Annotated in this window: 47 protein-coding genes and 1 pseudogene (2 of these 48 only partly in view); 24 read left to right on the top strand and 24 right to left on the bottom strand. The window is 75.7% G+C overall.

Annotated features, from left to right (window positions below; all coding sequences use genetic code 11):
• The 5 genes from QBL21_RS14045 to QBL21_RS14025 all read right to left on the bottom strand — a co-directional run.
• Window positions 1-802, bottom strand: the 5' portion of a protein-coding gene (locus QBL21_RS14045) for a carbohydrate ABC transporter permease (RefSeq protein ID WP_407562504.1). It extends 44 nt beyond the left edge of the window; only the first 802 of its 846 coding nucleotides appear in the window; its start codon is at window positions 800-802; its stop codon lies off the left edge, out of view.
• Window positions 799-1,740 (bottom strand): carbohydrate ABC transporter permease, encoded by a 942-nt coding sequence (locus QBL21_RS14040; protein WP_407562503.1) that lies wholly within the window; start codon window positions 1,738-1,740, stop codon window positions 799-801. The genes QBL21_RS14045 and QBL21_RS14040 overlap by 4 nt, the downstream gene beginning before the upstream one ends.
• A complete protein-coding gene (locus tag QBL21_RS14035; protein ID WP_407562502.1) occupies window positions 1,737-3,023 on the bottom strand; it encodes an ABC transporter substrate-binding protein in 1,287 nt (428 codons plus the stop codon). The genes QBL21_RS14040 and QBL21_RS14035 overlap by 4 nt, the downstream gene beginning before the upstream one ends.
• A 269-nt stretch (window positions 3,024-3,292) precedes the next feature.
• Window positions 3,293-5,809, bottom strand: a complete 2,517-nt coding sequence (locus QBL21_RS14030; protein ID WP_407562501.1) for a GH116 family glycosyl-hydrolase — start codon at window positions 5,807-5,809, stop codon at window positions 3,293-3,295.
• Between the two features lie 218 nt (window positions 5,810-6,027).
• Window positions 6,028-7,026: a histidine kinase gene (locus tag QBL21_RS14025; protein ID WP_407562500.1), complete on the bottom strand. Its 999-nt coding sequence runs from the start codon at window positions 7,024-7,026 to the stop codon at window positions 6,028-6,030.
• A 158-nt stretch (window positions 7,027-7,184) separates the two neighbouring features.
• Here QBL21_RS14025 and QBL21_RS14020 point away from each other — a divergent pair, with 158 nt between their 5' ends.
• Both QBL21_RS14020 and QBL21_RS14015 read left to right on the top strand, forming a co-directional pair.
• Window positions 7,185-8,597 (top strand): hypothetical protein, encoded by a 1,413-nt coding sequence (locus tag QBL21_RS14020; protein WP_407562499.1) that lies wholly within the window; start codon window positions 7,185-7,187, stop codon window positions 8,595-8,597.
• 201 nt (window positions 8,598-8,798) lie between these two features.
• Window positions 8,799-9,899 carry an alpha/beta hydrolase gene (locus tag QBL21_RS14015; RefSeq protein WP_407562498.1) on the top strand — a complete coding sequence of 367 codons (1,101 nt, stop codon included), beginning with the start codon at window positions 8,799-8,801 and terminating at the stop codon, window positions 9,897-9,899.
• Between the two features lie 25 nt (window positions 9,900-9,924).
• Here the strand turns inward: QBL21_RS14015 and QBL21_RS14010 are convergent, their stop codons facing one another.
• On the bottom strand, window positions 9,925-11,097 hold the full coding sequence (locus QBL21_RS14010; protein ID WP_407562497.1) for a helix-turn-helix domain-containing protein: 1,173 nt from the start codon (window positions 11,095-11,097) through the stop codon (window positions 9,925-9,927).
• 62 nt (window positions 11,098-11,159) lie between these two features.
• Here QBL21_RS14010 and QBL21_RS14005 point away from each other — a divergent pair, with 62 nt between their 5' ends.
• The gene (locus QBL21_RS14005) at window positions 11,160-12,134 is read left to right on the top strand and encodes an alpha/beta hydrolase family esterase (RefSeq protein ID WP_407562496.1); all 975 of its coding nucleotides are present in this window, start codon (window positions 11,160-11,162) and stop codon (window positions 12,132-12,134) included.
• 63 nt (window positions 12,135-12,197) lie between these two features.
• Here QBL21_RS14005 and QBL21_RS14000 read toward each other — a convergent pair whose 3' ends face one another.
• A complete protein-coding gene (locus QBL21_RS14000; RefSeq protein ID WP_407562495.1) occupies window positions 12,198-12,803 on the bottom strand; it encodes a TetR/AcrR family transcriptional regulator in 606 nt (201 codons plus the stop codon).
• Between the two features lie 89 nt (window positions 12,804-12,892).
• Between QBL21_RS14000 and QBL21_RS13995 the strand changes: the two genes are divergently transcribed.
• Window positions 12,893-14,290: an MFS transporter gene (locus QBL21_RS13995; RefSeq protein WP_407562494.1), complete on the top strand. Its 1,398-nt coding sequence runs from the start codon at window positions 12,893-12,895 to the stop codon at window positions 14,288-14,290.
• Between the two features lie 100 nt (window positions 14,291-14,390).
• Here QBL21_RS13995 and QBL21_RS13990 read toward each other — a convergent pair whose 3' ends face one another.
• Entirely contained in the window at window positions 14,391-15,050 is a 660-nt protein-coding gene (locus tag QBL21_RS13990; protein ID WP_407562493.1) for a response regulator, read from the bottom strand.
• A gap of 272 nt (window positions 15,051-15,322) precedes the next feature.
• Between QBL21_RS13990 and QBL21_RS13985 the strand changes: the two genes are divergently transcribed.
• Window positions 15,323-15,796 carry a cation:proton antiporter regulatory subunit gene (locus QBL21_RS13985; protein ID WP_407562492.1) on the top strand — a complete coding sequence of 158 codons (474 nt, stop codon included), beginning with the start codon at window positions 15,323-15,325 and terminating at the stop codon, window positions 15,794-15,796.
• Between the two features lie 4 nt (window positions 15,797-15,800).
• Window positions 15,801-17,252: a cation:proton antiporter gene (locus QBL21_RS13980; RefSeq protein WP_407562491.1), complete on the top strand. Its 1,452-nt coding sequence runs from the start codon at window positions 15,801-15,803 to the stop codon at window positions 17,250-17,252.
• Here the strand turns inward: QBL21_RS13980 and QBL21_RS13975 are convergent.
• Window positions 17,192-18,394 carry a PP2C family protein-serine/threonine phosphatase gene (locus QBL21_RS13975; RefSeq protein ID WP_407562490.1) on the bottom strand — a complete coding sequence of 401 codons (1,203 nt, stop codon included), beginning with the start codon at window positions 18,392-18,394 and terminating at the stop codon, window positions 17,192-17,194. The two genes, QBL21_RS13980 and QBL21_RS13975, sit on opposite strands and share 61 nt — an antisense overlap.
• A gap of 851 nt (window positions 18,395-19,245) precedes the next feature.
• Entirely contained in the window at window positions 19,246-20,991 is a 1,746-nt protein-coding gene (locus QBL21_RS13970) for an ABC-F family ATP-binding cassette domain-containing protein (RefSeq protein WP_407562489.1), read from the bottom strand.
• Between the two features lie 397 nt (window positions 20,992-21,388).
• Here QBL21_RS13970 and QBL21_RS13965 point away from each other — a divergent pair, with 397 nt between their 5' ends.
• The 4 genes from QBL21_RS13965 to QBL21_RS13950 all read left to right on the top strand — a co-directional run bounded on the left by QBL21_RS13965 (window position 21,389) and on the right by QBL21_RS13950 (window position 27,907).
• Window positions 21,389-22,282 (top strand): hypothetical protein, encoded by an 894-nt coding sequence (locus QBL21_RS13965; protein ID WP_407562488.1) that lies wholly within the window; start codon window positions 21,389-21,391, stop codon window positions 22,280-22,282.
• Entirely contained in the window at window positions 22,282-24,507 is a 2,226-nt protein-coding gene (locus tag QBL21_RS13960) for a bifunctional serine/threonine-protein kinase/ABC transporter substrate-binding protein (RefSeq protein ID WP_407562487.1), read from the top strand. The genes QBL21_RS13965 and QBL21_RS13960 overlap by 1 nt, the downstream gene beginning before the upstream one ends.
• A 15-nt stretch (window positions 24,508-24,522) precedes the next feature.
• On the top strand, window positions 24,523-26,955 hold the full coding sequence (locus QBL21_RS13955; RefSeq protein WP_407562486.1) for a bifunctional serine/threonine-protein kinase/ABC transporter substrate-binding protein: 2,433 nt from the start codon (window positions 24,523-24,525) through the stop codon (window positions 26,953-26,955).
• A 265-nt stretch (window positions 26,956-27,220) separates the two neighbouring features.
• A complete protein-coding gene (locus QBL21_RS13950) occupies window positions 27,221-27,907 on the top strand; it encodes a glycoside hydrolase family 11 protein (protein WP_407562485.1) in 687 nt (228 codons plus the stop codon).
• Window positions 27,908-28,014: 107 nt separating this feature from the next.
• On the opposite strand, the gene QBL21_RS13945 is transcribed toward QBL21_RS13950, so the two are convergent.
• A complete protein-coding gene (locus QBL21_RS13945) occupies window positions 28,015-29,076 on the bottom strand; it encodes a glycoside hydrolase family 5 protein (RefSeq protein WP_407562484.1) in 1,062 nt (353 codons plus the stop codon).
• Window positions 29,077-29,645: 569 nt separating this feature from the next.
• Here QBL21_RS13945 and QBL21_RS13940 point away from each other — a divergent pair.
• Window positions 29,646-30,578 carry a peptidoglycan-binding protein gene (locus tag QBL21_RS13940; RefSeq protein WP_407562483.1) on the top strand — a complete coding sequence of 311 codons (933 nt, stop codon included), beginning with the start codon at window positions 29,646-29,648 and terminating at the stop codon, window positions 30,576-30,578.
• A 34-nt stretch (window positions 30,579-30,612) separates the two neighbouring features.
• Here QBL21_RS13940 and QBL21_RS13935 read toward each other — a convergent pair.
• Window positions 30,613-31,332 (bottom strand): annotated as a pseudogene (locus QBL21_RS13935) (SGNH/GDSL hydrolase family protein); the annotation flags it as partial.
• Window positions 31,333-31,580: 248 nt separating this feature from the next.
• Here QBL21_RS13935 and QBL21_RS13930 point away from each other — a divergent pair.
• Window positions 31,581-32,126, top strand: coding sequence for a SigE family RNA polymerase sigma factor (locus QBL21_RS13930; RefSeq protein WP_407562482.1), 546 nt, complete (start codon window positions 31,581-31,583; stop codon window positions 32,124-32,126).
• Here QBL21_RS13930 and QBL21_RS13925 read toward each other — a convergent pair.
• Entirely contained in the window at window positions 32,093-32,692 is a 600-nt protein-coding gene (locus QBL21_RS13925; protein WP_407562481.1) for a CGNR zinc finger domain-containing protein, read from the bottom strand. The two genes, QBL21_RS13930 and QBL21_RS13925, sit on opposite strands and share 34 nt — an antisense overlap.
• An 86-nt stretch (window positions 32,693-32,778) precedes the next feature.
• Between QBL21_RS13925 and QBL21_RS13920 the strand changes: the two genes are divergently transcribed.
• Together QBL21_RS13920 and QBL21_RS13915 are read left to right on the top strand one after the other, a co-directional pair.
• The gene (locus QBL21_RS13920) at window positions 32,779-33,567 is read left to right on the top strand and encodes an MBL fold metallo-hydrolase (RefSeq protein WP_407562480.1); all 789 of its coding nucleotides are present in this window, start codon (window positions 32,779-32,781) and stop codon (window positions 33,565-33,567) included.
• Between the two features lie 7 nt (window positions 33,568-33,574).
• Window positions 33,575-34,867 (top strand): MFS transporter, encoded by a 1,293-nt coding sequence (locus tag QBL21_RS13915; protein WP_407562479.1) that lies wholly within the window; start codon window positions 33,575-33,577, stop codon window positions 34,865-34,867.
• Here the strand turns inward: QBL21_RS13915 and QBL21_RS13910 are convergent.
• A complete protein-coding gene (locus QBL21_RS13910) occupies window positions 34,854-35,432 on the bottom strand; it encodes a TerD family protein (protein WP_407562478.1) in 579 nt (192 codons plus the stop codon). The genes QBL21_RS13915 and QBL21_RS13910 overlap by 14 nt on opposite strands.
• Before the next feature lie 152 nt (window positions 35,433-35,584).
• Window positions 35,585-36,406, bottom strand: coding sequence for a DMT family transporter (locus QBL21_RS13905; protein ID WP_407566418.1), 822 nt, complete (start codon window positions 36,404-36,406; stop codon window positions 35,585-35,587).
• A 73-nt stretch (window positions 36,407-36,479) separates the two neighbouring features.
• Here QBL21_RS13905 and QBL21_RS13900 point away from each other — a divergent pair, with 73 nt between their 5' ends.
• A complete protein-coding gene (locus tag QBL21_RS13900) occupies window positions 36,480-37,967 on the top strand; it encodes a PLP-dependent aminotransferase family protein (RefSeq protein WP_407562477.1) in 1,488 nt (495 codons plus the stop codon).
• A gap of 75 nt (window positions 37,968-38,042) precedes the next feature.
• Here the strand turns inward: QBL21_RS13900 and QBL21_RS13895 are convergent, their stop codons facing one another.
• From QBL21_RS13895 to QBL21_RS13880, 4 genes are all read right to left on the bottom strand, one after another.
• Window positions 38,043-39,371, bottom strand: coding sequence for an ABC transporter substrate-binding protein (locus QBL21_RS13895; protein WP_407562476.1), 1,329 nt, complete (start codon window positions 39,369-39,371; stop codon window positions 38,043-38,045).
• Window positions 39,372-39,582: 211 nt separating this feature from the next.
• On the bottom strand, window positions 39,583-40,335 hold the full coding sequence (locus QBL21_RS13890) for an SDR family NAD(P)-dependent oxidoreductase (protein WP_407562475.1): 753 nt from the start codon (window positions 40,333-40,335) through the stop codon (window positions 39,583-39,585).
• A gap of 60 nt (window positions 40,336-40,395) precedes the next feature.
• Complete coding sequence (locus tag QBL21_RS13885) at window positions 40,396-41,199, bottom strand: SRPBCC family protein (RefSeq protein WP_407562474.1); 804 nt, start codon at window positions 41,197-41,199, stop codon at window positions 40,396-40,398.
• Window positions 41,196-41,876: an ArsR/SmtB family transcription factor gene (locus QBL21_RS13880; protein WP_407562473.1), complete on the bottom strand. Its 681-nt coding sequence runs from the start codon at window positions 41,874-41,876 to the stop codon at window positions 41,196-41,198. The genes QBL21_RS13885 and QBL21_RS13880 overlap by 4 nt, the downstream gene beginning before the upstream one ends.
• A 138-nt stretch (window positions 41,877-42,014) precedes the next feature.
• Between QBL21_RS13880 and QBL21_RS13875 the strand changes: the two genes are divergently transcribed.
• Both QBL21_RS13875 and QBL21_RS13870 read left to right on the top strand, forming a co-directional pair.
• The gene (locus QBL21_RS13875; protein ID WP_407562472.1) at window positions 42,015-42,884 is read left to right on the top strand and encodes an alpha/beta fold hydrolase; all 870 of its coding nucleotides are present in this window, start codon (window positions 42,015-42,017) and stop codon (window positions 42,882-42,884) included.
• Window positions 42,881-43,477, top strand: coding sequence for a DUF4291 domain-containing protein (locus QBL21_RS13870; RefSeq protein WP_407562471.1), 597 nt, complete (start codon window positions 42,881-42,883; stop codon window positions 43,475-43,477). Before QBL21_RS13875 ends, QBL21_RS13870 begins: the two co-directional genes overlap by 4 nt.
• An 85-nt stretch (window positions 43,478-43,562) precedes the next feature.
• On the opposite strand, the gene QBL21_RS13865 is transcribed toward QBL21_RS13870, so the two are convergent.
• Window positions 43,563-44,219 carry a maleylpyruvate isomerase N-terminal domain-containing protein gene (locus QBL21_RS13865; protein ID WP_407562470.1) on the bottom strand — a complete coding sequence of 219 codons (657 nt, stop codon included), beginning with the start codon at window positions 44,217-44,219 and terminating at the stop codon, window positions 43,563-43,565.
• Window positions 44,220-44,281: 62 nt separating this feature from the next.
• Window positions 44,282-45,184 carry a phosphotransferase gene (locus QBL21_RS13860; protein ID WP_407562469.1) on the bottom strand — a complete coding sequence of 301 codons (903 nt, stop codon included), beginning with the start codon at window positions 45,182-45,184 and terminating at the stop codon, window positions 44,282-44,284.
• A 192-nt stretch (window positions 45,185-45,376) separates the two neighbouring features.
• Here QBL21_RS13860 and QBL21_RS13855 point away from each other — a divergent pair, with 192 nt between their 5' ends.
• Window positions 45,377-46,627: a DUF6745 domain-containing protein gene (locus QBL21_RS13855; protein ID WP_407562468.1), complete on the top strand. Its 1,251-nt coding sequence runs from the start codon at window positions 45,377-45,379 to the stop codon at window positions 46,625-46,627.
• A 68-nt stretch (window positions 46,628-46,695) separates the two neighbouring features.
• Window positions 46,696-47,154 (top strand): hypothetical protein, encoded by a 459-nt coding sequence (locus QBL21_RS13850; RefSeq protein WP_407562467.1) that lies wholly within the window; start codon window positions 46,696-46,698, stop codon window positions 47,152-47,154.
• A gap of 43 nt (window positions 47,155-47,197) precedes the next feature.
• Here the strand turns inward: QBL21_RS13850 and QBL21_RS13845 are convergent, their stop codons facing one another.
• Complete coding sequence (locus QBL21_RS13845) at window positions 47,198-50,218, bottom strand: AfsR/SARP family transcriptional regulator (protein ID WP_407562466.1); 3,021 nt, start codon at window positions 50,216-50,218, stop codon at window positions 47,198-47,200.
• Window positions 50,219-50,367: 149 nt separating this feature from the next.
• Between QBL21_RS13845 and QBL21_RS13840 the strand changes: the two genes are divergently transcribed.
• From QBL21_RS13840 to QBL21_RS13830, 3 genes are all read left to right on the top strand, one after another.
• The gene (locus tag QBL21_RS13840; RefSeq protein WP_407562465.1) at window positions 50,368-50,949 is read left to right on the top strand and encodes a dihydrofolate reductase family protein; all 582 of its coding nucleotides are present in this window, start codon (window positions 50,368-50,370) and stop codon (window positions 50,947-50,949) included.
• Window positions 50,950-51,057: 108 nt separating this feature from the next.
• Window positions 51,058-52,422 (top strand): hypothetical protein, encoded by a 1,365-nt coding sequence (locus tag QBL21_RS13835; protein ID WP_407562464.1) that lies wholly within the window; start codon window positions 51,058-51,060, stop codon window positions 52,420-52,422.
• Between the two features lie 145 nt (window positions 52,423-52,567).
• Window positions 52,568-53,764, top strand: coding sequence for an exo-alpha-sialidase (locus QBL21_RS13830; protein ID WP_407562463.1), 1,197 nt, complete (start codon window positions 52,568-52,570; stop codon window positions 53,762-53,764).
• A gap of 139 nt (window positions 53,765-53,903) precedes the next feature.
• Here QBL21_RS13830 and QBL21_RS13825 read toward each other — a convergent pair whose 3' ends face one another.
• Window positions 53,904-54,647, bottom strand: coding sequence for a FadR/GntR family transcriptional regulator (locus QBL21_RS13825; RefSeq protein ID WP_407562462.1), 744 nt, complete (start codon window positions 54,645-54,647; stop codon window positions 53,904-53,906).
• A 132-nt stretch (window positions 54,648-54,779) separates the two neighbouring features.
• On the opposite strand from QBL21_RS13825, the gene QBL21_RS13820 reads away from it, so the two are divergent.
• Window positions 54,780-55,787 (top strand): ROK family protein, encoded by a 1,008-nt coding sequence (locus QBL21_RS13820; RefSeq protein ID WP_407562461.1) that lies wholly within the window; start codon window positions 54,780-54,782, stop codon window positions 55,785-55,787.
• Window positions 55,784-56,581, top strand: a complete 798-nt coding sequence (locus QBL21_RS13815) for an N-acetylmannosamine-6-phosphate 2-epimerase (RefSeq protein ID WP_407562460.1) — start codon at window positions 55,784-55,786, stop codon at window positions 56,579-56,581. Before QBL21_RS13820 ends, QBL21_RS13815 begins: the two co-directional genes overlap by 4 nt.
• A gap of 156 nt (window positions 56,582-56,737) precedes the next feature.
• On the opposite strand, the gene QBL21_RS13810 is transcribed toward QBL21_RS13815, so the two are convergent.
• Window positions 56,738-57,191 carry the 3' portion of a lamin tail domain-containing protein gene (locus QBL21_RS13810; RefSeq protein WP_407562459.1) on the bottom strand. It continues 44 nt past the right edge of the window, so the window shows 454 of its 498 coding nt (coding positions 45-498); its start codon lies off the right edge, out of view; the stop codon is at window positions 56,738-56,740.

The raw sequence follows: 57,191 nt of genomic DNA, 5'->3' as shown, positions 1-57,191 counted from the left end.
GCTGGAAGAGGAGGAAGAGCGCCAGCACCGGCACCACCACCGCCGTGATCGCCGCGAACACCACCACCGGCGAGCCGCCGTGGCTGGCCTGGAGGGTGACCAGCCCGACCGGCAGCGTCATGTTCTCCGGGGTGCTGAGGAAGATCAGCGGGCCGAAGTAGTTGTTCCAGGCGGCCTCGAACGTGAGGATCGCCATCGCCGCGAGCGCGGGCCCCGACAGCGGCACGATGACCCGGAAGAGGATCCACAGGTGCCCGGCGCCGTCGATGCGGGCGGCCTCGTCCAGCTCGCGCGGGATGGTGTTGAAGTACTGCCGGAAGAAGAAGATCGAGAAGACGTTGATCAGCGCGGGCAGCCACAGCGCGGGCAGCGAGTCGATGAGGCCGAGGTTGCGCATCAGCACGAAGACGGGGATGACCGTCATCTGCGCGGGGATCATCAGCGCGCTGAGCAGCACGAGGAAGATCCCGTCCCGGCCGCGGAAGGTGAGCCGGGAGAAGGCGTACGCGGCGAGCACGCTGACCAGCAGCGAGCCGGCCGTGGCGATCACCGCGACCTGGAGGCTGTTGAGCGCCATCCGGCCGAAGGGGATCGCGTCCGGCACGTTGGTGAAGTTCTCGGTGGTGAAGGGCTTGGGGATCCAGTTGGGCGGCATCTCGAAGGCCGCCCGCTCCGCGGTGAGGCTCTGGACGACGAGCCAGACGAGCGGCGCGACCATGACGAGCCCGACGGCGACCAGGAGGAGTTCGAGGAGGAGGTGGGCCGGGCGTACGCGCCGGCGGCTGCGGGTCCGTGTCGTCACTGCTGGTGCACCCACTTCCGCGAGCCCCAGAACTGGAGCAGCGTGACGGCCATCATGATCACGAAGACGAGGATGGAGACGGCCGCGGCGTAGCCGATCTGGAAGGACTGGAAGCCCTTCTGGTAGAGGTACATGACGATGGTGATGGTCGAGTTCTCCGGCCCGCCGTCGGGCGTGATGATCTGCACCGGGTCGAAGATCTGGAACGCCCCGATGAAGGTGATGACGGCGGCGAAGAAGATCGTCGGGGACATCATCGGCAGGGTCACGCGCCAGAAGATCTGGTGCGGGCGGGCGCCGTCCACGCGCGCCGCCTCGTGCAGCTCCCGCGGCACGGTCTGGAGCCCGGCGAGCATGATGACGAAGGTGAAGCCGATGGTGTGCCAGAAATCGATGGCGATGATCGCGGGCAGCGCCCACGCCGGGTCGGTGAACCACTCCGGCGGCGTGACGCCGATCTCACCGGCGTAGTGCGTGACGAGGCCGAACGTCGGGTCGAGCACGTACTTCCACAGCAGCGCGACCGCCGCCCAGGAGATGACGAACGGAAAGAACAGCGTGGTGCGTACGAAGTACGAGAGCGCCCTGTTCATCATCCGGTTGACGCCCATGGCGAGCAGCAGTCCGCCGCCGAGGTGGGTGACGACGGAGGCGAAGGCGAAGACGAAGGTGTTGGCCAGCGCCTCGTACAGCAGCGGGTCGGAGAACATCTCGGTGAAGTTGCCGACGCCGTTGAACTCGGCGGGGGTGAGCATGTCCCAACTGAAGAAGGCGAGGACGATCGCGACGACGAACGGCCCGGCCACGAAGGCGAGGAAGAGCAGCAGCGCCGGGCTGAGGAACGCGTACCCGACCCACTCGCCGCGCCGGAACCGGCCGCCGCGCGCCGCCGGCCGCGGGGCGGCGGCGCGCTTCGGACGGGACTGCGTGAGGGTCACAGCAGCCCGCTGAGCTTGTCGTTCGCGCTGCCGAGGGCCTCGGCGGCGGGCTGGTTGCCGAGGATGGCGGCCTGCCACCCCTGGGTGATGGCGGCCTGGGCCTCGGCGCCGCGCTCGGGCGAGGGGATGGGGGTGCCGTAGCCGATGGCGGCGGGCAGGTTCTCGGTGCCGGCCGGGGCGTCGTCGGTGAACGCGGCACTGGCGGCGACGGAGTTGCGGGCGGGGATGTTGGTGCCGCCGGAGGCGGCGTAGAAGGTGGACGCCTCCTTCGACATCATCCACTTCAGGAACTCCCAGGCGGCGTCCTTGTTCTTCGAGGCGCGCAGGATCGGCCAGCCGTCCCAGCCGACGGCGGCGCCGGGTCCGGCGTTGCCGGGCCAGGGCACGATGCGTACGGAGTCGGTGAGCTTCAGCCGGCGCATGTCGAGGGTGGGCCACCGGCCGCCGCCGAAGGTGGCGAGCTTGCCCTTCTGGAGCTGGGCGGCGGCGTTGAAGCTGCCGCCCGGCTTGGGCGAGAGGCCGTCGTCGATGAGGCTCTTGACGTACTCGGCGGCCTCGACGGCCCCGGGGCTGTCGAACGTCGCCTCGTCCCAGGCGGCGTTGTGGGTGCTGGCGCCGTTGGTGAGCAGCCAGGGCATGATGTCGAGGAACGGGAACTCGAAGCCGGCGGGCAGCAGGAACGCGCCGGTCCTCTGCTTGATGCGCTCGCCGGCGGCGCGGAAGTCGTCCCAGGTCCACTCGGCTTCGGGCAGTTCGACGCCGGCGTCGGCGAAGACCTCGGTGTTGCAGTACAGGACCGAGGTGTTGTAGCCGCCGGGTATGTAGTACGTCTTGCCGTCGGTGGAGCCGTAGGTCTCGGTCCACTCCCTGAGCTTGGGGTCGGTGTCGCCGAAGTAGTCCTCGACGGCCTTCTTGTCCTTCTCCAGGTACGGGTCGAGCGGTTCCAGCAGGCTCTTGGAGGCGAACAGCCGCTGGCCCTCGGTGGCGACCTGGACGATGTCGGGGACCTTGCCGCCGGCGATCTGGGTGGAGACGGTGTTGGCGAAGTCGCCCCAGGTGCCGGCGGCGATGCCGCGGGCCTTGATCTTCACCTTCGGCCTGGACTTGTTGAACTCGGCGAAGAGCGCGTTGAACGACTCCTGCTGGGTGGCGTCGCCCAGATAGACGAGGTCGAGCGAGGACGAGTCCCCCGACGACGATCCCCCGCACGCCGCCAGGCTCCCCGCGGCGGGCGCGGCGAGCGCCGCCGCGCCCATCGACCGCAGCACCTGGCGGCGCGACATTCCTCCCGGTCCGACCCAACCCATTGCGGCTCCTCTCGCTGAGCCCGCGCCGTTTTTCGGCAGCACGGACTTTTCGGCATGTACGGGCGGAACAGGGCGTGAAATCGATTTCTTGCCTGATGGCCAGCCATGCAAGCAGCGCGTCACCGCGGGGGTCAAGAGGCGTGCACGCGGAATCGCCGGGCGAGGAGCCTCCGCGCCGGTACGGGGGCGGGTGATCGTGCCGTACGGAGCGGGCGTTCACGTCCGTACGGGCGGGTGCCCCCCCGCTACGCGGGCGGGGCCGCGGCGCCGCCCCCGGCGCCCGCGACGGCGTCGCGCAGCCGTACCGTCAGCGGCCCCCCGGCGCCCTCCGCGACCGACTCCCAGACCGCCTCCGCCACGGCCCCGTCCGCGCTCCCGTCCGGGCCGGCGGTGACGTGCACGACGCCCACGTGGCCGCCCGCGACGACCGGCCACCTGCCCGGCAGCGGGTCGAGTTCGACGGTCCCGGCGCCGGCGTCCACCACGGTCCGCGGCCAGGCGTGCGCCAGTCCGAACGAGGCCATGGAGCGCACGTAGTGGTTGCCGCACTCGACCTCGTTGAACGGGTTGCGCACTCGCCCGTCGTAGCGGTCCCGGACGTCCGCCACCACGTGCTCGGCCGCCTCCCGGTCGCCCTGCGCGGCGAGCCCCAGGGCCGCGGTGTACTCCACGCCCGTCCACACCTCGTTGCAGTACGGAAAGGGTCGCGTCGGCCGGCCGCCGCGTGGATACGTGCAGTTCAGCAGCCCGTGCTCATCGCCGAGGGCGAAGGTGCGCAAATGATTCATGTGCGAGTGGAAATCGCCGCGGTGGTTGTGCCGCAGCACGCTGCGCAGCGCGGTCGCGGTGTGCTCGGGGTCGAGCCGGTCGTCGAGGCCGCAGAGCACGGCGAGCGTGTGGCCGGCGAGCTGGTCGCCCATGCAGCCGGGGCCGATCTGGAGGTCCGGGCGGACGAGGTCGTCGGAGCCGACGTCGGGGTTGTCGCCGTCGTAGCGGATGCGCAGCCCCTCGGCGATGCGGTCGGCGGAGCCGGCGGGCAGCACCTTCTGCTCGTAGTACGCGCCGTTGAACAGCTCCGCGTCCGTCCCCGCGGCGCCGCGGGCCAGCACCTCGGCGCAGGTGTCCGCGAACGCGTGCTCGCCCAGGGCCCGCGCCATCCGCTCGCAGGCGGCGAGCGCGGCCAGGTACCAGGACTGGTTGATCCCGCTCGGCCCGTAGTACTCGACGTCGCTGGTGCTGTGCTGGCAGCCCTCCATCAGCCCGTCGCGGTCCGCATCCCAGCCCAGCGGGATCCAGGCGAACTCCAGCGCCCGGCGCGCCCCCGGCCACAGCTCCGCCAGCTTCTCGTCGCGGCCGGTCAGACGCCAGGTGCGGTAGAGCCGTACGAGGGCGCCCAGCTGCCCGTCGGCGGCGGCGATCCGCCAGCCGGTGCCCTCGCGCTCCAGCGGCAGCCCGGCGCGGAAGCTCATCAGGCCCCGCTCGTCCAGCGCGTGCACGAACTCGACCTCGCGCATCGTCCAGGCCAGGTCGGGGAAGAGCTGCTCCAGCGCGTACTGGTAGTTCCACACGTGCGTGCAACTCCCGTGGCAGCTCCCGTGGTCGGGGTTGCCGCCCTCCCAGGCCAGGAACGTGCCGTCGGCGATACGGAAGCACGTCGGCGTCTTCAGCACGGCGGCGTTGGAGAGCACGGCGTCCTGTACCGCGGGCGGCAGGCTGGAGGTCGTGACGGACTCGACGTAGGCGCGGGTGCGGCGCTCGTGGTCGGCCAGCCGGGGCACGAGCCGGGCGGCCACGTCGGCGGCGTCCGCGTAGCGGGTGGCGTAGTGGTTGCCGACGACGTCGGCGCCGTGGCCGTAGTCGGGCGGGCCCTGGAAGCGGTGGGTCCAGCCGCGGCGGTGCGGGAAGTGCCAGGCGACGACGAAGGTGAACTCGCGCTCGGCGCCCGCCGGGACGCGGTCGGAGACCACGAGCGAGCCGGTGGGCACGCGGGCGCCGTCCGCGGGTTCGGCCAGCCGGCCGTCGGCGGAGAAGTCGTCCCAGAAGTCCAGCAGCGAGTCGCCCCAGGAGCGGCGGGCCCAGGTCAGCCGGTGTCCGGTGACGGGCCCGCCGAGGGCGGCGAGCGCCAGGGTGCCCCAGCTCTCGTCGTCCTCGGCGACCTCGGTGGTGTGCCCGGCCAGCAGGGTGGCGCCGTCCAGCTCGACGCGGCGGAAGACGTTGCCCGCGGGCAGGCCGCCGGTGTGGCGGCGGCCCGCGACGTGCTGGAGGTTGCCGCAGACGTCGACGGCCAGCTCCTCGGCGCCGGTGTTGCGGATCCGGACGCGGTAGACCAGCGCCGGGACGCCGCTGGCGTCGGCGTCGCCGGGGACGAGCGGGTTGAAGACCCGTACCGTCGCCTCCACCGGCAGCTCCGGGTCGCTCAGCCGCACCTGGCCGAAGGGGTAGGCGGCGGCGAACTCGCCCTCGCGGAAGCGGGGCAGGCCGTGCAGCGCGGACGGGCTGCCGCCGTGGCCCGCGTACTCGCCGGGGAGCAGGGCCGATTCGAGGACGCGGGTGAAGGACCCGGTGGCGCCCTCCGCGCGCAGGCAGAAGAAGGAGTCGGGGGTGAAGCCCTTGGCGGGGCGGTTGAACAGCTCCCAGTCGAGCAGTTGGCCGCGCCCGCCGAAGCCGATGGAGCCGGTGCCGATGCCGCCGACCGGCATGGCGATGTGGGCGAGCCGGTCGCCTCGGTAGCGGCGTACCACCGGCCAGGGGGTGTCGTGCATGGTTCCTCGTTTCCTCGGGTGCCGGTGCGGGCGCCCGGGGGCGTACGCCACCTGTGCGCGCGGCGTACGTCCCGGGGGCGCCCGCTGGTAGGGGACCGTATCCGAAATCGATTTCATCCGGCAGGTGTCGTACGGGGTGACCGCGGCGGTGCGACGGGACCGAAAGCCGTGCCGGGGCGGGCGAGGCGGCGCGGGTCCGGGCGGCGGGGCGCGTCCGGCTAGCGCCGTACGGCGGACGCCTCCGGCCCGGCGTCCGGAACCCCGCCGCGGGCCCGTCCGGCGTCCGGCACGGTGAGCACCACCTGCGTGCCGCCGCCCGGGGCCGGCGCGACGTCCAGCGCCGCGCCGATGAGCAGGGCCCGCTCGCGCATGCCGCGGATCCCGGCGCCCTCGGGGGCGCTGCCCGGCCCGCGGCCGTCGTCGGTGACGCGCAGCTCCACCGCGGCGCCGGTGCGCACGAGGCTCAGCCCGACCCGGTCCGCGGCGGCGTGCCGTACGACGTTCGTCAGCGCCGCCTGCGCGACGCGGTAGAGCACCAGCTCGACGTCCGGGTGCAGCGGCGGCAGGTCCGTGTCGAGGCGGCGCTCGACGCGCATCCCGGTGTGCCCGGCGAGATCGGTGCCCAGCGAGGTCAGCGCGCTGACCAGGCCCAGGTCCTCCAGCACCCCGGGGCGCAGCCGGCGGGCCAGCCGGCGCACCTCCTCCAGGCTCTCCCTGGTGGTCTCCTGCGCCCGCAGCAGGTCGGCGCGGAGCGGCTCCGGCGCGCGCTCGCGGGCGCGCTTCAGCTCCAGCAGCACGGTGGTCATGCTCTGCCCGACCTCGTCGTGCAGCTCCTGCGCGATGCGCCGCCGCTCGGCCTCCTGCGCGGACAGCGCGCGCCCGGTGCTGGCGGCGCGCTCGGCCTCCAGCCGGTCGAGCATGGCGTTGAACGTGCTGATCAGCTCGGCGACGTCGCCGGTGCCCGGCACGGTGAGCCGCTGGCCGGGGCGGAGCAGGTCGACGGTGGCCATCAGCCCGGTGAGGCGTTCGAGCGGGGCCAGGCCGACGCGCAGCAGCGCGGCGTTGGCCACGAGCATGACGGTCATGCCCGCGACGAGGACGACGGCCTCGGCGAGCAGGACGGTCGCGGAGACGGTCACGGGCGCCAGCATCAGCACGCCGGTGGCGGTGCCGAGCACCAGGGCGTTGAGCCCGAAGATCCGCCAGAACAGGGACACGGGGCGGGGCCTCCTCGGTTCGTACAGTGCGTACCACTATGTGCGATCGGTGGGCGGGGACGGGGCCGGGGCCGGGTGCGGGAGGGGTTCACGAGGTCGTAGCAAGCGGTTACTTTCCGGGTGGGACACGGGTCGTACCACTCGGAGGAGGCAGTGCCATGGCTTCTGCAAGCGGCGGCCGCCGGTCGCGTTCGGTGCTCCTCGTCGCGCTGCTCGCGACGCTGCTTGCCGGCCTGCCGGCGCTGCCCGCCGGCGCGGCGGCGCCCGACCGGCCGCCGGCGGGCCGGGTCGTGCCCGTCGACTGGTCGGACTTCGACGAGGGGCCGCCGGCCGGCGAGGACGCCGCGCGGCTGCGCGCGATCCTGGTCAACGCCAACCGCTACGCGCTGACGACCTGGTACGACGAGCGCTTCGCCGGCCAGGGCGAGGAGGGCCTGCTCGACCTCGGCGGCACCGGCGAGCACGACATCCGCCCCGTCGCCGCCGAGGCGTTCGCGCTCGCCGCCGCGCTGGCCACGGGCGCGTACGACGCCGAGGGCACGGGCGTCACCGAGGCGCGCGCCCGCGCGACGGCCGTACGGCTGCTGACCTCGGTGGCCGGGCACCACCGCGCCAACGAGGCGGCCGGCTGGGGCGACGCGTGGCAGAGCGCGCTGTGGGCGGCGCTGGCCGGGTTCGCCGGCTGGCTGCTGTGGGACGACCTGACCCCCGCGGAACGGGAGTGGGTGCGCGCGATGACCGCGTACGAGGCGGACCGCTTCCGCGGCTACGACGTCCCGTACTGGAAGGACCGCGACGGCGTCGAGCAGACCCCCGGCGACAGCAAGGCCGAGGAGAACTCCTGGAACGCGATGCTGCTCCAGGTCGCCACCGCGATGATGCCCGGCCACCGCCACGCGCCCGCCTGGCGGCAGGCGAACCTGGAGCTGATGGTCTCCGCGTTCGCCCGCCCGTCCGACCTCGGCAGCCGGGAGGTGCTGCACGGCCGGCCGGTGTCCCGCTGGGTCGACGGCTGGAACGCGGAGGAGGACGGCCTCGTCGTCAACCACGGCATCGTCCACCCCGACTACATGGCCACCGCCGTGCAGAACACCCACGCCGTGCTCACCTCCGCGCTCGCCGGCGAACCCGCGCCGCGCGCGGCGCTGCACAACTTCGACGTGGTCTACGCCGCCCTCGCCGACCGGGAGTTCACCAGCCCGCCGTACGCCGCACCGGGCGGCACGATGTACGTGCGCGGCTCGGACGGGATCTACTTCCCGCAGGGCACGAGCTGGGGCCCGTCGCGGCGGATGGACTTCGTCGCGATGGACGTGGTGGCGCGCGACCTGCGGCTCGACGGCCGCGCGAGCCTCGGCGGCGCGTACTGGGAGCGGCTGCACGCGGGCCGCGCGCTGGCGATGCAGCAGCGCCACGCGGACGGCCGGACGTACGCGCCCGAGGACGCGGACCCGTACGCGGGGCGGGAGGAGTGGGTGGCGATGCACGCGGGCTGGGCGTACCTGACGCGCTGGCTGGTGCACCAGGACGCGGTCCGCATCACGAACAGGGCGTACCCCGGCGGGGGGTGAGGCCCGGGGGGTGGGGGCCGGGGAGCGAGAGGGCGCAGGACGGCGGGGCAGGACCGCGCGCGGCCGGCGGCACCGGCGCGCACGGTCGTCGGGTGCGGGCCGCGGCTTTCCCGACGGGCGTCTGATGTCCGCCGCGCCCGCCGCGTGACACCGTGCGAAGCGCACCGGCACCCGGAAGTCCCCCCACGACGGGATCCGCACATGCGCTACGCGCTCGACCCCGAACTCGCCGCGGCGGTCGCGCTGATGGCCGAGGTCGACATCTCCGACCCCGCCGCCGCGCGGGCCGCCCAGGCGGCCGGGCTTGCCGCCGCACCCGCGGCCGACGAGTCGGGCGTCGTCGTACGGGACGTGCGCGCACCCGGCCTCGCCGAGGGCGCGCCGAAGGTGCCGCTACGGGTCTACCTCCCCGCGACACCGGCACCGACGCCCGCCGGCCCGCTGCCCGCCGTGTACGCGCTGCACGGCGGCGGCTTCGTCGTGGGCTCGCCGCAGGTCGACCACGACACCCACCTGCGGTTCTGCCGGGAGCTGCCCGCCGTGGTCGTCGCCGCCGGCTACCGCCTCGCGCCCGAACACCCCTACCCCGCCGCGCTCGACGACTGCCGCGCCGGCCTGCGGTGGCTGGCCGCGAACGCGAGCGGACTCGGCGTGGACCCGGCCCGTATCGGGCTGTGGGGCGACAGCGCGGGCGCCGGGCTCGCGGCGGCGCTCGCCCTGCTGACCCGCGACCGCGGCGGCCCGCCGATCCACTGCCAGCACCTGCGGAGCCCGGCGCTGGACGACCGCCTGGCCACGCCCAGCGCCCGGGAGTTCACCGACACGCCGGTCTGGAACCGCCGCAACGCCCGGCTGAGCTGGGAGGCGTACCTCGGCCCCGGCGTGCCTGGCTCGCCTGCCGTGCCGCCGTACGCGGCACCGGCCCGGGCCACCGACCTGGCGGGGCTGCCGCCGGCGTACGTGGCGGTGATGGAGTTCGACCCGCTGCGCGACGAGGCCGTGGCGTACGCGGACGCGCTGGCGGCGGCGGGGGTGCCGGTGGAACTGGGCTTCTACCCGGGCACGTTCCACGGCGCGGTGGGAGTGACCCACGCGCCGGTGGCCCGGCGGATCCTCGCCGACTCCCTGACCGCCCTGCGGACGGCGCTGGCGCCGACGGAGACCGGTGACAGGCCCGCGGCGCGCACCGGCCGGGAACACGGGCGCGTACGAACCGGGGGCACCGGCGCCCCGGACGCGTACGCCGGCGGCCCGCGCCCGCGCGGCACAGAAGCGGGCGAGCGCGGCCACGAGCAGGGGTGACGCCCGTGGCCCCCGCCGTGCGCCGTCACTCCTCGGCGGTCACCGCCAGCCGCCAGGCGTACAGGGCGAGCCGGGCGCGCAGCCGGTCGTCCGGCTCGCGCAGCCGGCCGCCGAGCGCCGCCTCCGCGCGGGCGAGCCGGGCGGCGACGGAGCTGTGGTGCAGGTGCAGTTCCGCGGCGGCCCGGCGCAGGGAGCCCGTGCGGCAGAAGGCGTCCAGCGCCGCGATGCTCGACTCGCCGCCGTCGCGCGCGGCGAGCGCGGCGAGGGCCCGTACGCCCGGGTCGGCGCGCAGCCGTTCGGCCGGCACCTCGGCGAGCAGCGCCAGCGGGCCGAGCGCGTCGTGGTCGGCGACCGCCTCCCCCGGGCCGCCGGTGCCGGCGAACCGCAGCGCGGTGCGGGCCTGCGCCCAGGAGACGTGGGCCCGTACGGGCGCCACCCCGCCCCCGACGCCGAACCGCCCCCGTACCCGTTCCGCCGCCGCGAGCGAGAGGTCCCGGGCCGGCTCCCCCGCCGCGTTCGCGCCGCCCTCCGCCGGCTGCACCAGCACCGCCGCCAGCGCGTCCATCGCCGCGATCCGTACCGTCGCGCCCGGTGCGCCGCGCGCGAGCAGCGCGACCGCCGCCACCCCCGCGTCGGTCTCCCGGCCGCCCGCCACCGCCACCACCCGCAGCGGCCGTTCGGGGCTCAGCCCGAGCAGCCGCAGGGCCCGTACGCGGTCCTCGACGGCCTCCCGTTCGGAGAGCACCGTCTCCACCAGCGCGGGGTCGGCGACGTGCGGCGCGCGTACGGGGTGCGGCGGGCTGACGCCGGCCGCGAGCGCCATCCATTCGAGGACCAGGTCGTCCAACGGGCCCGGCCCGCCGTCCCGTTCGAGCCATACGCACCCCGTGGGGGCCAGCGACCGCCGGCCCGACACACGATCAGCCGCACCGGACGCGCCGGACGCCTCGGGCGGCCCGTCGCACGGCAGCGCCGCACCGTCCGGCCCGAAGCGCACCGCCCGGCGGCCGTCCCGGCCCGACGCCCCCGCCTGTCCCGAGAGCCCCGCCGGGCAGCCCGCGAGCGCGGCGGTCGACCGCACCAGCACCTCGGGGTCGACCGCCCCGCCGCCCAACAGCGCCTGGAAGTGGGCGATCACGCGCACCGCCGCGGCGGCGTCCGCGTCCAGCGACGAAAGCCGCACCAGCAGACCCTTCACGCACGCAGTCTAGAAAGGGCATGGACATGTTCACCAGAGCCGCAGCCCGAGCCACGGGCCGAGTGACAGCCCGAGACGCGGGCCGAGCCGCGACACCACCCCCCACCCGCCGCCGGGCGCGCCCGCTGCACGCCGCGCTCCTCGGCTGCGTCCTCGCCCTCCTCGCCGCCCTGTCGCTCGGCGCGCCGCCCCAGGCGTCCGCGGCGACCCTGCGCGAGGTGACGAACTTCGGCAACAACCCCAGCAACCTGCGCATGCACCTCTACGTCCCGGACAACGTCCGCCCGCAGCCCGCCGTGCTCGTGGCGATCCACTACTGCACGGGCTCGGGCCCCGCGTTCCACTCGGGCACCGAGTTCGCCCGGCTCGCCGACCGCTACGGCTTCATCGTCGTCTACCCGTCCGCCACCCGCGGCGGCCAGTGCTTCGACGTCTCCTCGCCGCAGGCGCTGCGCCGCGACGGCGGCAGCGACCCGGTCGGCATCCGCTCGATGGTGCAGTACGTGCGCGCGAACAACGGCGCCGACCCGAACCGGACGTTCGTCACCGGCGCCTCCTCCGGCGCGATGATGACCAACGTCATGCTCGGCAACTACCCCGACGTGTTCAAGGCGGGCGCGGCGTTCATGGGCGTGCCGTACGGCTGCTTCGCCACCACCGACGGCTCCGGCTGGAACAGCGCCTGCGCCAACGGCCAGATCATGCGCAGCCCGCAGCAGTGGGGTGACCTGGTGCGCGGCGCGTACCCCGGCTACGGCGGCCCGCGCCCGCGGATGCAGGTGTGGCACGGCACGAACGACTCCACGCTGCGCTACCCCAACTTCCAGGAGCAGATCAAGCAGTGGACCGACGTCCACGGCGTGGGCCAGAACCCGGCCATGACCGACAGCCCGCAGTCCGGCTGGACCCGCACCCGCTACGGCGGCACGGGTGAGCAGGCGCCGGTGGAGGCGGTGAGCCTCCAGGGCGTGGGCCACTCGCTGCCGATGTCCGGCATGGCCGAGCGCGCCATCGCGTTCTTCGGCCTCAACGCCTAGACCTGCCCGCCGGACAGGCCGCCGGGCAGGCCGCCGGGCAGGGTGCCGCGGGGTCTCCGCGGGCTACGGGCCGGGCGCGGGCGGTGTCGCCAGCACCGCCAGCACCGACTTCGTGACCACGTCGGAGACCTCGTCCGGCGCCAGCTCCAGCCGGCCGGCCCGGACCTCCTCGGCGGCGCCGTGCAGGATGTGCTGCGCGACGCCGACGAGCCAGGCCGCCGGCATGTCGGTGCGGAAGACGCCCTGGTCCTGGCCGCGGCGGACGAGTTCGTCGACGCGGGCGGCCGGGCCGGCGTGCAGCTCCCGTACCCGTCCGGCGGGCAGCACGCCCTGGGCGGCGGTCAGCAGCGCCGCCGACTCGGCGACGAGCCCCCAACTGGAGACCAGCAGCCGGTGCATCGCGGCGTAGGCGTCGCCCGCCAGGTCCACGGCCGCCAGGGTCCGGTCGCCGTCCTCCACCGCGTCCCGGAGCGCGGCGTCGACCAGCTCGGCCCGGGTCTTGAAGTGCCCGTAGAGGGTCATCCGCCCCACGCCCGCGGCCTTGGCGATGTCGTCGGTGGTCGCGCTGGGATCCGAGCGCAGCTCCTCCCGGGCGGCGGCGACGATGCGGGCGATGCTGCGCTCGGCGTCGGCCCGGCGGCGGGTGCGGGGGCGGGGGGAGGCGGTCACGGCCACCAGCCTAACTCGTACGGGAATGTTTGCGTTACAGTCCCCCGTTAGAACTCGTACATCAACGTACGAGATAACCGGAGGGTCTGATGACTTCGCACGAGGTCGGGCAACCGACGAAGGAAGGGCGGCACCCCGCCCGCTGGCGCATCCTCGGCTTCCTGGGCATCGCGCAGCTCATGCTGATCCTCGACGTCACGGTGGTCGCCATCGCGCTCCCGCACATCGGGGCCGACCTCGGGCTCGGCCGCGCGGCGCTGACCTGGACGGTCAGCGCGTACACGCTGACGTTCGGCGGGCTGATGCTGCTCGGCGGCCGGATCGCGGACCTGGTGGGCCCCAAGCGCGTGGTGCTCGCCGGGCTGCTGGTCTTCACCGCCGCGTCCCTGACCACCGGGCTCGCCGAGTCCGGCGGCACACTGGTCGGCGGGCGCATCGCGCAGGGCGTCGGCGCCGCGCTGCTGTCGCCCGCCGCGCTGTCGCTGGTGGTCACGCTCTTCGAGGGCGAGGAGCGGAACAAGGCCCTGGGCATCTGGTCCGCGCTCGGCGGCGGCGGGGCCGCGCTCGGCGTCCTCCTCGGCGGGCTGCTGACCGCGGGCCCCGGCTGGCCGTGGGTCTTCTACGTCAACGTGCCCATCGGACTCGTCATCGTCGCCGTGCTCGCGGTGCTGCTGCCGGCCCGCCCGGCGCCCGCGGAGCGGTCCCGGGTGGACCTGCTCGGGGCGGGGCTGGTGACCGCCTCGACGGCGACGCTGATCTACGGGCTCATCGACGCCGGCGAACGGGGCTGGCTCACGGCCCGTACCGCCGGGCTCGTCCTGCTCGCGGCCGTCGGCTACCTGCTCTTCACCGCCTGGCAGCGGCGCGCCCGCTCCCCGCTGATGGACGTGCGGCTGCTGGCCCGGCGGCCGGTGGCCACGGGCGCGTTCCTCATCCTGATGGCGACGGCGCTGATGGTGGCGGTGTTCTTCCTGGGCACGTTCTACTACCAGCACGCCCGCGGCTACGGGGCGCTGCACACCGGGCTGCTGTTCCTGCCCGTCGCGTTCGCGGCGATGCTCGGGGCGGACCTGACCGGCCGGCTGATCGGCCGGACCGGCGCGCGTACGCCCGCCGTCGCCGCGCTGACCGCCGCGGCGGCCGGTCTGGCGGTGCCCGCGCTCTCGATGCGGCCGGTCACGGTGGCGATCGGCGTGACCGTCGCGGCGCTGGGCACGGGCGCGATGTTCGTGGTCGCCTCGGCGACGGCGCTGGGGCGGGTGGCGCCGCACGAGGCGGGGATCGCCTCCGGCATCGTGAGCACGTTCCACGAGTTCGGCGCCTCGCTGGGCGCCGCGGTGGTCTCCAGCGTGGCGGCGGCGAGCCTCGTCGGCAGCACGCTGGAGGGGTTCACGGAGGCGTTCACGGTGGCGGCCGTGGCGGCGGCGGTGTCGGCGGCGGTCGCGGGGGCGCTGACACCGGGCCGCCCGGCGCCGGCGACCGCCTGAGGCGGGGCGGCGGGGGCGGCGGGGTGCGGCCGAGGCGCCGTGCCCCGCCGGTCGCGTCTTCGGCGCGGCGGCAGGCGTCGGGGCGTAAGGGCGTAGGGCGTCAGGGCTCGATCAGGCCCGCGCGGATCGCGTACCGGGTCAGCTCCAGCCGGTCGCGCAGGCCCAGCTTCTGGAGCAGGTTGGCCCGGTGCCGCTCCACCGTCTTCGCGCTGATGACGAGCAGGTCCCCGATCTCCTTCGAGGTGTGTCCCTCGGCGACGAGCTTGAGGATCTCCTCCTCCCGCTCCGTGATCGGCCGGGCCGGCAGCGGGTCGCCCTGGCGGGCGCGGTCGAGATAGCGGCGGATGAGCGCCGTCTCCGCGCCCGGGTAGATGAACGGCTCGTCGCGCAGCGCGGCCCGGCACGCCTCGACGAGATCCCGGTCGGCGACGGACTTCGGCACGTAGCCGGCGGCCCCGGCCTTCAGCGACTCGAAGAAGTACTGCTCGTTGTCGTGCATCGTCAGGATGAGTATCCGCAAGCCAGGCCGCACGCGGGACAGCTCGCGCGCCGCCTGGAGCCCGGTCAGCCGGGGCATCGCCACGTCCAGGATCGCCAGGTCCACGGCCCCGTCCCGGGCGAGCGCGACGGCCTGGGCGCCGTCGCCCGCCTCGGCGGCGACGGTCAGGTCGGGCTCGGCGTCCAGGATGAGCCGGATTCCGCGGCGTACGAGCGCGTGGTCGTCGGCGAGCAGGACGCGGGCCTTGACCGCTCGGTTCATTCGCGGGTTCCCTGTGGACGGTGGACGCAGCCGGCGGGACCTGGCCTGACCGGGGCTGCGACCGGCGGAGGAGACTACCGTCCCGGCACTGATGGTGTCCCGGCCGGAGGCCGGCTGTCCATCCGTGCTGACACCCATGTTCCCGTGTACGGCGGGATGACACGATGTCCGCTGCGCCGCGCGGGGGGATCGGCTGCCCGAACCCGGGGCCGCGGACGCGCGACACGTCAGCAAGAAAGCCGGAAAGGGGACGGGCCGTGCCTGCTCCAAGGATGAGCACCACACCGCTGCCGGGCATCGGTGTGAAGTACGACCTCACGACACGTGCGGAGAAGAAGCACCTGTCGGTGATCGCGCACCGGGACGGCACCCGGTCGATCAACGTCTACCGGTCCGACGACCCGGACGCCTGCGCGCAGTCGCTGCATCTGAACGGCCCCGAGACCGCGGCGCTGATCGACGCGCTGATGCCCTCGCACCACAGCCCGAACGTGCTGCACACCACCGACCTGGGGCTGGTCGCCGAGCGCATCGAGCTGTCGGCCACGTCGTACTGGAACGGCCGGGTGCTGGGCGAGACCCGGATCCGTACCGAGACGGGAGCGTCGATCGTGGCCGTGCTGCGGCGCGCGGAGGCCATCCCCTCCCCCACCCCGGACTTCCGGTTCGCCGGCGGCGACACGCTGATCGTGATCGGCACCCGCGAAGGCATCGAGGCGGCCGCGGCGCTGCTCGGGCGGGAGTGAGCGCTTGCACTCCTACGCGGTTTTCCTCATCGAGTTCGGCGCCATCATCCTCGGACTCGGTCTGCTCGGCCGGTTCGCGGGCCGCTTCCAGTTCTCCCCCATCCCCCTGTACCTGCTGGCCGGGCTCGCCTTCGGCGAGGGCGGGCTGCTGCCGCTGGGCGCCAGCGAGGACTTCGTGGCGATCGGCGCCGAGATCGGCGTCATCCTGCTGCTGCTCATGCTCGGCCTGGAGTACACGGCCAGCGACCTGGTCTCGAACCTCAAGACCCAGTACCCGGCCGGGCTCGTCGACTTCACGTTCAACGCGCTGCCGGGCGCCGTCATGGCGCTGCTGCTCGGCTGGGGCGGCGTCGCCGCCGTGGTGCTGGCCGGCGTCACCTGGATCTCCTCCTCCGGCGTCATCGCCAAGGTCCTCGGCGACCTCGGCCGGCTCGGCAACCGCGAGACGCCGGTGATCCTCAGCGTGCTGGTCCTGGAGGACCTGGCGATGGCGGTGTACCTGCCGATCGTCACCGCGCTGGTCGCCGGCGTCGGCATCGCGCAGGGCAGCCTCACCCTGGCCATCGCGCTGGGCGTGGCCGGTGCGGTGCTGTTCATCGCCGTCCGCTACGGGCGGCTGATCTCCCGCTTCGTCTCCAGCGACGACCCCGAGAAGCTGCTGCTGGTCGTCCTCGGCCTGACGCTGCTGGTCGCCGGTCTGGCGCAGCAGCTCCAGGTGTCGGCGGCGGTGGGCGCGTTCCTGGTGGGCATCGCCCTGTCGGGCGAGGTCGCCGAGGGCGCGCACAACCTGCTCAGTCCGCTGCGGGACCTCTTCGCCGCGGTGTTCTTCGTCTTCTTCGGGCTGCACACCGACCCCGAGTCGATCCCGCCGGTGATCCTGCCGGCGCTGGCGCTGGCGGTCGTCACGGCGCTGACGAAGATCGCGACGGGCTACTGGGCGGCGAAACGCGCCGAGATCTCGGTGAAGGGCCGCTGGCGGGCGGGCGGCACGCTGGTCGCGCGCGGCGAGTTCTCCATCGTCATCGCGGGGATCGCGGTCACCGCGGGCGTGGAGCCGGACCTGGGGCCGCTGGCGACGGCGTACGTGCTGGTGCTGGTGATCGTCGGACCGCTGGCGGCGCGGTACACCGAGCCGATCGCGCTGCGGGTGACGGAGTGGCGGGCGGCACGGCAGGCCGAGCGGCAGGCACCGCCGCCGCCGGACGGCGGGGGCGCCGCGGGGCCGGCCGGGGACGGTGCCGGGAACGGGCCCGGTGACACGGGCGCGGAGAAGGCCGCCGGGACCGGCACCGGGGCGGGAGCGGGCCCGGAGGCGGACGCGGAGGCGGACGCCGGTACGGACGGTACGGACACGTGCGCGGAGGCGGAGGCGGCGGAGGTGCCGCGGCTGCCGGCTCAGCGGGGCGGGACGGCACCGGCGGAGGACGAGCGTTCGCCCGGCAGCGGCGGCATGTAGCGCAGCAGGACGAGCGCGGAGTCGTCGTCGAGTTCCCCGCCGCTCCAGGCGCGCATGTCGGTGTTGAGCGCGGCGAGCACGGCCGCGGGCGGGTCACCGGCGGGGCCGGGGCAGGCGGCGTAGCGCGGGACCAGCGGGTAGAACCGGCCGGCGGCGTCGCGGGCCTCCAGTGCGCCGTCGGTGACCAGGAGCAGTTCGTCGCCGGGGGCGAGGACCAGTTCGGTGGTCCGCGCCGGGGCGCCGGGGGCCGGGGCGGCGAGGGGGTCGATCGCGGGGTCGGTGGCGGGGACGACACCGGAGTCGTGGCCGGCGCGCGGCTCCGGGCCGTCCTCCGGTGCGGTGGCCCGCAGCAGGCCGAGGCCCAGCGGCGGGTGGGCGGCGACGGGGGCCTCGCGCACCTCGCCGGCGACGTTGCGCACCAGCGGCGGGGGATGCCCGTACGACAGGAGGGTGCAGCGGCCCCCGGTGGTGACCTCCACCAGCAGCACGGTGACGAAGTCCTCGGGCCCCGCCTCGCGCAGCACGCTGTGCTCCATCCGGCGGGCGATCAGCGGCAGATCCCGCTCGTCGTGCGCGACGGCCCGGAAGACGCCGAGCGCCCCGCCGCTGATGCGTACGGCGGGCAGCCCCTTGCCGCGTACGTCGCCGATCACCGCCCGCAGACCGGAGCCGGCGTCCACGACGTCGTACAGGTCGCCGCCGACCTGCGCGTCGCGCGAGGCGGACGCGTAGCTGGCGGCGACGTCGAAGGGCCCGACGCGGCCGGGCGGCACCGGCAGCAGCGCCCGCTGCACCACGTCCGCGATCCGCTGCGCCCGGGCGAGCCGCGTCTCGCGGTCGACGCGCACGGTCTGGACGACGAGCCCGAGCGCGGTGGCGCCGATGACGGCGATGTACCGGGCGAAGAACTGGGCGGTGTAGATGTCGTTGTTGTACCAGCTCAGCAGGCCGGCCAGCACCAGCCCGAGGGCCCCGGCGGCGACGACGGCGGCCCGCCTGCCGTTCACCGCGACGAGCACGGGGATGACGGAGAAAAGCGCCCCGAGCGACTGCCCGTCGGTGGTCACCAGGTCCGCGAGCGTGATGACGACGAAGAGCGTCGCCACAAACCACCGGGACGAGACGAACGCGGCGACGTGCATCCCACCAGCATGCGCGGCGCGGGCCCCGGCACCGAGGCGGCCCGCCGACGCGGTACCCCCTGCGGGGGGCGCGGCGGGGCCCCGGGCCCCCGGCGGGCGGACCGACCGCGGGCCGGACGGTGCGGCGACCGCGGGGCGGGGCGTCGAGCCGCGGGGACCGGAGGCCCGCCGGCCGCGGTTCCGGGACGGGCCGCGCCCCCGGCGCGGCGGGGGTCCTCAGGCCCCCGCGGACCTCCCACCCACGGGTCGCGCGGCGTGGTGCCCAGGGACAGGTGACGCGGGACAGATGACGTCCGGCCGCGGCGGCCGAAGGCAGGCCAGCCTCCGTTTCGAGGCGGGCCGTGCCCCCCGGCGCCCTCCCACCGTCGGGTGGGGCGGCGGGGTTCTCGGGCGCCCGGCGGGCCTTCGACAGCCGGTCGGGCGGTGTGAGACCACGGGACAGGCGGCGCGGGGCGGGTTGCGTCGGGGCGCGAGGGCCGAAGGACGGCCGCCTCTCCGGGGCGGGCCGAGTCACCGGCGCCCCCGGCGCCCTCCCCCCGCCGGTGGGGCGGCGTGGTTCTCGGGCCCTCGGCGGGCCTCCGGCCGCCGGGCGGGCGGGTGGCGAACGCGGGGCGGGGGGCTTCGGGCTGCGGTGGTCGGAGGCAGCCGTCTTGCCGAGGCGGGCCCGGTTCCGGCGCGGCGGCGGCCCTCCTTCGACGGTGGGGCGGTGGGCAGGTGGCGGCGTGCGAGGGCCGGCCGGGCGGCCGGCCGCGTACGCACCGGGTGCCGCGGGGCCGGCGCCGGGTCCGCGGCGGGGCCCCGCCGCCCGGGCGTTGGCGGCCGTGCCGGGCGGCGGGGTGCCTGGGCCGGTGTCAGGCGGACGGGTGCGGGGTGCCGGCGACCAGGTGCAGGCGCGTGCCGGTGAAGCGGGCGCGCATGCGGCGGTCGTGGGTGACCACGACCAGCGCGCCCGCGTAGTCGGCGAGCGCCTGCTCCAGGTCCTCGACGAGCGCGGGCGACAGGTGGTTCGTCGGCTCGTCGAGCAGCAGCAGGTCGACCGGCTCGGCGATCAGCCGGGCGAGGTCGATGCGGCGGCGCTGCCCGTACGACAGCTCACCCGCGCGCAGCCCCAGGTCCGCCGGGCGGAACAGGCCGTACGACAGCAGTTGTGCGGCGTGCTCGTCCGGCGTGCCGGGGCGGCCGGCGGCGAACGCGCGCAGCACGGTGACGCCCGGCGGCCACGCGGTCTCCTCCTGCCGCAGGTGCCCCACCCTGCCCGGCACCCGCACCGCCCCGGAGTCGGGCCGCAGCTCGCCGGCGAGAACCCGCACGAGGGTCGTCTTCCCCGCGCCGTTGGGCCCGGTGACGAGCAGCCGCTCGGCGCCCCCGAGCCGCAGCGACGGCACCCGGAGCCGGTCCCCGACGACGACGTCCGCCAGCTCCGCGGCGGCGGGCGGGCCGGTTCCATCCGACGGCACCCCCGTCGCCGCGTCGTCCCGCCGGCCGGCAGCCGCCGCACTGCCCGGCGGGGGGCCACCCGGCTCTCCCCCGGCCGCGCCGCCCGCACCGGCCACCGGCCCCGCCTCCAGGCGGGCGCGGAACACCAGCGGCTGCGGCGGTGGCGGGACCGGGTTCGCCGTCAGGCGGGTCACGCGCTCCTTCGCGTTGCGGATGCGGCTCATCGCCCCGTGGCCGCGGCTGCGGGTACGGAACGCGCCGTGGCCGAAGACCGCCAGCGGCTGCGACCGCGGGATCGCCGCCAGGCGCGTCGCGCCGGCCTCCGCGAGGCGTCGGCTGCGGGTCAGTTCCGCGCGCCACTCCTCGTACGCGCGCAGGTGCCGGGCGCGCTCCGCCGCCTTGGCGGCGAGGTAGCCCTCGTAGCCGTCGCCGTGGCGGGTGACCCGGCCGGCGTCGACCTCCAGGACCGTCGTCGTCAGCCGCTCCAGGAACAGCCGGTCGTGGGTGACGGCGACGACCGTGCCGCGGTGTGCCCGCAGGTGGTCCTCCAGCCAGCCGACCGCCCGGTCGTCCAGGTCGTTGGTCGGCTCGTCGAGCAGCAGCACCTCCGGCCGGGCCGCCAGCGTCGCCGCCAGGGCGAGGCGGGAGCGTTCGCCGCCCGAGAGCGTGCCCAGGCGGCGGTCGCGGGCCAGGCCGGGCAGCCCGAGGCCGGCGAGGGCGGCATCGACGCGGGTGTCCGCGCGGTAGCCGTCGCGGGTCTCGTACTCCTCGACGAGCCTGCCGTACGCGGCCAGCGCGGCGTCGAGCGGCGCGCCCGGCGCCGCCGCGGCGAGACCCGACTCGGCCCGCCGCAGCGCCGCTTCGAGCGCGCGGAGTTCGGCGAGCGCCGTGTCGACGGCGTCCTGGACGGTGGCCCGCGGCGGCAGGTCGAGGCTCTGCGGCAGGTAGCCGAGGCCGCCGGGGGTGGCGAGGGTCGCCCCGCCCGCGTCCGGGCGGACCCGGCCGGCGAGCAGCCCCAGCAGCGTGGACTTGCCGGAGCCGTTGTCCCCGATGACGCCGGCCTTCTCGCCGGGCCGGACGGTGAGCGTCACGTCGGCGAGGACGGTGCGCTCGCCGTAGCGCTTGGTGACGGTGTGGAGGGAGAGTTGTGCGGTGGTCAAGGTGGGTGCCCCTGTTCCCGGCCGAGGCCGCTGGCGACGGATCGAGGTCGGGTCCGTACGCGGGGACGTGCCGCCGGTGCCGCGAGGCAGGGCGGGCGGGACGGGACTCGCGCACGGACGGGCGCGACGGCGGCGGAGCGTGGCTCTACGCGGTCGTGCGCCCGGCGGTGATCACAGCGTTCCCATGCCGTCAACGTACGCGATCCCGCCCCGCCGTGGCAACGTCGTTCTCGGCGGCGCCAGGAGCCCCGTGCCCTAGTAAAGTTCACGGCCAGGATGCGATGCCGCTCCGGTGTCCGGCGGAACCGCCGGGGGCCGGAGCGGCATCCGTATGGGTGGCCGCCTCGTGGCGTCCGGCCGTGGGGCCGGGCGGCGGCGGAGGCAGGGGTGGGGAGACATGGCGTACGGAAGACGTATGCGCCGCCGGGGTGTTCCCGCGGCGTTATTCGCGGTGCTGCTCGCGGGCGGTACGGCGTGCGACAGCGGCGGGGAGCCGGAGGGGAAGGCGAGCCCGGACGCGAGCAGGAGCGCGGGCACGAAGGGCGACGCGGCGCCGACGCCGGCACCGACGCCCGAGGCGGACCCCGACAAGGTCCCGCGCACCGCGGCGCAGGCGCGGCGGCTGATCGAGGACGTCATCATCGAGCCGGAGCAGTTCGGCGCCGACACGGTACGGGCGACGCCGTACGAGAGCGATCCGGCGCGCTGGACGGTGCTGGCCGAGGACTGCGCGTGGCGCACGGAGGAGCTGCCGGACGACGTGCTGGCCACGCTCACCCGCTACTTCGAGATACCCGCGAAGGACGGCGCGGAGCCGGTCGAGCTGTCCGCCACCGTCACCGTGCACCGGACGACGCTGGACGCGGCGTGGGAGCAGGCGCGGATGCTGGAGGAGGCCGTCGGCTGCCCGGAGCAGACGCTGCGGGCGGGTGAGCGGCTGACCGGACTGACGTCGATGGCGCTTGCGCGCGGCGAGGGCGCCAACGAGACGAGCGACGACTCGCTGTCGGAGCGCGGCGAGTGCGTCAGCGACGGCAAGGGCGGGCCGTACCCGTACTCGTGGGACCAGTCGACGTTCGGCCCTGTGGTCGTCGGCGTGTCCGTCTGCGCCGGGGCGAAGGCCCCCGAAGGGGACGTCACCGGCATCAGCGTCGAGCCGCTGGTGACGATGATGCAGCGGGCCCAGGGCGCGGTCGGCAGCGAGGACGGGGACGAGGGCGGCGCAGGCGGCGAGGACGCGGGCGGCTCCGCGGATGCCGGCGGCTCCGCGGGCGTGAAGGAGGGCGAGTGATGGAGCGGTTGCTGCCCTCCGACCCCGCGCACCTGGGCGGGAACCGGCTGCTGGGCCGGCTGGGCGCCGGCGGCATGGGCGTGGTCTACCTCGCCCGCACCAGGGCCGGTGCCCCGGCCGCGGTGAAGGTCATCCAGCCCGAGTACGCGGAACAGCCCGAGTTCCGGGCCCGCTTCCGCCGCGAGGCGGCGTCCGCCCGCCGGGTCGACAGCCCGTGGGTGGTGCCCGTGCTCGACGCCGACACCGAGGCCGCGGCGCCGTGGCTGGCGACGGCGTTCGTGCCGGGCCCGTCGCTGGCCGAGGCGGTCACCGAGTGCGGCCCGCTGCCGGACCACGGCGTACGGGTCCTGGGCAAGGTGCTCGCACGCGCCGTTGCCGCCGTGCACGACGCCGGCCTGGTCCACCGCGACCTCAAGCCCGGCAACGTGCTGCTCGCGCTCGACGGCCCGCGCCTCATCGACTTCGGCATCGCCCGGCCCACCGCGGGCGGGGAGACGGAGCTGACGGCGGACAGCATGGTCGTCGGCACCCCCGGCTTCCTCTCCCCCGAGCAGGCGCGGGCCGAGCAGGTCGGGCAGGCGAGCGACGTGTTCTCGCTGGGGTGCGTGCTGGCGTACGCGGCCACCGGCCGGCCGCCGTTCGGCACCGGCGCCGCGGACGCGCTGCTGTACCGCACGGTGCACGACGAGCCGGATCTCGACGGCATCGCGGACGAGGGGCTGCGCGCGCTGCTCGTCCGGTGCCTGGCCAAGGAGCCCGAAGCGCGGCCCTCCGCGGCCGGGCTGGACACCGGTCTGGTGGCGGACGCGCCGGAAGGCGACATCGACTGGCTGCCGGACGCGGTGGTACGGATGGTCGCCGAGCGGTCCGCGGAGATGCTGCAACTGCCCGGCGTCGAGCCCACCGTGGTCTCCGGTCCGCCCGCCGGGGACGACGGGGACGCGGACACCGCCGGGTCGGCCGGCGGCGCGGACACCACCGTGGCCGCGGGCGCCGGCGGGCCGGGCGGTCCCGGCCGCCGCCGGGTGCTCGCGCTGACCGGCGGCGCCGTGCTCCTCGCCGCGGGCGGCGGAGCCGCGCTGTGGGCGGCGCTGCGCGACGACGACGATCCGGCGGCGAAGGCGAGCGGCCCGCGCCGTACCATCGGGCTGCACGCGGACCTGACGGGGCCTCAGAAAGCGGCCGGCGTGGCCCAGGAGCGGGCCGCCCGGCTGGCGGTGGCGCAGTTCAACGCCCGCAAGAACAAGCCGTTCACGCTGGAGCTGGCCGTCGCCGACGACCGCGGCGACCCCGCGCGGGCGCTGACCGCCGCCCGGCGGCTGATCGGCGACGGCGACGTGCTCGCCGTCATCGGCCCCACCGGCTACACCTCCGCCCAGGCCACGCTCGACGCCTACGACGGCGCGGGGATGCCGCTGCTGACGGTCTCGGAGGGGTCGTTCAGCGCCGCGCAGACGGCGCTGGCCGGGACGCCGAAGACGTACTTCCACACCACCGTCCTCAGTGTCCGGGCCGCTTTCACCACCGTGTTCACGATGCTGGGGCAGGGCTCGGGGAACGTCGGCCTGCTGGCCGACCGGGCGGGTGCGATCCGCGGCTTCGAGCACAGCAGCATCGCGCACAACGGCGCCGCCGGAGCGGAGCTGGAGCTGTACCTGCGCGTCGTGCCCGCCGCCGCCGGGGCCGATGCCCTCGCGCCGGTGGTGGCGGACATGCTCGACCACGGCATCGACGGCTTCTACTACACCGGCACGCCCGAGCGCGCCGCGGCCGTCGCGCGCGAGCTGGCGAAGCGGGACTTCGACGGGCCGCGGTTCCTCGACGAGCCCGCGGCCGACGGCGCGTTCACGGCCGCGGCGGCCGACGCGGCCGAGGGCTGGCAGACGCTGACCCCGTACGTCGGCGCGGACGCCGACGCCGTACGGGACTTCACCGCCGCGTACCGCAAGCGGTTCGGCGAGGCGCCGGGGCCGTGGGCGGCGGAGGCGTACGACGTCACGCGGCTGATCGCCGACCGGCTGACCGCCCTCGGGGGCAAGGGCGGGCGCCGGCCCACGCGCAAGGCGCTGGCCGCGTCGCTCACCGCGGCCAGCTACAAGGGGCTGACGACCACGTACAGCTTCGACGACGAGAACCGCGAGGTCGAGCAGGGGAAGATCCACCACTACCGCGTCGAGGGCGGCCGGTTCGGCTACGTCGGCACGGTGGGGCTCCCCGGCTCCTGACGGGAGGGGCGGACGATGCGTGCGCTGCGCACGGACGACCCGGACGAGCTGGGCGGGCACAGGCTGCTCGCCCGGCTCGGCGCGGGCGGCATGGGCGTGGTCTACCTGGCGCGTACCGGCGACGGCACGCTGGTGGCGCTGAAGGTCATCCGGCCGGAACATGCGGCGGACCCGGCCTTTCGCGCCCGGTTCCGGCGCGAGGTGCGGCTGGCGACGGGGCTGACGGGCCGCTGGGTGGTGCCGGTGACCGCGGCCGACACCGAGGCCCGGGCGCCGTGGCTGGCCACGGTGTTCGTGCCGGGCCCCGCGCTGGCGGAGGCGGTGGACGGGTACGGGCCGCTGCCCGCGTACGCCGTCGCCGCGCTCGGCGTGCGGCTGGCCGAGGCGCTCGCGGAGGTGCACGCGACGGGGCTGGTGCACCGGGACGTCAAGCCGGGCAACGTGCTGCTGGCCCTCGACGGCCCGCGCCTGATCGACTTCGGCATCGCGCACGACTCCGGCGCGACGGCGCTGACGGCGCCGGACGCGGTGATCGGGACGCCCGGCTACCTGGCGCCGGAGCAGGTCAGGGCGGGCGGCCGGGCGGGGCCGGCGAGCGACGTGTTCGCGCTGGGCTGCGTGCTGGCGTACGCGGCCACGGGGCGCCGCCCGTACGGCACCGGCAACCCGGCCGCGGTGCTGTACCGCACCGTCCACGAGGCCCCGGACCTGGCGGGGCTGGAGCGGCTGCCGCGGGAGCTGCGGGCGGCCGTGACGGACTGCCTGGCGAAGGACCCGGACGACCGGCCCACGGCGGCGGAGCTGGCGACCGCCCTGGCTCTGGAGCCGCCCGCCGCCGCGACCGGGGAGACGGCTCGGGAGGCAGCCGGGGAGACGGCCGCCGCGCCGGCGGCGGGCCCCGTGGACCCGCGGGTCCCGGCGCCCCCGCCGCCGGACGAGGCCACCCGCATGCTGCGGGACGACCCGGCCGAGGAGGCCGAGGAGGCCGAGGAGACCGAGGAGGCCGAGGAGACGCTGCCCTATCTGGCGGCCGAGGCCGCCGCACACGCCGCCGGGGAGCCGCCCAGGGATCCGCGCGACTGGCTGCCCTCCCCCGTGCTGCGGCTCGTCGCCGAGCGGTCCGCGCGCGCGCTCGACCCGCCGCCGCGGCAGACCGTACTCGCCGACGCCCGGCCGCCCGAAGCGGTGGAGACGACCGCGGCGCCCGCGAACGGCGGGGGCGCGCCCACCCGCCGCCGTTTCCTCGTCGTCGGCGGTTCCGCAGCCGCCGCGCTGGCCGCCTCGGGCGCCGGGGCCGCCGCGCTCTTCGCCACGCGCGGGGGCTCCGGCGGCAGCGGCGGCGGCGCTTCGCGGAACCTGCCCACCCACGTCATCGCGCTGCACGCGACCCTGACGGGCGACCGGAAGGCGGCCGGCATCGCCCAGGAGCGCGGCGCCCGGATCGCCGTGGCCCGGCACAACTCCCGCGACGACGCCCGCTTCCGGCTCTCCCTGGTCCCGTACGACGACGGCGGCGAGGCCGGCCGGGCGCGGGACGTGGCGCGCCGGGTGCTCGGCGAGCGCGGCGTACGCGCGGTGATCGGCCCGACCACGGTCGCCACCCTGCGCGAGGCGGTCGCGCGGTACGGGGAGGAGTCGATGGCCGCCGTGAACGTGTCGGTCGACACGGACGAGGCCGACGTGAACAGGCTCTCCGCCCCGTCGCTCGTCGGCACCCGGCTGACGGGCGCGTACCAGGCGCATCCGATCCTCGACTACCTGACCCGGGTGCACGGCGTGGTGCGTACCGCCGTCGTGGACGACCGGGCCGCGGGCGACGGGGCCCGGGGCGTCGTGACGAGCCTGCGCGAGGCGCCGCCCGGGGAGGGCGAGGTGACGTTCCACCAGGTGGCGGCCGAGGCCGGGTTCGACTCCGCGGTCGCCGAGGCGCTGGCGGAGCGGCCGCAGGCCCTGGTCTTCGCGGGCGACTCCCCGGCGCGCGCGGCGGCGTGTGCACGCGCCCTCGCCGCGGCGGGCTTCAACGGGCCGCGGACGTCGTTCGAGCCGATGATGCGGTCGGCGTTCCTGCGCGAGGCGGGGGCGGCGGGCGAGGGGTGGGTGTTCGGCGCGCAGTACACGGCGGCGGAGCAGGCGAAGTCGAAGGCGGCCCGCGCCTTCACGGCCGCGTACCGCGAGCGGTACGACGAGCCGCCGCCCCGCTGGTCCGCGGAGGCGTACGACGCGGTGGGCCTGATCGCCGCCGCGCTGGAAGCGCTGGGCGGCGGTGCGGAGATCGTGCCGGGCCAGGTCGCGGAGCGGATGGTGGAGCTGAGCCACGCGGGCGTCGCCAAGCCGCTGCGCTTCACCCGGGATCTGACGCACACGCTGGAGCCGGACAGGGCGGCGTTCCTGTACGAGGCCCGGGACGGTGCGTTCCGCTTCCTCGGCCGTCACGACCAGGTCAAGTGATCATTCGAAACTTTCGAATCAGATGAGTCACGCATTGGATCTCCCCAACGTGTGACCAGCAGGCCCGCGTTCTACTTTCCTCCCACACAACGGCTTGAGCTGCAAGGAAACTTGCCGAAGCGGATGTCACTCCACAGCAATGTTTCGGAATCACCGTCGAAACTGTTGACACCCCCCTCCGGCGGTTCAACACTGGCGCACAACCCGTTCGGCGCCACCCTGGCCCGCCGGCAGGCCCACCCGCCTGCCGTCACGAGGAGGAAGAATGAACACGAACGGCACCCCCCACGGCATGAGCCGCCGCCAGTTCGTCGGCCGTGCCGGCGCAGTCACCCTCGGCGCGTCCGCGGCGACGCTCCTGCCCGCCGGAGCCGCACACGCGCAGACCATCACGACCAACCAGACCGGCACCCACAACGGGTACTACTACTCGTTCTGGACCGACGCGCAGAACACGGTCTCGATGACGCTGGGCGGCGGCGGCAACTACAGCACCTCGTGGCGCAACACCGGCAACTTCGTCTGCGGCAAGGGCTGGAGCAACGGCAGCCGCCGCAACGTCGGCTACTCCGGCAGCTTCAGTCCGTCCGGCAACGGCTACCTCTGCCTCTACGGCTGGACCTCGAACCCGCTCGTCGAGTACTACATCGTCGACAGCTACGGCAACTACCGGCCCACCGGCGAGAACAGGGGCTCGGTGAGCAGCGACGGCGTCACGTACGACATCTACCACACGATGCGCTACAACGCCCCGTCCGTCGAAGGCACCCGCACCTTCCCGCAGTTCTGGAGCGTCAACAGGTCCAGGCGGGTCGGCGGCACGATCAACACCGGCACGCACTTCGACGCCTGGTCCCGGGCCGGGATGCAGCTCGGCGACTTCCGCTACTACATGATCATGGCCACCGAGGGCTACCAGAGCAGCGGCAGCTCCAACATCAACGTCGGCTGACGGCCCGGTAGGGGCCGACCCGTCGCGGGGGGGGTCCTCGCAGGTGGGGAAAAGGCCGCGGGACCGGCCCGCACCGGGCCGGTCCCGCGGTCGTCTCGCCTACGCCGTCACTCCTTGATGCGCTCGCGGATCCAGACGCCGGCCTCCTTCAGCACGCCGGTGCCCGTCCACGCTCCCCCGTTGCAGGTGCCTTCCTTGAACACCGCGCCCGAGCGGTGGTCGTCGGAGAAGTTCCAGTTGGTCCAGGAGATGCCCTTCTCCTCCATGAGGTCCAGGTACCGCTGCGACATGGCGAAGTCGTTCGCGCCCTCGCCCGCGTAGTTCTGGGTGCCGAACTCGGTGACGAACACCGGGAGTTCGTCGGCGGCGCGGGAGAGCGTCTGGAGGTACTCGTCCCCGTGCGAGGCGGCGTAGAAGTGGAAGGTGTACATGATGTTGTCGGCGTCGACCGGGTTGTCGATCACCTCGCGCTCGTCGGACCCGTCCGAGACGCCGAAGGACGACCAGGCGCGGGTGCCGACGAGGACGACGCCGTCGGGGTCGTGCTGCCGGATGACGGGGATGATCTCCTCGGCGTACGACTTGACCGCTCCCCAGCCGACGCCGTTGGGCTCGTTGGCGATCTCGTAGAAGACGTTGGGCTGGTCGGCGTACCTGGTCGCCATGTCGGTGAAGAACCGCTTGGCGAGGCCGGTGTTGGCGTTGGGGTCGCCGGGGCTGAGCATGTGCCAGTCGATGACGGCATACATGCCGCGCTCTATCGCCTGGTCGACGACGCGCTGCGCGAGGGCGGTGAAGCCCTCGGGGTCGGTCTCGTAGCCGCCTTCCTGGACGTACGTGGACACGCGCAGCACGTCCGCCTCCCAGTCCTGCGCCAGCGCGTCGAGGGAGCCGTCGGTGAGGCACTGCTCGTACCACTGGGTGCCGTGCGAGCTCATGCCGTTCAACTGGACGGCCTGGCCCTGCTGGTTGCAGAGCGTCGTGTCGCAGACCGCCAGCCGGCCGTTCTCGGCGACGGGTGAGCCTTCCGGGGCGGCGGCGCGGGCGTCGCGCCCGGTCGCGCCGGAGCCCTCGTCGGCTCCGGCGCTGAGCTGGGGGGTGAGGGCGAGCAGCAGCGCGGCGGTGGCGACGCTGGCGGAACCGAGCAGGAAGGGCTTGGTCCTTCGCATGGGGGGTCTCCAGTTGGTGGGGGTCTGCCGTCCCATCCGGAGCGCAGATGGGCGTGGCCGGAAAGCTAAGGTCCTTTCCGCACGCCGTCAAGACTGAAAGGAAACTTTCCTAACCACGCTTCGCAGACGGGTCGTCGACCGATCTACAGCACGAGGTAGAAGACGAGCGCCAGCGGCGCGACGACCGCGATGGTCAGCGCGATGATCCAGGCCGTGACGCCGAAAGTGCGGTCGTTGTCCACGCGGGCCTCCCTGGTGCAGCCGAAAGCTCGGCCGAGAGGGGGGCGACGCCAGTATGCGCCGGATTGCGCGGGTCGTGGGGCGTTTTGCCCGAGCACACCGGCGACGGGCCGGGGGCGAATGGCCGCGAGAACCGCAACGTGCTTGCATAATCGTCGGCATCGAACTGGAGGGGAACGCCAGTGCCACCCGACGGATGTCCGCGGTGCTTCGCACCGCTCAAGGAGGACGGCAGGCCGAGTTGTGCGTGTGCGGCGGACGCGGCGCAGGAATCGGACACGCCGACGACCGGCGAGCGCAGCGAGCCTCGGCTGATCAGACCGTACGTCATGCGGGCGGCCGGAGCCGGCGGCGAGAAGGACGCGGAGGACGCCGAGGGCGGGAGCGAACAGGCGCCCGGGACGGCGCTGTTGCCGGTCCCCCGCGCCGCGTATCTGCCGCAGGTGGTGCGGAGCGGCACGGTCGCGCGCGTCGAGACGGTCGCGGAAACCGACCGAGCCGGCCAAGCCGAAGCAGCCGATGAAGCGCAAGAAGCCGACGAGGCCGCTACGAGGCCCGTGCCGGCCCTGGCCGGGGCCGCCGCCGGTGGCGGGCGGCGGGTACGCCCCACGGGGTTGCTGCTCGCGGGCGGCGGTGCGGCGGCGGTGCTCGCCGGGCTGATCGTCACCGCGGGGCTGCTGACCGGCGGTTCGGAGTCGGACGACGCCGGCCGCGGCCCGGCCGGGGTCAGCGCGGCCCCGTCCGGCGGCGGCGAGGCGGACGGCGGCCCGCTCGGCGGCGACGACGAGGACGGGGCACCGGCGGACGGCGGGGGCACGGGCCCCGACGACCGCGCGGGCCGCGACCGCGGGGGCGACGGCTACGCACCTCCGGACGGCCGCCGGGCCGCCGACGACGGCCGGGCCGGCGACCTCGCGCCGGGCCGCGCGAACGGGCAGATCGGGTCGATCGACCCCACGGCCCCGCCCGCCGGCGGGACGCCGGACTCCCCGCCGTCCTCCTCCCCCACCGACAACGCCCCCGCCCCCAGCGGCCCGCCGGTGCTCGGCCCCGGCGACTCCGGCGCCGAGGTGACCGAGCTTCAGCGCCGGCTGCGCCAGGTCGGGCTCGGTCTGCTCCAGCCCGCGGACGGCACGTACGACGAGGGCGTACGCGCCAGCGTGCGCACCTTCCAGTCCGTCAACGGCCTGGACGAGGACGAGCGCGGCGTCTACGGCCCGCAGACCCGGCGCGAGTTGGAGTCGCGCACGGACGAGCCCTGAGCCCCGGCCCCGCCGGTTCGCCGGCACCCGCTCAGCCCGCGGGGAGGTACGGGGTGAGCGCGGGGAACCAGCGGTCGGCGATCTTCCGGTCGCCGGCCGCGTTGGGGTGCACCCCGTCGTAGGTGTCGGCGGCCGTGTCGAAGCCGGTCCACTGGTCGACCGCGACGACCGGCGAGTCCGCCGTGCCGACGTCCGCCGCCCAGCCGGGGATCAGCGCGTTCAGCGCCGCCGCCCGCGCGCCGCACTCGCCGCACGAGGGCGGGTTCATGGGGATGATCTGCGCGACGAGCACGGTCATCCGCGGGTTGTCCGCCCGCATCTGCGCGACGAGCGTGGTGTACGCGTCCAGGATCCGCTGGGGCGGGATGCCGCTCCACACGTCGTTGGTGCCGAAGTGCATGAGGACGACGTCGGGGTGGGTGGCGTCGAGCCAGCCGGGGAGCATGTTCTGCGCGGCGACGTTGGTGACGAGGTAGCCGCCGTGGCCCTCGTTGTCGCCGTCGTGGTCCTGTCCGCAGCCCTGCGGGCCGAGCGTGCCGACGAAGTCGACGGCGGAGTGGCCCTCGTCCTGGAGCCGGTTCCACAGCACCGAGCGCCAGCAGCCGGGCGAGCCGGTGATGGAGTCGCCGAGCGGCATGACGCGTACCGGGTCGGCCGCCGCGGCGGCGGGCGGGCCGCCGAGGAGCAGCCCGCCGGCCAGCGCGAGCGCGGCCGCGAGCGGCCGCAGGATCCGTGCTCTCGTCGGGTGTGGCACCGCCGGTCCTCCTTGTCGGTCCGTACGCCCCCGAAGATTGGGAGCGCTCCCAACTTCCCATCAACGCACGCCTGTCACACACTGTCAACAGTCGGCCGGCCGGAGCGGGCCGCGGCCGGGAGCGCGGTGGCGGTGCCGGTCGCGGGGGTTGCCGCCGAAGTCGCCCTGCCCTAGATTGCGTTCACCATCTTGAACGATGGCTCACCACATGAACGGGGCCGAGGCACGCGAGGGCGAGGAGAGCCACCGTGGGCATACCCAGCACCGGCCACGACGCCGCGGCGACCGCGGAGTTCCGCGAGTTCTTCGAGCACCACTACGCCGAACTCGCCCGACTGGCGAACTCGTTGAGCGGCGAGGCGGACGGCGCCGACGACGTGGCGGCCGACGCGCTGGCCGCGCTGTGGCACCGCTGGGACCGGGTACGCGCCGCCGACCACCCGGCCGCGTACGCCCGCGGGGTCGTCGCCAACCTCGTCCGCAGCCGCATCCGCAGCGCCGTACGCGAGCGCCGCCGCATCGCGCTGTACTGGACCGACGACCACGAGCGCGTCGAGGGCCCGGACGTGCCGGCGGTCGTGGACGTACGCGCGGCGCTGCGCAGCCTGACGTTCCGCAAGCGCGCCTGCGTGGTCCTGCGCCACGCCTTCGACCTCTCCGAGCGCGAGACCGCGCACACCCTCGGCATCTCGGTGGGCACCGTCAAGAGCCAGACCGCCAAGGGCGTGGCCCAGTTGGAAGAGGCGCTCGGCGGCGGGGCTCAGCCGTCGCCGGTCCGGGTGCGCCGGGCGTAGGCGCGGGCGGCGCGGGCACGGTCGCCGCAGCGGGTGGAGCACCAGTGGCGGCGGCCGTGGCGCAGCAGGTAGCGGTTGCAGGGGCTGGAGCCGCAGGGGGTGAGGCGTTCGGCGTCGGGGCCGGTCAGCAGGTCGGCGGCGTCGGCGGCCAGCACGGCGAGCGCCCGGTCGAGGATCTCGTTGGTGGGGCACGGCGCCGCGCGGTACGGGCCGTTCTTCTCGTCCCAGTACAGCAGCGCGGCCGTGGGGGCGCGGCCGAGCGCGTCGTTGACGGCGGACAGCGCCGCCGGCAGGGCGGGCAGCCCGTCGGCGCGGGCGGCGAAGAGCACCCGCAGGTGCTCGCGCAGCGAGCGCAGTTGCGCCGCGCACATCTCCCGGATCCCGGCGTCCGCCGCAGCGAGGCCGTGCGCGGTGAGCCAGCGGTTGGCGCCCGCGGGGGTGCCGAGGAGGTCGGTGAAGTGCCCGCCGGGCAGCGCCATGGCGCTGTTGACGAAGTCGAGCGACGGGTAGTCCCCGGCCCCGGGCGCGGGGGTGACGGCGAGGTCGCCGGTCGGGCTCTCGTGCATACGTCTCATGGTACGGGTTGCCGTCATCCGTGAGGCACGGCTATGGTTCCTCACGGATAATCCCCTAGTCATCCGTGAGGTTCTTCATGGCCGCAGCCGGCCCGACCGCCGAGCAGTTCCCCGTACGCGTCCTCGGCGGCCCCACCGCCCTCTTCGAGTACGGCGGCCTGCGCTTCCTGACCGACCCCACCTTCGACCAGCCCCGCGACTACGACGTGCCGGGCGGGGCGCTGACCAAGACCGCGCCCCCCGCGGCGGCGCCGGCGGGGCTGGGCCGTATCGACGTGGTCCTGCTCTCCCACGACGAACACCCCGACAACCTCGACGAGTCCGGCCGGGCGCTGCTCGCGGACGTACCCCTGACGCTGACCACGCCCGGCGGCGGCAAGCGGCTGGGCGCCGGGGCCCGGGGGCTGGCCGACTGGGAGACGGTCGAGCTGGACCGGCCCGGCGGCGGCACGGTCCGGGTCACCGGAGTGCCCGCCGTGCACGGGCCGGAGTCGCGGGAGACGGTCGAGGCGGCGCTCGGGGAGGTCGTCGGTTTCGTGCTGAGCGGCCCGGGGCTGCCCGTCGTGTACGTCAGCGGCGACAACGCCTCGACGGCGGCGGTCGCGGAGATCGCCGAGCGCTTCGGACCGGTGCACACCGCGGTCCTCTTCGCCGGCGCACCGCGGATACCGGTGCTCTTCGGCGGCGAGCCGCTGGTCCTGGACAGTGCGCAGGCGGCCGACGCGGCCCGCGTCCTCGGCGCCCGCCGGGTGGTCCCCGTGCACTACGACAGTTGGTCGCACTTCACCGAGGGCCGCGACGAACTGGCCGCCGCCTTCGACGCGGCCGGGTTGCGGGACCGGCTCGACTGGGGAGTGCGGGGCTGAGACCCCGGTGCCCACGACCGCGACCGCCGGGCCGGCCGCACTCACCCGCGCCCGCGCGCAACGCCGTGCCCTGGCCGTGCTGTTCACCGCCCAGGTGCTCAGCGGCGCCGGTCTGGCCGCGGGCGTGGTCAACGGCGCGCTGCTCGCGCAGGACATGCTCGGCTCCACGAGCCTGGCCGGGCTGCTCGGCGCGCTGGCGACCGCCGGGGCCGCGCTGGCGGCGGCGGTCGTCGGCCGGCTCTCGGACGCGTACGGCCGCCGCCCCGGGCTGGCCGCCGGGTATCTGACCGGCGCCGTCGGCGGCGCGGGCGTCGTCGCGGCGGCGGTCGCGGGCAGCTCCGCGCTGCTCTTCGCGGCGATGGCCGTCTACGGCGCGGGCACCGCCACGAACCTCCTGGCACGGTACGCGGGCGCCGATCTCGCGGCGCCCGCGTACCGTGCCCGCGCCGTGTCCACCGTGCTCGTCGCCACCACGCTGGGCGGGGTGGCCGGCCCCAACCTGGCCGTGCCCGCGGGCGATCTGGGCGTCGCGCTCGGCGTCCCCCGGCTGTCCGGGCTCTTCCTCGTCTCGGCCGTCGCGTACGGTGCCGCCGCCCTGGTGCTGGCGGTGTGGCTACGCCCCGACCCGCTGCTGCTCGCGCGCGAACTCGATGCGGCGGAGCAGGCCGCCGCACCGCCCGCGGCGGCAGAGGCAGGTGCAGAAGCGGGGGCGGAGCCGTCGTCCGGGCGGCGCCGTCCCGGCGTGCTGCCGGGGGCGCTGGTCATGGTGGTCACCCAGCTCGTCATGGTCGCGATCATGACGATGACGCCGGTCCACATGCACGGCCACGGCCACGGCACCGCCGCCTCCGGCCTGGTCATCGCCGTCCACATCGGCGCGATGTACCTGCCGGCGCCGCTGTCCGGCCGGCTCGTGGACGGCCGCGGTCCGCTCGCCGTCGCCGTCGCCGCGGCGCTGGCGATGCTGACGGCGGGGCTGGTCGCGGCCACCACCGCGGAGTCCACCGCGGTGTTCGCGGTGGCGCTCGCGCTGCTGGGGCTGGGCTGGAGCCTGGGGCTCGTCAGCGGTACGGCGATGGTCACCGACGCCGCGGCGCCGGCCACCCGGGCCCGCACCCAGGGCCTGGTCGACGTCGCGATCTCGGCGGCGGGCGCCGGCGGCGGCCTGGCCTCGGGTGCGGTGGTCGCCGGCGCCGGCTATCCGCTGCTGACGGTCGGCGGCGGCATCCTCGCGCTGGCCGTCGTGCCCGCGGCCGTGGCCGCGGCCGTGCCCGCGGCGGACGCCGTCAGCCGACGTTGACGCCGTAGTCGGTGGCGATGCCGTGCAGCCCCGAGGCGTAACCCTGGCCGACGGCGCGGAACTTCCACTCCCCGCCGCGGCGGTACAGCTCGCCGAAGACCATCGCGGTCTCGGTCGAGGCGTCCTCGCTCAGGTCGAAGCGGACGATCTCGACGCCGTCGCTGCGGTTGACGACCCGGATGAAGGCGTTGCTGACCTGGCCGAAGTTCTGGCCGCGCAGGTCGGCGTCGTGGATGGACACCGGGAAGACGATCTTCGCGACCTCCTGCGGGACCAGGCTGAGGTCCACGTTGATCGACTCGTCGTCGCCGTCGCCCTCACCGGTGAGGTTGTCGCCGGTGTGCTCGACGGAACCGTCCGGGCTGGTGAGGTTGTTGTAGAAGACGAAGTACAGGTCGGACAGCACCTTCCCGGACGCGCCGCACATCAGCGCCGAGGCGTCCAGGTCGTGGGGGGCACCTGTCGTGGTGCGCACGTCCCAGCCGAGCCCCACGGTCACGGCCGTCAAACCCGGTGCCTCTTTGCTCAGCGAGACGTTGCCGCCCTTGGCCAGGGAAACTCCCACGATCACCCCTCCACCAGTCGTGTCCCTTTGCACCCTACAGGCGGTCGGCACAGGTCCGGAGACCTTCTGTCGTACGGCGTACGGGAAGGTGCCGCCGGAGGCGGCCGGGGCGCCGGGAGCGGTCTTCCGGGGCGTACGGGCGCGGTCGTGGGTCAGCTCCGGGCCCGCTGGGTGACGGCGATGCAGGCGAGGACGACCACCGCGGTCACCGGGGCGAGCGGGGCGAGGTGTTCGCCCATGAGCAGGACCGACCAGACGAGCGTGAGCAGCGGTTGGGCGAGCTGGATCTGGCTCGCCCGCGGCACCCCGACGAGGGCCATGCCGCGGTACCACACGACGAATCCGCCGAACTGCGAGACCGCCGCGATGTACGCCACGCCCACCGCCGCCTCGGCCGTCGGCCGCACCGGCTCCTGCGGCAGCGCCAGCGCGGTGACGAGGACGGAGACGGGCAGGGCGGCGACGCAGCCCCAGGCGATGACCTGCCAGCCGGGCATGCGGGCGGCGAGCCGGCCGCCCTGGGCGTAGCCCGCGGCGCACAGCAGCAGGGCGCCGAAGAGGTAGAGGTCGCCGGTGCCCGGCAGGCCGCGGCTCTGGCTCAGCGTGAAGACGAGCACCGCGAGCGCACCGGCGCCGGCGGCGGTCCAGAACGTACGCGAGGGGCGGCGGCCGGTCAGTGCGGCGGAACAGACGGCGGTGGCCAGCGGCAGCACGCCGATGACGACGGCGGAGTGGGCGGTGGTGGACGTCCGGAGCGCGAGGGTGGTCAGCAGCGGGAAGCCGACGACGCAGCCGCCGGCGACGGTCAGCAGCGCGGCCCGGTCGCGCCGGGCGGGAACCGGTACCCGGGCGGCGAAGAGGCAGCCCGCGGCGAGCAGGCCGGCCAGCAGGCCGCGTACGCCGGTGGCCGTCCAGGGGCCGAGGCCGTCGAGGGCCCAGACGGTGGCGGGGAAGCTGAAGGAGAAGGACACCACGCCGAGGGCGGCCAGGAGGGTGCCGGTGCGGACCGATACCGCCGTCGGGAGAGTAGCGCTATCTTGTGCTGTCATGAATGACGGTAGCAGTATCGCCCAGTTGGCCGCCGCCCTGCGGGACGAGCTGGGCCGCTACTCCGCGGGCGAGAAGCTGCCGTCCAGCCGGGCGCTCGTCGCGCACCACCGGGTGAGCCCGGTGACGGTCTCCCGCGCGATCGCCGCCCTGACCGCCGAGGGGCTGGTGACCACCCGCCCGGGCGCCGGCGTCTTCAAGGCGCCCGCCCGCCGGCCCGCACGCCCCCTCGGCGACGTCTCCTGGCAGGAGGTGGCGCTGACCGCGGACCCGCCGCACGCCGCCGTCGACACCGGACCGCGCGCCGCCGACGCCGCCGGGGTGCTGGCCACGCTCGCCGCGCCGCCGCCGGAGGTGGCCGACCTGAGCGGCGGCTACCCGCACGCCTCGCTGCGCCCGGAACGCGCGCTGGCCGCGGCGCTGGCCCGGGCCGGCCGGCGGCCCGGCACCTGGTCCCGGCCGCCGGTCGAAGGGCTGGCCGAGCTGCGCGACTGGTTCGCCCGCGACATCGGCGGCCCCGCGGGCCCGCTCGGCGCCGCGGACGTCCTGGTCACCGCCGGCGGGCAGAGCGGGCTGACCACCGCGCTACGGGCGCTGGCCGCGCCCGGCTCACCGGTGCTGGTCGAGTCCCCCACCTACCCCGGGCTGCTCGCCGTCGCCCGCGCCGCGGGGCTGCGGCCCGTGCCGGTGCCGCTCGACGCCGACGGCGTACGGGCCGACCTGCTGGCCGAGGCGTTCGCCGCGACCCGCGCCCGGGTGTTCGTCTGCCAGCCGCTGTTCCACAACCCCACCGGCGCCGTGCTGGCGCCGCGGCGCCGCGCGGCCGTGCTCGACACCGCCCGCGCGGCCGGGGCGTTCGTCGTCGAGGACGACTTCGCCCGCCGCCTCGCGCACGGCGACGCCGCGCCGCTGCCGCCGCCGCTGGCCGCCGACGACCCGGACGGCGTGGTGGTGCACGTCCGTTCGCTGACCAAGGCCGCCTCGCCCAGCCTGCGGGTGGGGGCGCTGTCGGCGCGCGGCCCGGTGCTGGAGCGGCTGCGCGCCGTCCAGGTCGTCGACAGCCTCTTCGTGCCCCGCCCGCTCCAGGAGACCGCGCTCGAACTCGTCGGCTCCCCCGCCTGGGCGAGCCATCTGCGGGCGCTCGCCGCCGCGTTGCGCGAGCGCCGCACCGCCGTGCTGGCCGCCCTGCGCGGCGAGCTGCCCGGCCTCGTACCGGACCGGCCGCCGCTCGGCGGCTACCACCTGTGGCTGCGGCTGCCGGACGGCGCCGACGAGGCGGCCGTGGCGGCGGCGGCGCTGCGCCACGGCGTCGCGGTGACCGCCGGCGCCCCGTACTTCACCGCCGAGGCGCCGGCGCCGCACCTGCGGCTGAGCTACGCCGCCGGCGCGGGCACCGCGCAGTTGCGCGACGGCGTACGCCGTCTGCGCCGCGCCTTCCCCGCCGACTCGCCGCTCGCGGGCGGGGCGCCCGGGGTGGCCGGGGCGTAGCGGCGGGACGGCTCCGCGATCCGGCGGCCTCGGCGGCCTTGGCGGGCTCTGCGGCCTTGGCGGTCCCCCGCGGGCTCAGCGGTCCAGCAGCTCGTCGATCTTCCGCTCCGCGGCCCGCCACGCCTGCGTGGGCGTCAACTCCTGCTGCTCGACCGGCAGTATGCCCGCGTCGGTGATCTGCTGCTGGATCGGCTGGTCCTTCGCGCCGAGTTCGAGCGTCGGGATGCTCTTGGCGGCGATGGAGAAGATCTCGCCGGTCGGCGCGTCGTTGAAGTACGGGTGGGTGGCGTCGGCGACCTGCGGCAGCTCGTACGCCGCCTGCGAGCTGGGGAAGCTGGCCCGCTTCTCGAAGAGCCTGGCCTGCTGCTCGGGCGCGGTCAGCCAGGCCGCGAGCCGTGCCGCGGCCTCCTTGTGCGCGCCGGACTCGGGGACGGTCAGGAACGAGCCGCCCCAGTTGGCGGGCTTGGGCGCGGTGGCGATGTCCCACTTGTCGGCGGCGTCCGGGCCCGCCTTCTCCTGGATGTAGCCCAGCATCCACGACGGGCAGATCACGGTGGCGAACCCGCCCTCGGCGAAGCCCTCGTCCCAGGCCGGGGTGAACTGCTTGAGCCGGGCGGTCATCTCCCCCTGCGCCGCCTGCATCGCCAGGTCCCAGGAGATCTCGACGGCCGGGCTGTCCTTGTAGATCGCCTCGCCCTCGCGGCCGAAGTAGCGGACGGGGAAGCTGCTGATCGAGCCGTTGTAGACGCCGGCGGCCGAGTCGACGAAGGCGGTGCCGGCGGGGGCGTTCGCCATGTAGTCCGCGCCGACGCCGAGGTACTTCTCCCAGTCGGAGAACCACAGCGCGGCGACCTCGTCGCGGTCGGTCGGCAGCCCGGCGGCGCGGAAGAGGTCCTTGCGGTAGCAGACGGCCATGGGGCCGATGTCGGTGCCGAGGCCGACGGTCTTGTTGTCGTCGGTCGTCGCCTGGTCCCACTTCCAAGGCAGGAACGCGCTCTCGTCGACGCCGGTCGCGGTGCCGAGGTCCATCAGCCGGTCGGACCGGGAGGCGACGACCTCGCTGATGTTGCCGACCTCGACGGCCTGGATGTCGGCGAGGCCGCGGCCGGAGTCGAGGGCGTCGCGCAGCTTCGGGTAGTACTCCTCGTTGTTGGGCGCGGCCTCCTCCTTGATCGTGATGTCCGGGTAGAGCTTCTCGTACTCGTCGTAGAGCCCGGCCTCCTCGAAGCCGAAGACGCCGAAGACGCCGACGGTCAGCGTGACGGGGCCGCCGGCGCCGCCTTCGTCCGGTGCCGGCGCCGGCGAGCCGTCGTCGAGCAGGGCGCAGCCGGCGAGGAGGCCGGCGGCCAGCGCGGCGGCGAGGGCACGGGACGTACGTGTACTGGTGCTTGGGCGTGTGCGCATGGGACTCCCCCGGAGGCTGCCGCACCCCCTCCCCGATGACGGGGCGCGGCCTGGGTGGGGAGCGTAACGTGGGAGCGCTCCCGATAACATCCCATCTGCACACTTCGGTTGCCGTGATCCGGTCGGTGTGCAACCGGCCCGCGGCGGCGGGCGGTCCGGCGGGTGTTTCGCGGGCGGTTCGCGGGCGGATTGCGGGCGGATTGCGGGCGGTTCAGTCCACGATCGCGCCGCAGGTGATGTTCAGCTCCGACGCCGTGATCGACGCGGCCCGGTCGGACGCCGCGAACGCGGCGGCGTTGCCGACGTCGTCGGGCGTCGCCGTCCGGCCCAGCATCGTCGGCTCCACGAGCGAGGCGACCAGCGCCTCGCGGCCCTCGAAGCCGCCGGGGATCGTCTCCGGGATGCCGCCGGTCTTCAGTCCGACGACGCGCACGCCGTGCGGGCCCAGTTCGGCGGCGAGCTGCTTGCGCAGCATGTCCACGGCGCTCAGCGCGACCTGGAAGCCGCCGATGTAGTAGCCGTGCAGCGGGTCGCCGACGCCGCCGAAGGTGAGGATCACACCGGACTTCTGCCGGACCATGTGGCGGGCGGCCGCCTTCGACGTCAGGAAGGTGGTGCGGACCGCCTGGTGGACCGGCCGCTCGAAGTCGCGCAGCGACATCTCGGCCAGCGGCGTGCCCTGCACGTCGCCCACGGAGACGAGGTTGACCGAGACGTCGACGCTCCCGGCCTCCCCGGCGACGGCGTCGGCGTGCGCGTCGACCGCGGCTTCGTCCAGGGCGTCGACCACGGCCGTCGACACGGTCCCGCCGGCCGCCCGCACGTCGGCCGCGACGGTTTCCAGGCGCGCGGGGGTCCGGCTCGCCAGGTGCACGGTCGCGCCCTCGCGGGCGAAGCCCAGGGCGACGGCGCGGCCGATGCCGCCGGCGCCGTAGACGAGGGCGTTCTTGTTCCGAAGCAGCATGGTGTTCCTCACTTGTCGAACGCGGCTGTCGTGGTCGGTTGTCGGGGTCGGTCGGCTGGCTCAGTCGCCGAAGGCCCCGCGGGCGCCGGTGAGCCAGGTGCGCCACCTGTCCTCCTCGCGGGCGGCGGCGCCGGGCGGTGCGCCGTAGAGGCGGGCGAGGAGGTTCGCCGAGAGCGGGGCGCCGGGCGCCATCGGGAAGCAGGAGATCGCGTACAGCGCGGGGTACGGCTCGGCGGCGCGCAGCAGTACGTAGCCGGGGCTCCGGTCCTCGACCGTGCCGGCCAGCTCCGGTACGCCCGCGGGGGTGCGGAACGCGCTCCCGGCGTCCGCCGCGGCGATACCGAGGAGGCGGTCGAGGACGGCGGCGGCGCGGGTCCGCTCGGCGGCCGGGAGGCCGAGGCCGACGAGCACGTCGGCGTTGCTCGCCGGCCGGCCGGCGAAGTGCGTCAGGTAGGCGCGCAGGACGGTCAGCGACATCCGCCAGCCCTCGCCGGCCCCGTCGACCAGGTCCTCCCAGCCCTCGCCGTCGTGGCGGAAGCCGTTGACGACGCGTACGACGCAACTGCCGCCGCCCGCGGCCTGCACGAGGAACTCGGTGGCCAGCGGGGGCGCGTCGGGCCCGGCCGGTTCGGTGTAGCCGAAGCGGTGCGGCGGGTCCCAGTCGGTGACGGTGGCGTGCGCGGTCGCGCCGTAGGGCTCGCGCCGTACGGTCATCGCGCCGCCCGCGCCCGGGTCGATGTCGGCGGGGAAGAGCCAGGCGGCGTGGCCGGGCCCGGTGGCGATGGCGCGCCACACCTCGTCGGGGGTGCCGGGGACCACGATCTCGTGGGCGGTGAGGCGGGCGGTGGGGTCGTCGTCGCTCACGGCGCCTCCCCGCCCTCGGCGGCGTCCGGAGTGTCCGGAGTGTCCGGGGCGTCCGTCATCTTCGAGGCCCCCGCCGCTTCGGGGGCGCCGGGGTCGACGCCCTTGGGCACGGGGTGCACGGCGACCAGCAGCCGCTGCCACCGGCCGTCGGGCGCGGTCTCGTCGTGGTACTTCGAGACCAGCCCGCCCACCGCGGCCGTCAACTCCTCGGCGAACGCCGCCCGGTCGGCCGGCGACCGGAACCGGACGGCGGCGTCCAGCCCGTAGACCGGCAGCCGCTTGCGTCCGCGTACGGCGTGCCGGGCCATGCCGCCGACCTCCGCGACCACCCGGGCCGCCAGCGCGACGACGTACGCCGCCGACAGCCGGTCGCCGACCGTCCGCGGCCCGCCGGCGGCGGCCCCCAGCGCCTCCGGGGAGACCACGTACCCGGCGGCGCTGGCCACGAGCTGCCGCTCGGTCAGCCCGCCCCAGGCGCGGGTGCCGGCGACCTCCACGAGGCCGTGCTTCTCCAGCAGCCGCAGGTGGTAGTTGACCCGTTGCCTCGGCACGCCGAGGCGGCTCGCCAGGGCGGACGCCGAGGCGGGCTCGCGCAGCTCGGCGAGCAGCCGGGCCCGTACCGGATCCAGCGCGGCGGCGGCCGAGGCCGGGTCCGCGATCACGTCGATGTCCTGCATGCCGCCAAGCGAACCCTTGACAAATAAATTTGTCAAGGCGTGACCTGCGCACCCGCGCCCGATCGGGTACGCGAACGCCCGGATGGCGGGCCGGAATCCGGTTGCCGCGCGGCGAACGCCGCTGACAGGGTCGTCGCCATGCCGACCTTCTCCGCCCCCGACGGGACCGCGCTCGCCTACCACGACTCCGGCGGCCCCGGCGCGCCCGTCGTCTGCCTGCCGGGCGGCCCCATGCAGTCCTCCGGCTACCTCGGGGACCTCGGCGGCCTGACCGCCCACCGCCGGCTGGTCCGCCTCGACCTCCGCGGCACCGGCGCCTCCGCGGCACCGGCCGACCCCGCGTCGTACCGCTGCGACCGGCTCGTCGCCGACCTCGACGCGCTGCGCGCGCACCTGGGCCTGGACCGTCTCGACCTGCTCGCCCACTGCGCCGGCGCCAACCTCGCGGCGCTCTACGCCACCCGCCACCCCGAGCGCGTCGGCCGGCTCGCGCTGATCACGCCGAGCGTCGCGGCGGTCGGCATCGACATCCCCGCGGAGGTCCGGCTGGCGACGGCCCGGCTGCGCGCGCAGGAACCGTGGTTCCCCGGGGCGTACGCGGCCCTGGCGGACCTGACCGCGGGCCGCGGCGGTGACCGCGCCGCCCTCGCGCCGTTCTTCCACGGCCGCTGGGACGACGCGGCCCGCGCCCTGGACGCCCGGTCCGACCGGGACCGCAACGACGAGGCCGCGGCCGTCTACGGCTCCCCCGGCGCCTACGACCCCGCCGCCGCCCGCGGCGCGCTGGCCCGCCTGACCGCCCCGGCGCTGGTCCTCGCCGGCGAGGTGGACCTCAACTCGCCGCCCCCGGCGACGGCCGAGTACGCGGCCCTGTTCCGCGGCGCGCGCCACGTGGTCCAGCCCGCCGCGGGCCACCAGCCGTGGCTGGACGACCCGGCCCGGTTCACGGCGACCGCGGCGGCGTTCCTCACCGGATCCCCCGCGCACGCCGGGGAGTTCGCCCGGTGACACCGGAAGCGAGGAGCGTCCGCGCGCGGCAGACCGCGGACACCGTCACCGTCTACCAGGCGTACGCGCCCGCCGTCGCCGGGCCCGCGCTGCGGGCCGGTACGTTCGTGCCGCCGTTCAAGCGGGAGCGGATGACCTGGATCAAGCCGTCGTTCCTGTGGATGATGTACCGCTGCGGCTGGGCCGAGAAGCCCGGCCAGGAGCGGGTGCTGGCCGTCGAGATCAGCCGGCGCGGGTTCGAATGGGCGCTGCGCCACTCCTGCCTGAGCCACCACGACGGCCGCGTGTACGCCACCCGCGACGACTGGCTGGCGGCGAAGAGGACCAGTCCGGTGCGCATCCAGTGGGATCCGGAGCGGGACATGGCGCTGCGGCCCCTGGCGGCGCGGGCGATCCAGATCGGGCTCTCCGGTCCGGCGGTCGGCGGATACGTCGACGAGTGGATCCGCGGGATCGAGGACGTCACGCCGCTCGCGCGGGAGATGCGCTCGCTGCTGCGGGAGAAGCGGCGGGAGGAGGCCGCCGCGCTGCTGCCGCGGGAGGAGACCTGTCCGCTGCCGGACGACATCCGGGCCCGTATCGGCGCCACGTAGACCCGCGTCGGCGGCGGCCGGCGGCGGTTGCGGCAGCCGGCGGTCGGCGGCCGGCGGCCTGTGGCCTGGGGCCTGGGGCCTGGGGTCAGCCCAGGATCAGGGGGAGCCGCGCGGCCGGGGCACCGAGGGCCGTGCGCTCCGCCTCGGTGGGCGCGCGGCGGCCGGTGGCGACCAGGAGGACGTCGGTGTCGGTGAAGGACTCCGGGAACGCCGCCCCCGCGATCCGCTCCAGCAGCGCCCGGGACTCCGCCAGTCCCGCCGCGGGCGGCCCGGGGACGTGCGGGAGGCGGACGGTCAGGTCGAGGTGGTGCAGGGTCCACTCCAGGACGTACGCCGCGAGGTAGTCGCCCGCCGTGAGGACCATGTCCTGCGTGCTCACCGGCAGCGCCGGGTCGGCGAGTTGCGCCGCGCGGCCGGCGGCGGAGCCGACGTCGTCGAGGTGGAACCTCAGCAGCGCCGGGTCCCCGTACGCCGCGGCCAGCCGGACGGTGAGCGCGTCGAGGGGGTCCTCGCCGGTGGGCGGCTCGTCGCTCACGTGCCAGTAGCCCGCCGCGTCCACCGTCGGCTCGCCGTCGGCCGGTGTGGCCAGGGTGATGAGCACGTCCTGCGCGTCGATCACCAGGTGGCAGGCGAGGTCGCGGACGAGCCAGCCGGTGCAGCCGGAGGGCCGGGCGAAGTCCTCGTCGGCCAGGCCGGCGACCGCCGCGCGCAGCGCGGCCCAGGAGGGTACGAATTGGTCCACCCCGGCAACGTAGTTCGCGGGCGCACGGCGGACAACTTCATTGGCGGGCGGCGAGCCCTCGGCTACGGGCGGAGCCTGGCGAACGCCTCCATCCGGCGCCGGTGGTACTCCAGGTCCTCGTCGTCGTGCCGGACGCCCCGCGCCACGGCGAGCGCGAAGTACACGCCCTCGCGCCGCAGCCGGTGCCGCATCAACTGCGTCAGCGTCTCCTCGTCCAGGGCCTCGGCCGTACCGCCGGCCTCCCGGTAGGCGTCGGCGAAGCGGCGCGCGTCCGCCGGGTTCTCGCAGAACTCGTCGGCGAACTCCAGCGCCGCGCTGCCCACCTCCACCTCGGGCGGGGCGACGAACGACTCGTCCCAGTCCAGGACGGCGACGATCCGGGCCGGGTCGTCGCGGGCGACGAGCAGGTTGCCGTGGTAGTAGTCGCCGTGCAGCGCGTGCCGCGGCAGGCCGCGGGCGGCGAACCCGGCCAGCCACGTGTCCAGTTGCGGGTCCCGCAGCCGCGGGTCGTCGTACGCCACGTCTCCGGCGAGGCCGGTCTCCAGGAAGTTCCGCCGCGGCCGGGGCGGCAGCGCGGCGCCGGCCAGGGCGCGGTGCAGCCGGGCCAGCATCCGGGCCGCCGCGGCCGTCGAGCGGGGGTCGTCGCCGGCGGCCCACACCCCGTCGACGTACGGCCAGAGCGACACCGTGCGGCCCTCGACCCGTACGACCGTGGCACCGTCGCCACGGCCCGGGACGGGCAGCGGGGCGACCGCCTGGGGGCAGCCGCCGGTGCGCGCGGCGACCGCGACGCGGTGGCACCACTCGGCCTCCGCGGGGTCCTTGTCGTACGCGCCGATCCGCACCACGTGCTCGCCGACCCGCCACGCCGCGGACTCCTCGCCGCCGTAGAGCCGTTCGGCGGGGCCGGTCACGCCCGTCGCCTCCCGCACCGCCGCCGTCAGCGGCACCTCCACGAAGACCACGCCCGCTCACCTGCCCTTTTCGAACCCTGCCGGCCTCTCCCGCCATTCGATCACAGGGCGGCGCGGCCCCGCCGTACGTTTTCCGGGCCGTGCGCGGACGCCCCGCAACTCCCTTGCGTACCGGCGCCGCTGCTGGCACGCTGACCCCATGACTCACGGAAAGGCGACCACCGCCTCCCTCTGGTGACCGCGGTGACGACTCCGCGCGGGGCTTCTCCCCGCTTCGACGGCTCACTTTCCTCTGCCCACGACTGCCTGTCCTTCGCCGTCGCGCTGCGCGACGAGTGGCTGGGGCACGGCTTCTCCACCCTGCCCGCGGACCGCCCGGCGGCCGAAGCCGCGCTGACCGGGCTCTACCGACTGGTCGGCACGCCGCCTCCGCGGTTCGTCTGGATCCCCTCGCCCGCCGCGGCCCCGCCGGTGCTGCGCGCCGAGCAACCGGCCTTCGCCCGCCCGCGGCTGCGGGCCGCCGAGGCGCCGGCGCGCTGGGCGGGCTGGCCCGTGGCGTCGCGGCTGGCGTCGCTCCAGTCCGCGCTGCGGACCCGCCTGGACCGGCACGTCCGAAGCCCCGCGCACCTGTGGCTCGGCGGACGCCCGCCCTGGTACCTGGCCGCGGACACCGTGGCGGCCGAGGACGGGCTCCACGGCGGGTACGCGCTGCGCGACATCCTGTGGACCGCCGTGCACGACCCGCTCCACACCTCGATGCTCGACGGCCCCCGGCCCGCGATCCGCACCGCCCTGATGTCCGACGCCGAGCCGCTCGGGCTCACCTTCCACGGCCAGCACGACGCGCACTGGATCGGGCACTACGACGTACAGGCCCGCCTGGGCCTCGCTCCCTTCCCCCCGGGCGACACCCGGCAGCTCGCCCTCTGGGCCGACCTGGCCCGCTCCGCCGGCTGGTGGTGGCCAGGGGAGGGGGTGTGCGTCGTCGCGGAGCGGCCCGTCGAGGCGCACACCGAGCCGCAGCCCGGCGCCCGCCACGGCGAGGTGCGGCTGCACCACCCGGACCGCCCCGCCATCCGGTACGCCGACGGCGCCGAGGTGTACGCGCTGCACGGCACCGCCGTGCCGCGGTGGGTCGTCGCGGACCCCACGGTGGCGCGGATCCACCGCGAGCCGAACGTCGAGGTGCGCCGCTGCGCCATCGAACGCATCGGCTGGGACAGGTACATCGACGAGGCCGGGCTGCACCTGCTCGCCAAGGCCCCCGACCCCGGCAACGACGGCTCCCACCTGCACCTCTACCACGTTCCGCAGCGCGTGTGGGGCGCACCGGGGCGCGTCCTGCTCGTCGTCAACGGCTCCGTCGAACCCGACGGCCGGCGCCGCCGCTACGGGCTGAGCGTGCCCGCCGGCATCGACGACCCCGTCGCCGCGGCCGGCTGGTCGTACGGGCTCAGCGGCCGGCAGTACGCCCAACTGGCCCGCCGCACCTGACCGCGGCCCCTCCCCTGCTCCACTCCCCCGCTCCACGACTTCCCTTCTCTCACCCCGAGGTGATGCACATGACCATGTCCGCACCCGTGACCCTCGCCGACCTCACCGCCAGGACCGGCCTCGACGTCCTCGGCCATCTGCGGCGCGAGGTGACCATCCCCGTCGTCGCCGGCCTCCAGGCGCAGGGCGACCTCATCGTCGTACCGCTGGCGCTCCTGGACGACGTCACCCTCCCGTGGCACACGCACTGGACCGCGGTCCCCGCGAGCGGCGTCGAGCTGCTGCGCGGCGCCGCCGGCGGCAACCCGCACACCCTCGTCGCCGACGCGGGCACCTGCCGCTGGACCCCGCGCGTCAACGACCCCCAGCGCCTCGCCCTCGGCGCCCTCGACGCCACGGCCGTCGCGTACCTCATCCACCCCGAACACGGCGGCTCGGGCATCGCACCGGGCACCTACGTCGTCCGCCGCCAGCGCGAACGGAGCGAAAGCACGGGGCGCACGGGCAACCGGTTCATCGCCGACTGACGCCCGGCCCGCCCGGGACGGCGGCACGTCCCGGGCGGGGCCACTACGTCACGGCTGCCGCGGCTGCGCTCAGGAAGGCGTCGGCGGCGGGCGCGTCGAAGGCCCTGAGCTGGTCGTGGATCTGCTCGACGGTGGACGGGTCGAGCCCGGCGAGGAGCGCGTGGGCGCGGCGCCAGTGCCCGTCGGCGGCTTCGGGGTCGCCGCTGAGCCGGTGGCCGACGCCGAGGTGCGCGAGGGTACTGGCCTCCCCGTACACGTCGCCGACCTCGCGGAAGACGTCGAGCGCCCGGACGTAGCAGGCGACGGCCTCGGCGGGCTCGGCGCGGCGCAGGCGGACGTCGGCGAGGCAGGACCAGGTGTGGGCCTCGTAGGGGCGGTTGCCGGTCTTCCGGTGCAGCACGAGGGCGCCTTGGAGGAGGTCGAGCGCCCGGTCGTGGTCGCCGGTGCGGCCGTGGTGCCAGCCGAGGTCGGTGAGCGCGACGGCCTGCCCGGCCTGGTCGCCCAGCCGCTCGAAGAGCGTGTGGGCCCGGCGGGCGGCGTCGAGCGCGTCGGGCCCGCGGTCCTGGACGACGTACACCACGGCCCGCCGGTAATGCGTCCACGCCTGCCCGGCGAGGTCGCCGCCGGCGCACTCCAGCGCGGCGTCGAGGTGGCGGTGGGCGTCGTCGAAGCGCCCGAGGTCGGCCAGCGCCCAGCCGAGGTCGCGCCGCGCCCGGCCCTCCTCCGCCGCGTCGCCGAGCCGTTCGGCGGCGGCGACGGCGGCGCGCAGGGCGTCGGCGCGGTCGTGCCACCGGCCGTGCCGGTGGAGGAAGACGAACAGCGCCCGGGCCAGCCGGCACACGTGCCGGTCGAGACCGAGCCGGTCGGCGAGGCCGAGGGCGGCGAGGAGGGCGGGCCGCTCGGCGGTGAGCCAGGCGACGGCGCCGCCGGGGGCGGAGGCTGCCGGGTCGGCCGCAAGGGCGGGGGCGGGGGTTGCGGGGGCCGGGGTGTCCTCGGACGTCGTTTCGGGGTCGCCGGGGAGGTGGCGGGCGGCGGCTTCCGCGGCGCGCACGTAGTGGTCCACCAGGCGGTGCCGGGCGCGGTCGCGGTCGGCGGCCGGGTCGTGGGCCTCGGCGAGTTCGCGCGCGTAGGCGCGGAGCAGGTCGTGGCAGGTGTGGCGGCCCGGGGTGCGCTCGGTGAGCAGCCCGGCGCGGGTCAGCTCCGCCAGCGGCGCCCGCGCCCGCGCCGCCGGGATCCCCGCCAGCGCCGCGGCGGCGGCCACGTCGCAGCCGGGCCCGGGGTGCAGCCCCGCGACGAGCCGGAACATCCGCGCCGCCGGCTCGGTCAGTGTCTCGTACGACCAGGAGAACACGGCCCGTACGTCGGCGGTACGCTCCAGCGCCCCGAGCGCGTCGCGCAGTTCGCCGGCGAGGGCGCCGAGCGGCAGCGCGGGGTGGAGCGCGGCGCGGGCGGCGACGATCGCCAGCGCCAGCGGCAGCCCGGCGCAGCGGTGGACGATCTCGTCGACGGCGGCGTGCTCGGCGGCGAGCCGGTCCCGTCCGAGGCGGGCGGCGAGCAGGTCCCGGGCGTCGCCGGGCGGCAGCACGTCGAGGGTCAGCGGCCCGGCGCCGTACGACACGACCAGCCCGGCGAGGTGGTCCCGGGCGGTGACGAGCACCAGGCACCCGGGGGCCGCCGGCAGCAGCGGGGCGACCTGCGCGGCGTCGCGGGCGTTGTCGAGCAGCACGAGCACGCGGCGGCCGGCGAGCAGACCGCGGTACAGGCCCGCCTGCGCGGCCGGCCCGTCGGGCACGCGATGCGGCGGCACGCCCAGCGTCCCGAGGAGTTCGCGCACGGCGGTAGAGGGTTGGACGGCGGCGCCGGTCGGATCGTGGCCGCGCAGGTCGACGTAGAGCTGCCCGTCGGGGAAGCATTCGGCGACGCGGTGCGCCCAGTGGACGGCGAGGGTGGTCTTGCCGACACCGGCGGTACCGGAGACGAGCGCGATCACGGGCGCGTTCGACGCCGGTGCGGGTGCGTGGGGCGGGGGCGCGGGGGTCCCGGCTCCGCCGGGCGGGACGGCGGGCGGGACGGTGGGCCGGGGTCCGGGGAGGCGGTCGAGCAGCGCGTCCAGCGCCGCCGTCTCCGCCTCCCGGGCCGCGAACGCCGCGTTCGCGGCGGGCAGTTGCCGGGGCACGGGCACCCGGCGGCGGTCGTCCGGCGGGGCCTCGGCGGCGAGGAGGCGGGCGTGCACCCGCCGCAGCTCGGGGCTGGGGTCGACACCGAGTTCCGCGGCGAGCCGGCGGCGGATCGCCTCGTACCGCTCCAGCGCCTCGGCGGGCCGCCCGGCGGCGTCGAGAACGCGCAGCAGCCGCGCCCACAGCGACTCGCGCAGCGGATGGCGCCCGGCCAACGCGGCGAGCGCCGCAGGGCCGATGGGGCCGGCGGGCGCGGCGAGGGTCGCAGGGGCGGCGGGGGCGATGGGGGCGATGGGGGCGGCGCGGGTTGCGGGGGCGGTGCCGTGCGCCTCTCGGCTGCCGGCCGCCGCTCCCGCCCCGGTCCGTGCCGCCCCCGCGGCCTCCTCCAGGTCCAGGTCGACGCACCTCTCCACCGCCGTCAGGTACCGCTCCTCCAGCGCCGGGCCCTCCGTTCCCTCCAGCCGGTCCGAGCGGATGCCGTCGAACGGCGTGCCGCGCCACAGGGCCAGCGCCGACGTCAGGAGCGCCCGCTCCGCCCGGCCGTCCGGGGCGGCCCGCGCGGTGTCGAGGAGGCGGGTGAAGTGCAGGGCGTCCACCCGGTCCGGGGCGGTGACCAGTTCGTAGCCGCCGGGGCGGGCGGCGATCAGGGTGTCGCCGGGGTCGCCGAGGGCTCGGCGCAGGCGCATGACGTTCGTACGGACGTTGGTGCGCGGGTCGCCGCGCAGGTCCGCGCCCCACACGGCGTCGGCCAGCCGCGCCGTGGAGACCGTACGGCCGGCGGACATCGCCAGGACCGCCAGCAGGGCGCGCAGCCGCCCGGCCGGCAGGTCGACCGGCCGCCCCGCCACCGCCACGCGCAGCGGCCCGAGCAGCCCGACGCTCAGCACGCGGCTCCCCCTTCCCCGTACCGGCCGCGGCGGCGGCACCCGTTCACCCCCGCCCCGCGGCGTGTTTCACCGCGGTGACACCACTGTGCCACCCGCCGTGCGCCAGGCTGACGCTCGTTCCGCACCCGCTTGATCGGCAGGGGAGTTCCATGAGCAAGGTGATCTTCGACATCAGCATGTCGCTCGACGGATACGTCAAGGCGACCGGCGCCACACCCGACGAGCCGCTGGGCAAGGGCGGCGAGCGGCTGCACGACTGGGCGCTGCACTCCGAAGGCCCCAACGCCGAACTGCTGGCGGCCACCGTCGGGGAGGCGGGCGCCATGATCGGGGGGCGGCGGACGTACGACGACTCGATCCGCTGGTGGGGGTCGGACGGGCCCACCGGCGCGGCCCGCGTGCCGCTGTTCGTCGTGACGCACGAGGCGCCCGCGAAGGTGCCGGAGGACAGCGTGTACACCTTCGTCACCGACGGCATCGAGAGCGCCCTGTGGCAGGCGAAGGAGGCCGCCGGCGCCAAGAACGTGTTCCTCATGGGCGGCCCGGACGTCGGCGGCCAGTTCGTCCGCGCGGGGCTGGTCGACCGGATCGGGATCCACCTCGTGCCCGTGCTGTTCGGTGGCGGCTCCCGGCTGCTGGAGCACCTCGGGGACGAGCACGTCCGGTTGCGGACGGCGAGGGTGACCGACACCGCCCAGGCCACCCACCTGCTCTACGACATCGTGAAGTGACCCCCGCCCGTAACCGGATCCGATCGGTTTCGTCGTTCGGGACCCGTCCCTTTCCCGTTCCGGTACGGTCCTGGCTTCGGAAACGGCCCGTAGCGCAGGGGTGAAACGGTGGCGGACGACGTCGGCGAGCTGATCGAGCGGCTGGCCCTGTGGCGGACCGGGGACGGCTACGACGAGGAGAGCCTGCGGGAACGGGCCATCGTCGCGCTCCAGGAGCGGGGCCCCGAGGTCGTCCCCGTGCTCGTCGACCGGCTCGACGCCCTCCTCGCCGACCACGCCGCCCACCTGGAGCGGGTCGGCGCCGTCACGGCGGCGTGGGACGCCTGGTACGAGGAAGGGGACGCGCTCGTCGACGAGCACGGCGTGGGCAAGGTCTTCGAGCTGGAGCGGTACCGCACCGTCCCCAGCGACAGCCTCCCCCAGCGCGAGCCCCGCGACGAGCACTACCAGGACCCGTACGACCTCAAGCAGGGCCTCGTGGAGGCCCTGCGCCGCATCGGCGACGAGCGGGCCGCGCCCGTCTACGGCCGCGCGCTGCGCGACCGCGCCTGCATCCACTACGCCGCCACCGCCCTGCGCGGCACCCACCTCGACGGCGCCGTGCCCGCGCTGCTCGACGCCGCCGCGAGCATCGAGCCCGACGACATGGCGTTCCGCGAGGTGCTGCGCGCGCTGGAGCACTACGGCGCCACGATGGCGCAGGTACGGGCCCGGTTCGAGGCCGAGTCGGGTCCGCAGGCCCGGGTCAGCCTGATGCACGTGATGAAGGGGCTGCCCGGCGACGGCGCCGGCAGGCCGGCGGACGAGGAGATCGGGGACGCCCTCGTCTTCCTCGCGATGAGCCGGTCGGCCACGGACAGGTACGGCGCCGTCAGGGCGTTGAAGGCGCTCGGCACGCTCGCCCCGATCGGCCCGGCCGCCGGAGCGGCGGCGGACGGGCAGGGCAGACGCGACCCGTGGGACGCGGACTTCGGCGGCTCCGGCATGGACGCCCCGCCGCCCGCCGAGGCCGTCCACGCCGCGATCGTCCTCGCCGCGCACGGCAAGCCGCCCGGCCACGACGGCGAACTGCGCCGCCGGCTGCGGCACATGGCGCAGGACGCACCGTCCGCGACGCGGGCCGTCACCGCCGTACTCGCCCGCGAGCCGCGGCCGTCCGACGCGGAGCTGGACCTCGCGCTGCGGCTGGCCCTGCGGCTGCGCCCCGACCGGGCGGCGGAGCAGTTGCCGCTGCTGCGCGCCCTGCACGGGCTCACCGCGTACCCGCCCGGCCGCGAGGGCGCGCTGCGTGCCCTGCGCCGCGACGGCATGCTGTTCGTGCTGATGCTGCACGACGACCCGGCTCTCCGCGAGGAGGCGCGGGCCGTCTTCGACGACGTCGCAGAGCCCGAGGACCGGGAGCGGTTCGCCCGGTACGAGGCGCTGCGGCTGGGTACGTGGGGGCGGCTGGTGCGCAAGTTCAAGCGGCGCTAGCCGGGCGGGTGCTGCGGGGCCCGGCCGGGTCCGGGGCACGGTCGGGGGCGTGCGGGGCCGCGCGGGGCGTTGACGGCCCGTACCGCAGCCCTTACATTCCGGACGTCTGATGTCCGATGCCTCCGCCCCGAAGTGGAGGTATCACGTGCCCACGACCCTGTCCGCCAAGCTCGCCGCGCTACTCGCGGCCGGCGCCGTCCTCGCCGGCGGCCTCACCCCGGCCGCCGCCCGGGACGGCCACGCCCCGGAGCCCGCGGCCCGCACGCTCTTCGAGACGACCGACCTTGCCGTCGCCGGCGACGGCGCGCACACGTACCGCATCCCCGCCCTCGACGTCCTGCCCGACGGCACCCTCATCGCCGCCTACGACCGCCGCAACGACAGCTCCGCCGACCTGCCCGGCAACCTCGACGTCATGGTCCGCCGCAGCACCGACAGAGGCCGCACCTGGACCGCGCCGCAGGTCGTCGCCGACTACGACGGCGGCGTGGGCGCCGGCGACCCCAGCCTCCTCGTCGACCGCGACACCGGCCGGATCTTCCTCTTCCACGCCTACGGCCCCAAGGGCGTCGGCTTCTTCAACTCCGGCCCCGGCAACGCCGACGACTCCACCACGACCCTGCACACCGACTACAGCTACTCCGACGACGGCGGCCGTACCTGGCGCCACCGCCGCATCACCGAGGACGTCAAGGACCCGTCCTGGCTGGGCATGTTCGCCTCCTCCGGCACCGGCATCCAGCTCTCGTCCGGCCGCCTGCTCCAGCAGTACGCGTACCGCGCGGCGGACGGCGGCATCTGGGCCGTCAGCGCGTACAGCGACGACCACGGCGCCACCTGGGACGCGGGCGAGCCGGTCGGGCCGCTGATGGACGAGAACAAGACGGTCGAGCTGGCCGACGGCCGCGTCATGCTCAACAGCCGCACCGCGAGCGCCGACACGCGCCTGGTCGCGTACTCCGACGACGGCGGGATCACGTACGGCACGCCGGTGCCGGACGACGAGCTGATCGACCCGACGAACAACGCGGCCGTCCTGCGCTACGACGCCGACGCCCCGCGCACCGCACCGCGGGCGCACTGGCTGCTGTTCAGCAACACCGCGAGCACCACCGCCCGGCGCAACCTCACCGTGCGGATGTCCTGCGACGACGGGCGCAACTGGCCCGTCTCGCGGGTCGTGGAACCCGGCGAAGCCGGATACTCCACCCTCGCCCGGCTCGACGACGGCACCTTCGGGCTGCTCTACGAGCGCGGCCCGTACCGCACGATCACCTTCGCCCGCTTCGACGACGCCTGGCTCGGTGCCGACTGCCGCGGGCGGGGTGCGGCTGCGGACTGAGGGCTGACGGCTGACGGCCGAGGGCTGGTGTGACGGCCGAGGGCCGCGGGCCGGTTCGCGGCGCGCGGCGGGGGTGTGGCGGCTCGGCAGGTCAGCCGGCCGCCACGGCCTCGCCGTCCTCGCCGCCTCCGTCTTCGTCCTAGCCGCCGCCGTCTTCGTCCCCGGCGTCGCCGGCCGGGCCGGCGGCGAGGCGGCGGCGTACGGGCGCGTAGTGCGCCGCGACGGCCCGGGTGAAGGCGGCCGGGTCGCCGTCGCGCGCGGCGTGCACGATGCTCGCGTGCGCGGCCGTCGTCTCCGCCCGGTCCTCGCGCGTGGCCATCTGCAACTGCGGGGCGACGATCGCGTACACGTCCCAGAAGGCCATCGAGAGCTGGCCCATCAGCTCGTTGCCCAGCGGCTCGACCAGCAGCGCGTGGAAGGCCCGGTCCGCCTCCACGAAGTCCTCCTCGGCGCCGCCCGCGTCCGCGCGCATCTTCTCCACCAGCGCGTCCAGCGCGTCGAGCCGCTCGCCGTCGAGCCCGGCCACGATCCGCTCCGCCATGCCCCGCTCGAACAGCTCGCGCACGTCCACGAGATCGGCCATCACGTGCACGTCGCTCTCCGGGCCGAGCAGCCCGCGGAACGCCAGGCTCTCGACCAGCGCCGACAGGCTCAGCCTGCCGACGTACGTGCCGTGCCCGTGCCGGACGTCGACGATGTCGAGAGCGTGGAGCGTCTTGACCGCCTCGCGGACGCTGGAGCGGCTGGCGCCGAGGGCGGCGCACAGGTCGCTCTCGGTGGGCAGCGGATCGCCGGGGCGCAGCTTGTTCGCGAGGATGTAGCGCTTGATGCCCTCGGTGACCTCCAGCCGCAGCAGCGACCTGCCGGCACGGGCTTCGCTCATGCGCGTACTCCCGCCTCTTGACCCACTTCGACCCCCGGGCTACGGTCACACGCTATCAGGCATCGGACATCAGACATCTGATCTCCTGCATTCCCTCGTCGGAACCAACTGCCCCTGCCGCCCACTTCGTTGATGGGCCGAACCGGGAGGACGTGTGCCCAGCCGCACCCCATCCGCCGCCGGGCCGCGATGACCGTCGTCGCCGCGCTCGACATCGGCGGTACGAAGACCGCCGCCGCCCTGGTCGACGCCGGGGGGCGGCTGCTGCACCGCCGCACCGTGCCCACACCGGCCGCGGCCGGGCCCGCCGCGGTCCTCGACGCCGCCGCCGGGGCCGTCACCGAACTCGCCGCGGCCGGCGGGCCGTACGCGGCGGTGGGCGTCGGCAGCGCGGGCGTGATCGACGCCGCGGCCGGCACCGTGCTCTCCGCCACCGCGGCGCTGCCGGGGTGGGCGGGCACCGCGCTCCGCGCCGGACTAGGCCGCCGCCTCGGCGTGCCGGCCGCCGTCGACAACGACGTGCACGCGCACGCGCTCGGCGAGACGTGGCGGGGCGCGGCGGCCGGCCGCGGGCACGTCCTGCTCGTCGCCGCGGGCACCGGCGTCGGCGGCTCGCTGGTCCTCGGCGGCCGGGTGCACCGCGGCGCGCGGTCCGCGGCGGGGCACGTGGGCCACGTACCGGTGCCGGCCGCGGCGGGCCGGCCGTGCGCCTGCGGCGGTACGGGGCACGCGGAGGGCGTCGCGTCGGGCCCGGCGATGGCGGCGGAGTACCACCGCCGGACCCGGGCGCCCGCGGGCGACGGGCCGGCTTCGGTCACCGGGCCGGCTTCGGTCACCGGGTTGGCGGCGGTCGCGGAGCGGGCCGCGGCGGGGGACGCGGTGGCGGTGGCGGTGCTGGAGGAGGGGGCCCGGGCCCTGGGGGAGGCCGTGGGCGGGCTGGTCAACGTCCTCGACCCCGAACTCGTCCTGGTCACCGGCGGGGTGAGCCGCTGCGGCCCGGTCTGGTGGCGCCCGCTGCGGGCGGCGATCGCCGCGACGACGCTGCCCCCGCTCTCGGACGTCCCGGTCGTCCCGGGCGCCCTCGGGGACGACGCGGCGCTGCTGGGCGCCGCGAGGCTGGCGCTGGAGGCGATCGCGTGACGGCGGCCGTCGACGGCCCCGGCAGCGGCGACCGGGGCGGGGCGCTTCTCGCCCGGCTGCGGGGGCGGCTGGTCGTGTCCTGCCAGGCGTACCCGGGTGAGCCGCTGCGCGACCCCGGCACCATGCGCCGCATGGCGCTGGCCGTGCTCGACGGCGGGGCCGCGGGCATCCGCGCGCAGGGGCTCGCCGACCTGCGGGCGATCCGGGCCGCGACCGACGTGCCGCTGATCGGGCTCTGGAAGGACGGGGACGGCGGCGTCGTCATCACGCCCACGGCCGCGCACGCGCGGGCGGTCGCCGAGACCGGCGCGGACGTCGTCGCCGTCGACGCCACGGACCGCCCGCGGCCGGACGGCCGGGATGTCGCGGAGTCGTTCGAGGCGGTGCGCGGGGCGGGTAGGCTCGTGATGGCGGACGTCTCGACGTACGAAGAAGGGCTGCGGGCCGTGGACCTGGGCGCCGACCTGATCGGCACGACCCTCTCCGGCTACACCGACCGCTCCCCCGCCCCCGGCGGCGGCCCGGATCTCGCTCTGGTCGAGCGGCTGGCGGCGGCGGTTGCCGTGCCGGTGCTCGCCGAGGGCCGGATCGGCACGCCGGCCGAGGCCGCGGAGGCGCTGGCGCGCGGTGCGTACGCGGTGGTCGTCGGTACGGCGATCACCCACCCGACGACGCTCGCCCGCCACTTCGCGACCGCGCTCGACGCCGACCGGGACCCGCGGCCCGCCGCTCACGGCGACCACGCGCGGCCCCCCGGGCCGCAGCCGGACGGCGCGCAACCCGACCCCGCGTAGCCCGACGGCGCTTGGCCCGACTGCGCGCAGCCCGACCCTCGGCAGATGACAACCGACAGACAACAGACGACTGTCATCGTCCGCGAGCAACGGCACCCCATGAGGACAGGGCGCCCAGCCGCCCCCCGGCGGCGGGCGCCCAGCGCCTCCCCCTCCTCAGCCGTGGTACGTGATGTAGCCGTTGCCGTCGCGGTCGTTGCGGCTCTTGGTGTACTGGTGCACGTCCGCCCGGCTTCCGCTCGACTTGACCAGGTAGACCGTGTCCTTGTCGTTGTTCCAGAGGAAGTTGCAGTTGTCGCGGTAGACGACGTTGTTCGCGTCGGAGTCGCGGCCGTTGCCACCGCGCAGCTTCACCCCGTCGCCGGGCTGGAGGTAGTGGTTGGCCGGGAACGTGAACCGGTTGCCGGCGGCGTCCTTGACGACCCAGCCTTTCAGGTTCACGGTCCGGCTGGACGAGTAGTTCTTGATCGCCAGGTATTCCTTGTGGGTGTTCCCGCCGGAGCATCTGTTGGAGTCCCGGCCGGGCGCGTCGTACTGGATGCCGCGGACCTTCAGCGGTGAGCTGTACTCGGCGGCCTGCGCCGGGGTGGCGGCGAGCATCGCCAGGGCG

This window comes from Streptomyces sp. 184 (genome assembly GCF_045781775.1).
Taxonomy (GTDB): domain Bacteria; phylum Actinomycetota; class Actinomycetes; order Streptomycetales; family Streptomycetaceae; genus Streptomyces.
The sequence above is the reverse complement of the archived record's forward strand: the minus strand, read 5'-3'. Positions and strand labels throughout refer to the sequence as shown.

What these genes read in the sequence shown, in the direction of transcription:
- QBL21_RS14035 (WP_407562502.1), bottom strand. Translation starts at nt 3,023, where the DNA reads ATGTCGCGCCGCCAGGTGCTGCGGTCGATGGGCGCGGCGGCGCTCGCC.
- QBL21_RS14030 (WP_407562501.1), bottom strand. Translation starts at nt 5,809, where the DNA reads ATGCACGACACCCCCTGGCCGGTGGTACGCCGCTACCGAGGCGACCGG.
- QBL21_RS14020 (WP_407562499.1), top strand. Translation starts at nt 7,185, where the DNA reads ATGGCTTCTGCAAGCGGCGGCCGCCGGTCGCGTTCGGTGCTCCTCGTC.
- QBL21_RS14015 (WP_407562498.1), top strand. Translation starts at nt 8,799, where the DNA reads ATGCGCTACGCGCTCGACCCCGAACTCGCCGCGGCGGTCGCGCTGATG.
- QBL21_RS13995 (WP_407562494.1), top strand. Translation starts at nt 12,893, where the DNA reads ATGACTTCGCACGAGGTCGGGCAACCGACGAAGGAAGGGCGGCACCCC.
- QBL21_RS13990 (WP_407562493.1), bottom strand. Translation starts at nt 15,050, where the DNA reads ATGAACCGAGCGGTCAAGGCCCGCGTCCTGCTCGCCGACGACCACGCG.
- QBL21_RS13985 (WP_407562492.1), top strand. Translation starts at nt 15,323, where the DNA reads ATGAGCACCACACCGCTGCCGGGCATCGGTGTGAAGTACGACCTCACG.
- QBL21_RS13975 (WP_407562490.1), bottom strand. Translation starts at nt 18,394, where the DNA reads ATGCACGTCGCCGCGTTCGTCTCGTCCCGGTGGTTTGTGGCGACGCTC.
- QBL21_RS13965 (WP_407562488.1), top strand. Translation starts at nt 21,389, where the DNA reads ATGGCGTACGGAAGACGTATGCGCCGCCGGGGTGTTCCCGCGGCGTTA.
- QBL21_RS13960 (WP_407562487.1), top strand. Translation starts at nt 22,282, where the DNA reads ATGGAGCGGTTGCTGCCCTCCGACCCCGCGCACCTGGGCGGGAACCGG.
- QBL21_RS13955 (WP_407562486.1), top strand. Translation starts at nt 24,523, where the DNA reads ATGCGTGCGCTGCGCACGGACGACCCGGACGAGCTGGGCGGGCACAGG.
- QBL21_RS13950 (WP_407562485.1), top strand. Translation starts at nt 27,221, where the DNA reads ATGAACACGAACGGCACCCCCCACGGCATGAGCCGCCGCCAGTTCGTC.
- QBL21_RS13945 (WP_407562484.1), bottom strand. Translation starts at nt 29,076, where the DNA reads ATGCGAAGGACCAAGCCCTTCCTGCTCGGTTCCGCCAGCGTCGCCACC.
- QBL21_RS13940 (WP_407562483.1), top strand. Translation starts at nt 29,646, where the DNA reads ATGCGGGCGGCCGGAGCCGGCGGCGAGAAGGACGCGGAGGACGCCGAG.
- QBL21_RS13925 (WP_407562481.1), bottom strand. Translation starts at nt 32,692, where the DNA reads ATGCACGAGAGCCCGACCGGCGACCTCGCCGTCACCCCCGCGCCCGGG.
- QBL21_RS13920 (WP_407562480.1), top strand. Translation starts at nt 32,779, where the DNA reads ATGGCCGCAGCCGGCCCGACCGCCGAGCAGTTCCCCGTACGCGTCCTC.
- QBL21_RS13900 (WP_407562477.1), top strand. Translation starts at nt 36,480, where the DNA reads ATGAATGACGGTAGCAGTATCGCCCAGTTGGCCGCCGCCCTGCGGGAC.
- QBL21_RS13895 (WP_407562476.1), bottom strand. Translation starts at nt 39,371, where the DNA reads ATGCGCACACGCCCAAGCACCAGTACACGTACGTCCCGTGCCCTCGCC.
- QBL21_RS13890 (WP_407562475.1), bottom strand. Translation starts at nt 40,335, where the DNA reads ATGCTGCTTCGGAACAAGAACGCCCTCGTCTACGGCGCCGGCGGCATC.
- QBL21_RS13880 (WP_407562473.1), bottom strand. Translation starts at nt 41,876, where the DNA reads ATGCAGGACATCGACGTGATCGCGGACCCGGCCTCGGCCGCCGCCGCG.
- QBL21_RS13875 (WP_407562472.1), top strand. Translation starts at nt 42,015, where the DNA reads ATGCCGACCTTCTCCGCCCCCGACGGGACCGCGCTCGCCTACCACGAC.
- QBL21_RS13850 (WP_407562467.1), top strand. Translation starts at nt 46,696, where the DNA reads ATGACCATGTCCGCACCCGTGACCCTCGCCGACCTCACCGCCAGGACC.
- QBL21_RS13840 (WP_407562465.1), top strand. Translation starts at nt 50,368, where the DNA reads ATGAGCAAGGTGATCTTCGACATCAGCATGTCGCTCGACGGATACGTC.
- QBL21_RS13825 (WP_407562462.1), bottom strand. Translation starts at nt 54,647, where the DNA reads ATGAGCGAAGCCCGTGCCGGCAGGTCGCTGCTGCGGCTGGAGGTCACC.
- QBL21_RS13820 (WP_407562461.1), top strand. Translation starts at nt 54,780, where the DNA reads ATGGGCCGAACCGGGAGGACGTGTGCCCAGCCGCACCCCATCCGCCGC.